This window comes from Candidatus Avelusimicrobium caledoniensis (assembly GCF_902756455.1).
GTDB lineage: Bacteria > Elusimicrobiota > Elusimicrobia > Elusimicrobiales > Elusimicrobiaceae > Avelusimicrobium > Avelusimicrobium caledoniense.
This window is the reverse complement of the sequence record NZ_CACVRB010000002.1, coordinates 1-54,753: the sequence shown is the minus strand read 5'-3', so window position 1 is coordinate 54,753 and position 54,753 is coordinate 1. Positions and strand designations below refer to the sequence as shown.

Sequence of the window (54,753 nt, the reverse complement as noted above, 5' to 3'; positions counted from 1 at the left end):
GTAAAACGCTTTCATCTTGCCTAAACTTTGCGGCATTTTATCGTTAAGCGTATACGCGTCGCCTTTCTTTTCCACTATCGGTTTAGGTAAGAACGGAGCCACGTGTTTGGCGGCTCCCACAGGCCCGCTGCCCGGTCCGCCGCCGCCGTGCGGCGCGGCAAAGGTTTTGTGTAAATTTAGGTGCATGACATCTACGCCAAAATCAGCCGGTTTTGCTAGCCCAATCAGCGCGTTGAAATTCGCGCCGTCCATGTAAAGTAGCGCCCCGGCCTTGTGCACCATGTCGGCAATTTCGCGGATATCTTTTTCAAAAAGTCCCACGGTATTGGGCACGGTCAGCATGACGGCGGCGGTTTTGTCAGACAATGCCGCTTGCAACGCTTGTTTATCCACACAACCGTCGGCGGCTGATTTGATATTCACTACCGTATATCCGGCCATATTGGCGGTTGCCGGGTTAGTGCCGTGAGCGGTATCCGGCACGATAACTTCACAGCGCGACGTATTTTTGTGCGCATCGTGGTAAGCACGCACGGTTAAAATTCCGGTCAGTTCCCCATGCGCTCCCGCCGCAGGTTGCAAGGTAAACGCAGATAAACCCGTGATTTCTTTTAAGAGTTCTTGCAGCTCATACATAATTTGCAGCGTACCCTGTACCGCACTTTCCGGCGCAAACGGGTGGGCGTTTGCAAACGGAGCGAGCACGGACAACACATCATACGCTTTGGGGTTATATTTCATGGTGCAAGAACCGAGCGGATAAAATTGTCCGTCCAAAGAATAGTTTTCTTGTGAAAGCCGCGTAAAATGGCGCACCGTGTCAAATTCGCTCATTTCGGGCAAACGCGGCGCGGACGCACGGAGTAAATTTTGCGGCAGATAATCGTGTTTTTGGGCTTGTTCAAACCGCACCCCGCGGCGACCGGGTTTTGATTTTTCAATAGAGAGTAAATTTTCCATATTAAATCTCCTTAAGCGCGCTGACGTACGCGGCGATATCTTGCGCCGTATTTAACTCGGTAGCGCAAACGAGCAAATCGTTTTTCATCGTATCACACGTTTGGCCCAAATCGTATCCGGCAGCAATACCTTTAGCGGCTAATTTTTGAATTACCTGTGCGGCGGGCATCGGACACGTTACCACAAACTCGTTAAAAAACGGCGCGGCGGACAACACGCTAAACCCTTTAATGCCACTGATTTTTTCGGCCAGTTGGTGGGCACGCTCCACGTTAAGTTCGGCTACTTCTTTAAGCCCTTGCGGCCCGAGCAAGGTTAAATAAATCACCGCGTTTAGCGCGCAAATGGCCTCGTTAGAACAAATGTTAGAGGCGGCTTTTTCGCGGCGGATATGTTGTTCGCGCGCTTGGAGCGTAAGCACAAAAGCGCGGCGTCCGTTTTTATCTTTAGCAATTCCCACCATACGTCCGGGCAGTTGGCGCATATACGCTTTTTTGGCCGTCATAATTCCCAGCCCCGGCCCGCCGAAACTGACCGGGTTGCCAAGCGGCTGTCCTTCGGCTACGGCAAAATCGGCGTCGTATGAGCCCGGCGTTTGAAGGAGCCCGAGCGAAAGCGGATTTACTTGTACCACCAGTAGCGCGCCTTTTTCGTGCGCCAGTTGTGAAATTTCTTTTGCTTGTTCTACATAACCCAAAAAATTCGGCGTGGAAATAACCACACACGCGGTTTTATCAGACACTTGCTTTTGAAGTGCGGCCACATCTAATGTGCCGCCCGTTGTCGGCTTGGCCTCGGTTAAACAAACAGTGCTGTGGCGGGTGTAAGTCTTTAATACTTCTTTGTAATGCGGGTGCAGTAGCGAAGAAATAATCACTTCATTGCGCCCGGTTACACGGTGCGCCGCCAAGACGGCCTCCGCAAGTGCCGTGGCGCCGTCGTAATGCGAAGCGGTGGCTACGTCCATATCAAATAGCGCACACATACAACTTTGGAACTCGTAAATCGTTTGGAGCGTGCCTTGGCTGGCTTCGGCTTGATAAGGCGTATACGCGGTTAAAAATTCGCCACGGCTTGATAAGGCACTTACTGCCGCCGGGATAAAGTGTTTATACATCCCCGCGCCGATAAAATTTTTAAGCGGTTTATTTTTTGCCGCTATATCGTGCAAATGCGCGGTGAGTTGTTGTTCGGTCAATGCGGCGGGCAAGTTGTAGTTGGGATACAACAAATCAGCCGGAATTTTGTTAAGTAATTCTTTTACGGAAGAAACGCCGACGGCAGACAGCATTTCCTGTTCGTCTTGTTTAGTGTGTGGAGTAAACATAATGTTAAAAACCCCCGGCACACCGGGGGGATAAATTTTATTTTTGGATAGTTGCTTTATAGGCCGCCAAATCTAAAAGTGTGTCATATTCGGCGGGGTTTGTCATTTTGATTTTGAACAGCCAACCGTTTCCGTGCGGCTCGCGGTTGACCAGGGCCGGATCGCCGTTTAAGGCGTCGTTAACGGCTACAATTTCGCCACTAACGGGAGCGTAAATCTCAGAGGCCGATTTAACCGATTCCACCACGCAGCAGTTTTCGCCCGCTTTGACCACGCGGCCGACTTTGGGCAAATCTACAAATACAATATCGCTGATTTCTTCTTGCGCGTGGTTGGAAATGCCGACGACGGCGTTTTCGCCTTCTTTACAGGCCCATTCGTGAGTTTTTAAAAAACGGCAATTTTCTTCGTTATACATAATTTCTCCTTACACTCGGTTTTTATAAAACGGCGGTTTGACTACTTGCGCCGGAACACGGCGGTTGTGAATTTCAATTTCCACGTCTGCGCCGACGTTCACAGTGCTGTCTAAATATCCTACGGCTATCCCTTTGTAAAGCGGCGAAAACGTGCCGCTGGTTAAATAGCCCACTTCTTTCCCTTCGTAAAAAACCTTGCAACCGCTGCGCGGTACGCCGGCTGTTTTTAAGACAAACCCGATTAAGCGGCTCTTAAAACCGGCGGCTTTCTTTTGGACAAGCGCGTCTTTGCCGATAAAATTTTCTTTAGTCAGTTTGACCACCCACCCGCAGTTGGCCTCGTAGGGCGTTTTGGTGGGGTTGGCGTCTTCGCCGTTTAAGAGATATCCGGCTTCTAATCGTAGCACGTCGCGCGCGCCTAAACCGCACGGTTTGACGCCAAGTTGTTTTAACACATCCCAAAGTTCGGTAATGTGCGCGTTAGGGAGCATAATTTCCACGCCGTCTTCGCCCGTATATCCGGTGCGGGTAACGTATCCGTCCGCATCAAACATAGTAAGCGGCGAAATGTGAAAACGCGGCAGATCTTTTACGCCGGGCAAAAGTTGGTCTACTACTTCCACGGCTTTAGGGCCTTGAATAGCCAACATGCTCCATTGGTCGCTTTCATTACGCACCGTAACGCCAAAATTTCCGGCGTGCTTTTTAAGCCAAGTAAAATCGGTTTCCACGCAAGCGGCATTGACAACCACTAAAAATTGTTCTTGCGAAAGGCAAAACGCAATTGCATCATCAATGATAGTTCCTTCGTCGGTAAGAATATGAAAATACGTTCCTTCGGCCGGGCCGTTTTTGATGTTGTTGCAGCTGATAAATTGCAAAAACTCCCACGCGTTGGGGCCCTCTACAAAAATTTGGCCCATGTGCGATACATCAAACATACCCGCACTTTCGCGCACGGCTTTATGCTCGGCCAAGATACCGTCGTATTGAACGGGCAAAAGCCACCCGTGGAAATCTACCATTTTACCGCCGGCTTGCTTGCACGCTTCGCACAAAGCGGTCGTTTTTAAAGTTGCAGTTTCGCTCACGCTATTTCTCCTATACGGTTATTATATCAAACATTTTTGCAAGAGCGAAGAACTCTTTACGCCTGTTTTGGGGCTATTTTGGGCCCATTTTTCCCCTTTTAATCTCGCCGGGCTGAAAAATTTTCCTTGACACATCAAAAAAAAAAACGATAATAAAGGGACGGAAAAACTAGCAAGGAGCAAACAATATGAAAAACAAACAAGCATTTACGCTTATTGAACTTTTAGTCGTTGTTTTAATCATCGGCATTTTAGCGGCGGTGGCGTTACCGCAATATACGCTCGCCGTAAACAAAACGCGCTTTGCTAATTTGCGTACCATGGCTACTACACTTATAAAAGCGTCCGAATCGTATTATTTAGCCAACAATGAATGGCCGAATAATTTTGATGAACTTGCATTAGATTTACCCGGCGGGTTTACCGTCAGCAAAGTAGGGACCCACTCATGCGGGACAAATGCAAAAATGTATTGCTGTATGTTGCGGGACGGTGGCCTATCTCCGGCCATTAACTGTGGGAATAACGAGTATACTTTTGCATTTTATTCTCAGCACGCAAGCAGCGTTTTTTCCGGCACTCCCCGCCGAGACAATTTTTGTGTTGCCAAAGAGGACGATAATAACGCTAAACAATTGTGCAAGGCCGTGGCCGGATACAACGGATCTCTTGTTGGGTGGTCGTTATTCACCCCCGAGGGCTCTAAAGGTGGTACTTACAGTTACCGTTGGTACCTCCTCTAGCAAATTTCGTTTGCATACCCCTTACGCAAGTTGGCGGTAATTTTCACATCCACGGACTTAGGCGAAGTAAAACCCTGGTTTGCAGATTTGAGGCAAGTTTGCACCGCAAGTTGAGCGTGGCGTACGTCCTGTGGACGGCGCACAGCGCCGCAAGTACGCAAGCGAAAGTCGGTGCAAAATGGCCCAAATGTGCAAACCGTAACATACTCCAAACTGCTATAATAAAGGTATGGCAGATACACAAAGTGTAGTTAGCGACGTAAAACTATTTTTGGAACGTCTGAAAAAAGAAATGCCGGAAATCTTCGGCACGGCCGAAACTCCCTCCGCACAAACGGACGGTGCCGCACCCGCGGCTAGCCCCGCCAACAAGGTGCTTTATAACGGCGATTTATTTGAAGCGCGCACGTATATCACGCCCGACCAAGAAGAAGGCGTTGCCTTTGACGGAACTGTTTTCCACGTGTATCTGCAAAGTAAAGACAGCAACCCCTCAGCCCTGGTTACCCAGTGGCTACGCGACAAAGCCGCCGAGGTGCTACCGCAAAAAACAAAAGAGTGGGCGGAAAAAATCGGCGTAGAGTATAACCGCGTCGTATTAAAAGACCAACGCACGTTGTGGGCCAGTTGCTCGTCACAAAAAAATATCAACTATTCGTACCGCATTGTTAAAATGCCGACGGTGGTGCAAGATTATTTAGTCATCCACGAACTGTGCCACTTAAAATTTATGAATCACGGTGAAGAGTATTGGAATTTAGTAGGGCAGTTTTCCCCCGATTATAAACTCCACCGCCGCTGGCTTAACGAACATAAAGACGCCGTGTTTGAAGATATAAACATCGCGCTGACGCCGGATAATACACAAGAGGAAACAACGGTAGATAAACCGCAAGAAAATTCCGAACGACCTTAAACAAAACCGCCGGGCACAAAGCCCGGCGGTTTTTTATAGGAGACCTCTGCGGCTAAACAGAGGACGTAACTCAAATTCTAACGGATAAGAGCCAACGCATCTTCCGATACGCCGCCAAAAAGTCCGCCATACGTCCGCACTTGTTTTTTGACAAGCGCCACTAATTTACCTTTGTAAAAAAACGGCTCGCCAACTTTCAAACGCGGTTCACGGTAGATCAAACCCGGACGCAAACGCCGGTGTTCTACTACGCCGCGTTCCCGGAAAAACTGCTGTAAATGACGTGTCATATCGTTACCGTAAACCTCCTGTAACGATTTGCCTTCATCAACCGGCTCAAAGGCCACGTAAGGCACGGAACGCGTTTTGTCCGAAGGGACCGAAATCCACGCGATATCTTCATCCGTCATAACTGCCGCCGGAGTTACCGTTATCCGCACGCCCGTTTGCAAATGAATTGCTACCGTTTCCAACGTATAATCTTTTTTTGTAACGCATACCGCGGGCACAATAAGACGTGTTCCTTTAGATACTACTACCCCTTTACAAGCTTGCTTTGTTTTTTCCACAGAAATCACTTGATTGGGATTGGCCGGACGGCGCGGAGAACGCAACATACGGTCTTTTAATAACACTTCTTTTTTCAGGTAAGCCACTATATCTACTACATAGTCCGCAGACGCCTGCCCCCATTGTGCCAAAGCGGCGGCGCGCTCCACTTGGTTTGTTAAACTTTCTGATGCGGCAAAAGCAGGCAAGCTAAATCCCGCCCATACCGCTATGCAACATAAACATACAACTAATTTTTTCATTTGATTTTCCTTTCCTTTTTAATTGGGATATAAGTATTATAGCAAAAGTTAGGCAAGACTAACAAGTGTTTTTTAATAAACAATCAATCCCGCCACCGCGCTCAAACATAATACGCCGATCGGGCCGAGTTTGCGTGAAGCAATCAATATAAATGCGACGAGAAAAAAGAAAACACTTTTGTAATCAATAAAATTTTCGCTATTGCACAAAAGAAGCGCGGCGGCGGCAATTAAACCCACTACCGTCGGGCGTAAGACAGACAAAACCCCTTGCACGTGTGGGGCGTGTTGGTTTTTAAGCAAAAATTTTCCTAAAAAAATCATTAGTAAAAAAGACGGCAAACAAAGCGCGCACGTAGCAATAACCGCGCCCCACGCATCACCCGCCGCCGCGTAACCCGTGTACGTGGCCATATTGATACCGACGGGGCCGGGCGTAACTTGGCTAATCGCTACGATATCGGTAAACTGGGCGGTTGTCAGCCAGCCGCTTTTGAAAACAACTTCGTTTTGCAGGAACGAAATCATCGCGTATCCGCCGCCAAAATTAAATAGGCCGATTTTAAAAAACGTGAGAAAAAGTTTTATGTAAATCATTTGGCCTCCCGTTTAACGGTAAGCAAATAACCGCCCGCGCCCGCCGCCAACACCACATACACCGGGGACACGTGCATGAGCCACACCAACCCCGCTACGCTTAGCGGCAACCAAACGGTTTTCCAACCGATGTTGGCCGCGCGCGCCAAACGGAAAACCGGCACGGCAATTAACGCCACTACCGCCGGACGAACGCCTTTAAAAATGCGGCTCACAACCGGGTTATTTTGGTAAGTTTGAAAGAAAACGGCAATCACTAAAATGATGATAAACGACGGGAGCGCGGCCCCAAGCGCGGCACAAAAACTTCCGCGCGCGCGGGCGCGTTGATAGCCCACCAAAATCGCTACGTTCATAGCCATAATGCCCGGCGCAGCTTGGGCTACGGCAATCGTATCTAAAAATTCTTCACGCGTCAGCCACGCACGCTTATCCACCATTTCCCGCTCCATGAGCGGGAGCATTGCATATCCGCCGCCCAGCGTAAACAAGCCGATTTTGGCAAATACGTAAAATAAAGAAAGTAGCATATTTTTATTTTACTATTTGCTACTTCACTTTTAATAGCTCGCTTTCGGTTATTTTTAGACCGCGGGCGATTTTGCGAATATTTAAAAGAGCCAAATTGCGCTCGCCGCGTTCCACACCACCCATGTACGTGCGGTCCAGCCCGATTTCCAGTGCAAAATCTTCCTGTGAAAACCCGGCTTGTTTACGCAAAGCGCGCACACGCGCGCCGAATTGTTGCAGATACTTTTTGTCTTGTTTGGAATAGGTATTTTTCATAGATAAAAAATACCTGTTTGCATTATATAAGTACACGGACTATAAGTATCATTTTATGCTATAATGATTTCATCAAAAGGAGCGATTTATGGAGAACACAAAAGCATTTACACTTATTGAACTTTTAGTGGTTGTTTTAATCATCGGTATTTTAGCGGCGGTGGCGTTGCCGCAGTATCAAAAAACGGTTGTTAAGGCGCGGTTTGCCAACATCAAAACGGTCATCGCGGACATTAAACGTGCACAAGAAGCGTATTATTTAGCCAACGGCGAATATGCTTTTGATTTGGACGAACTGCCTACGGAAAGTTCGTGTCAAGTAATTACAGGAGACGACGGAACTACCTTTGCGTGTAATGATTACTTCAGCATAGATCTTATCGGAGCAGAACAAAGCTACGCCAGTTCTTCACATTACTTTATTGATGCGTATTATTGTCCTTCTTATTCTGCGGCCAATATTCGGGTCAACCAGTGCAAAAATGCCGCAGAATTTACCTACCGTGTTTGGCTGGATCACTCTACCAACCCCGGAAAAATTACTTGTACTGGCACGACGGCATTGGGGCAAAAGATTTGTGCCAACCCGTAAGGAACGGCCCGCCACCCAAAAGAATAACACTGCAGAAGATTATATGATTTTTCAAAATCGCTCCAAGTTGCGCTGGCTAGTTGGGCGCATAGGCATTTGAGTTAGCAAGGAATAACCCCTAGGACACAACGAGATCCTGAATCAAGTTCAGGATGACGTCCTAGGGGTTATTCGTGGAAAGCGATATCAAAGCCGTTTTCAAGCGGGAAAATGCGAAACACAGGAAGAAAATTTGAGGCCAGGTAAGGCCGCAAGTACGCGAGTGAAAGTCGGCCTTAGATGGCCCAAATTTGCAAACTGGAATTAATTGATCCAACCCTCATTTTTGGCATAGTTGTAAATGCCGTTGTAGATCCCTTGCGCCATTTTTTTCTGCACACCGCTTTGCGTTAAACGTCCGCGGTCTTTGTTACTGCTGATATAGCCCATTTCCACCAAAATAGCGGGACTTTGCACACCTTTTAATACGTAGAAATTGGCTTGGCGCACACTGCTGTTTTTATTGACGCCGATGCCGATACCCGGCTGTTTATACACTTCGTTTCGCACATATCCGGCGAGTTTGGAGCTCTCGTTGATATACTCGTTTTTCGCCAAAGATTGCAAGAGTGCATCCACAAAATTATAATGCACTTCTTCGTATTGCATGGCTTCGTTTTCCAACGCGGCGGTTTCGGCGGCTTCTTTGTCGGTTGCTTTTTCACTGCGGAAATAAACCTCAAAGCCGTTAGCACTGCGGTTTTTGGAAGAATTGGTGTGAATGGAAACAAACAAATCGGCCTTAAAACTATTGGCGATTTTGGAACGTTCGGACAGAGCAATAAATGTATCGTTATCGCGCGTGATTTTAACTTCAAAATTTCCTTTTTTAAGCAGTTTATATAACTCTTTGGCTACTGCCAAATTAAGGTCTTTTTCGCGCACGCGCGAGCGAAGCGCGCCGGGGTCTTTGCCGCCGTGGCCGGGGTCTACCACAATACGCATTTTTTTGCGTGCAGAAGAAATTGCCGCTGCCGGGCCGGCACTCATTACCGGCGTAGGTTTAGCAGCAGACATCGCCGGAGCCGTAGCGGCAGACACTACTGCCGCGGCGGAAGGCATTTCTTCAAAATCATCTTTTTCTCCCCCCACAGACGGCGTTGCAGGTTCGGTTGTTGTCTGCGCGGCTTGCACGGTGGCGGGTGCGGAAACCGGCTGTGAAGGAGCTACCGGCTCAGGTTGGGAAACCTTGAGCGGCGTTAATTTTTGACCGGACACACGAAAATAGATTTTTCCGTCGTTTTCTTCCACCGTCCAATGTTTAGCTTTCTTACCTAAAATCACACGCATTTTGGTATCGGCCCGGTCTTGGCGGATAGAAACCGATGAAATAAAATCGGTTTTTAACCGTAAGCTTTCTTCGCGTTTGACAGCCGTGTTAGGGAAAGTTACGTCCACCGTATGCGCGTTGGGCGAATCGGACGACCACGTCAATTGATGGCGCGGCATAAAAACAAGACGGTTTTCCGCCGCTAAAAGCACTTGATCGGTACGGGCCATATCATACGGGGACTCTATTTGAAAGGCCGCATCCGCAAACGATATTTCTTTGCCCGCGGCTTTTTGCACTTGCGGCAATAAAAAGAACTCCGCCGGCACAAATATCGCCCCCCCGTTCACAAGCACCGGGGAAGACAACCGGACCGTTTGGGCGTTGAGAATAAATTCATCCAAGCCCACCGTCAAAATAGCGTAGAAACCGCGCGCGGTAATTTTAGCTTGTTTAGAGCGGGCAAACAATTCCACACTAAAGCCCAATTTGCGGGCGGTTTTCTGCAAATCTACATACGTAGTGTTATCTTTTTGTAGGGATGCTACCGTACCTTGCTTTTTGCCGGATACAATAAACGACACCTTATCCTGTGCCAAACAGACACCGGACAGTACCGCTACACACAACACCACGCAGATAAACCGCAGCAACCCTTTCATACGTTTACGGTTATTCTAATACGATTTTGTAATCTTCCCACGCCAGTTGCGGATCGGCTTGAATTTTAAGCGAACGGTGGATATTTTCTTCAATATCTTTCTGGCGCAGTTTAATGGCGTCTGCAAGCACCGGGTGCAAAACAACGCGCAGATTCCCGCCGGGGCGGCCATTGGTTAAATCGTAAATTTCGCGTTGAATTTTAATGCGCATACTTTCGGCAGACAACACGCGGCCCGAGCCGTGGCATTGGGGGCATTCTTCGCTGATAAAGCTGCCCGTGCTGGCACGTTTGCGCTCGCGCGTCATTTCCACGAGCCCCAAACGGGTAATAGGCAAAATGCGGATCTTGGCGCGGTCGCCGCGTACGGCTTGCGCAAGTGCTTCCACCACGCGGTGGCGGCTGGAGGCCTTGCGCATATCAATAAAGTCAATCACAATAATACCGCCAATGTTACGCAAGCGTAATTGGTGGGCGATTTCCTGTGCGGCTTCAATGTTGGTTTGCGTGACCGTTTCTTCTTGCGATTTATTGCCGGTAAATTTGCCGGTGTTTACGTCAATAGCGCAAAGCGATTCGGCCTCTTGGATAATAATACTTCCGCCGTTAGGAAGCGGCAATTTGATTTTACGCAAATTATCAATTTCTTTTTCTACATCGTACGCTTCAAAAATCGGTGTTTTACCTTTGTAAAGTTTCACGCGGTCAGCCAGTTCCGGCGAGTTTTTGCTGACAAATTCCATCACGCGTTCGTAATCTTTTTCGTTGTCTAACATGTAGACTTTGGCATTTTCGCTCAGCACATCGCGCGCCACTTGGAGCACGGCATCCATATCTTCGTGCAAGAGTTTGGGCGAACGGGAGGTTTCAAATTTCTTTACAATAGATTGCCATTGGCGGTACAAGTATTTGACTTCGCGTTCCAATTCGTCTTTGGTGGCTTCTTCGGCTTCCGTGCGCACGATACACCCCATACCGTTTAAATGTTTTTCGGCCAACTCTTGCATGATGTCGTTGAGTTTATGGCGCGATTCGGAATCTTCAATATGTTTGGAAACACCGACAAAACTTTGATGCGGCGTCAACACCAAATAGCGGCCGGGCAAAGTAACATCCATGGTTACTTTCATCCCTTTGGTGCTGATAGCATCCTTGACTACTTGCACCATGACTTCTTGGCCTTTGTGTAATGTTTTATCAATGTTCTTTTTGTCGCCGCCGATTACATCGGAAATATACAGATACGCATTTTTTTCATATCCGATATTTAAAAACGCACTGGAAATACCGGGCAGCACATTTTCCACGGTACCTTTGTAGATATTGCCCACAATGTTAAGCGCGCCGCGGCGTTCCCACAACAGCTCGTTGACACGTCCGTCCTCTAAAATGGCGATACGTGTTTCTTCAAAAGAAGTATTAACTAATGCTTCCACCACGGGAAGTCCTTCTATAATTTTACTCATGTCTAAATCCTCACTTAGGGGATATCCCCTGAAATTAAATTGGGTGGAGTTCGCCTTGCGAATCTCGCCAATAAAAACACTTCCGTATAAAAACTAAACCTGCTACCGTAACGGGTTCTTCGCCCGCCGGGACTTCCTGCCCCAGCCACGCGGCGATAAACCATTGCGGCGGCTGCCACTGACCGTTTACCGGCCCGATAGTCAGCGCAACTTCGTCCGGTGCGCATACGCGGGCCGCTAGTAGCCCGGGCGTAATGGTACGCTTGCACACCACACCTTTTTCATTACGCAAGGTAACTGTTAAGTCACCCATGCTGTTCCAATCTTCCAACTTCCGCCCCGATGAAATAAATTGGGTAAAATCTCCCTTCACCCGGTACTCGGCCGCTACGGCCAAGTTCTGCACGGAGGGCAACGGATAAGGCACACGCGTTAATTGCAAAATTTCAAATCCTTCCGGAGCCACTTGCAATAACGCGTCGCGCACTTCTTCTGCGTTGCGGTTTTCCAGTAAATAAATATCCAGGTACTCGCGCTCGGCACGCTGTCCTTTAGCGGGAGCCGGACCGTATGCCAGCCGTGGCAAACTGCTCACAAACTTGGACGGTTCATACGGCAAACCCGAGTCAAGCACCATGCGTTTTATCGCACGCAACGTGTGCGGGTGTTCCGCTTGTCCATCGTTCCACCGGAACACTATACGCATTTTATAATTTTTTGGCGTGTAATTCATCTTTTATGCCCGCAAACGGCGACCATACACCGATTGCACCACCCCCAGCGCCCACAAACTGGCCACTAGGTTAGAACCTCCGTACGAGATAAACGGAAGCGGTATCCCCGCTACCGGCACAATGCCTATAAGCATACCGTAGTTGATAAGCATATACGTAAAGAACATACCAAAAATTCCGGCGCAGACCAAATAGCCATACCTATCCCCCGAAGCATACGCTACCGCAATAATGCGCCACAAAATGATGAAATAAAGCCCCAGCACGCACAAGGTCCCCCACAAACCAAGTTCTTCTCCCACCACGGCTAAGATAAAATCGGTATGACGTTCCGGCACGAATCCCAAACGCGATTGCGTACCCGAAAAAAGCCCTTTACCCATAATACCGCCTGCGCCCATGGCAATTTGCGCTTGTAAAATGTTATATCCGGCCCCTTGCGGATCCGAACGGGGCGCCAAAAAAGCTTCTACGCGTTTGCGTTGGTGCGGTTTCATTTGGTGGTCCACAAACATACCGCCAAACAGTCCGGCCAATACCACAAGCGTGGCAAGCACAAAATAAAAAGAAGGTAAGTAAATACGAAATTGCCTGAATAACCACCAGGCCAAATAACCCAGCAAAATGATAATCGCGGCAAAGCCGGCAATATACCACCCGTTGTGCGCCAGTTCGTTAAATATTCGCACCAGCGGATATTCCAACAGTTCCGGGTGCAAATAAATGTATGTCCACGATACGGTAAAAAAGCCCGCCACCCCGGCCAACAAAGCAATCAGCCACAGGTAAAATACGTTAATACCCGTGCAGTACAGCAAGATGATAATGGAGGGTAATGTAACAACCACGGAAGAAAAATCGGGTTGCAACATAATGAGTCCAAAAATCGGCAACAGCAAAATACACAAGTAAAAAACGGACGTTACATCACGAATGCGTCGGCCGCGACGGTCCAAGAAAGCAGCAGACATCAAAATAGTAGCCACCCGGCAAATTTCGGAAGGCTGCATGGAAAAAAACGGTAACACAAACCACGAGCGCGACCCGCGCTGATACGATCCAAACAATAATACTCCCACCAACAATAACAAGATAAACACATATAATGCTTTCCATTGTTCATCGTAAATTTGATAGTTAAAACTCTTGCCGATGAAAAAGGCCAAAAGGCCTATCGGCAACGCCACAAAGTGGGTGCGAACAACGGGGTTGGTCCACGATATGCTATTTACCGCAGACATAATACATAACGCCCCCAGTATTACCAAGGCAAGCATGGCTCCTAACAAAATAAAATCCATCCGGCTTCTTCCGGCAGCTAGTTGCTTTAAACTAGGCATTTTCTTCTCCCGCTAATAATTCGTTGTAATCGTCCTGTGTTTTCGGAGCAAGCACACGGTGCGGATTATCAAAATACGCTTTTAACATATCGTGCGCAATCGGCCCGGCCGCGGCAGAGCCGCTTTGACCAAACTCCACAAAAACCGCCACGGCAATAGCCGGCTCTTCGCCGGGCCGTGCGGCAAACGCCATAAACCAACCGTGGTCTTCCCCGTGCGGATTTTGGGCCGTTCCCGTTTTGCCGTACACATCAAATCCTTTAAGTTTAGCACGGCGGGCTGTTCCGTTATCCACCGTATATTTAAGAGCTTTAAAAAGCATGTCATACGTTTCCGGTTTCAAATCAGCATGTTGTAAAATTTCGGTATGACCGATTTGGCGCACGCTCCCTGTTTGGTTACTGACAATTTTTTCCACGTAATACGGACGGTAAATATTGCCGCGGCTGGCTAAGGCGGCAGCAAATTGGGCCAGCTTAATGGGAGTAACTAACAGTTCACCCTGTCCGATAGATAAATTGAGCGTATCGCCGATAAACCAATATGTTTTATTACGTGCCCGACGGGTAGGACCGTATAAATTGCCTGCTTTTTCGCCGGGCAAGTCAATACCCGTAGGGCGGCCGAACATAAACATACGCTGTACCCGTTCAATAGCCGCCGCACCGATTTGAGACGCCACTGAATAGAAATAAACATCGCACGAGTGGCTCATCCCTTCCAGAAAATCAACCGGACCATGCGTTCCCCAACATTTGAAAATACGCGGGCCGGAATTATATTTACCGGTGCACGTGACTTTGCGCGCCGGATCAATTAGTCCGCTTTCTAAGGCCGCCGCCGCGGTAATGACTTTAAACGTAGAGGCCGGCGGATAAATACCTTGCAGCGCTAAGTTATATTCACTGATTTTTTTAGAAGCGGGCTGTTCTTCGTCAATATACGGCACAAAAATATTCGGGTCGTACGCCGGCGCACTGGCTAGCGCAAGCACGGCTCCTGTGCGCGGGTCAATGGCCACGGCCGCGCCGCGGCCCGTCAGTGAATTTTTGAGTCCTTCTTCTGCCGCTTGTTGTACGGCAAAATCTAAGGTTAAATAAACATCAGACCCGGCCGCCCATTTTTTGTCTTCAATAATACTTTTCACACGCCCGCGGTAATCCACTTCCAAAAACACACCGCCGTCTTTGCCTTTTAGCTCTTGTTCGTATTTTTTCTCAATACCGTTCTTGCCAATTTTACTGGTCAAACGGTATCCTAATTTATTATTGCGCTTACGCCATTCGCGCTCGTCCATATTGCCCAGATATCCCAATAAGTGGCTTGCAAAAATACCGTACGGATAATGCCGTTTGGTCTCTTCAATCAGATAAATACCGGGATAGTAGTATTGTAATTCCTGCAACGCAACCGTGCTTTTGGTAGATAAGTTTTCGGCTAACAGCACCGTCTTGCCGCTGGCCGCGCCTACTTGCAAAGCATGTTCCAATTCCTCTTGCGAAACGCGCAAGCTCGGGGCAAAATCGGTAGCCAACCGGGTCAAATACGCGCTGTCTTGTTTACCGCCGAGATAGTACAAACTAAACGCCGGCGCGTTAGAAGCTACTTCTATGCCGTCCGAGGTAAACACACGGCCGCGCGGTGCCGTTTGATAAAGGACCTGCGTACGGTTGCGCTCCGCCATTTGCAAATACGCATTATGACGTAAAATCTGAATATCAATCAACCGCAGCGCAATGACGACCCCTGCAATGGCTGCAAGGACCATCATGGTCTTTAAGCGCATATTGAATAAAACTTTTGTAACGGACATGTATTTCCTTTACAGATGTTCGTCGGCAGATAAATCTACCCACACAAAGCGTACTACGGCAAACACAATCGGAGCCAAAAAAGCACCCACAGCCGCGCCGCCCACCAAACTAATTGTGCCCGGCCATAAAGACGAAGAAGTAAAACGCATCAGCAGTAAACTGTTCAGCACGCCTACCGCGCACGTCGTCAAAAATACCATTACAATTTGCGGTAAGATACTGGCAAAATCAATCCGTTCACGCAACGTATAAACGACTAAGGCCGCCGCCGTAAACGAAAAAGCATTATTGCCAAACAGTTTTGCCCCGAAGAAATCTAGGAAAAGCCCGCAGAAAAATGCTACCGGGTATCCGATTTCCAGCCGCGCTACCGTACAAAACGCCATGGCAAACACGAGCATAAAATTAACACTTAAACCAACGTACGAAAACAACGTGGCAAACCCCCAATGGCATACGGTTGCCAAAACAAACAGCGTGATTAGTTTACAGATCTTCCACATACGGGGCTGGCTCCTCTTGCTTAAAAATGACAAATAATTCTTTGACTGCGGCAGAACGCACGAGCGGATCTACTTCTACCGTCTGGGCGGTTTGGAAACTGCTATCCTCGCGCACGGCACGGACATGCCCGACCAAAATACCCGCCGGGAAAATACGACTCGTAGAAGAAGTAATTACTTTATCCCCTTTTTCCACCTGTGCTTGAAGCGGTATATATTTAATACGTACGGCGTGTGTACCGCCGCCAATTAAAAGCCCTTCTTCTTGACCTTTTTCCAAGGTTACCGCGGCCGAAAAATCTTCATCGCGCACCAACAATACTTTAGATGTATTTTCCGTCACTTCTACCACGACACCGGCCAACCCTTCTTGTCCTTGTTCTACGGAAAGCACCGCACTGCGTTCTTCAATACCGTCGGCGGCACCTTTATCAATAATTACCGTATTCCATTGGCTGGGCTCCCGGTAGGCAACGCGGGCCCACACCCCTTGCCACGGAGTCGTCGGCCGTAATCCTAAAATCTGGGATAAGCGTTCGTTCTCTTTAAACACCGTTTCGGCTTGGGCAGTTAAAAGATGGTTCATTTCAAGTTGTTGTTTAAGGCGGTGGTTTTCTTGGTGGGCATCTAACAATTCACGCACCGTTTGACGCACTCCTTGTGCATATTTCACCGAGCCGTGCGCCACACGTACTTGCGGAATAAATACGTACGAAAGCACCGTTTTGGCCGACGCAACAAAGCCCTCTAACGGTAAAATCATTAAAAGGAAAGACAATAACAAAAACGATACCGGAAATAAAAACCGGCGACGGCTACCTGTGTAAATTTTTCGGGCCGTTCTTCTGCGGGGCGATACCATAATCCTACAAATTCCTTATCTTAATTTATACAGGGGCTATAAACCCGAAAAGCGGACACGGCTTTTTTGCAAAAGCTGTGTCCGCCTTAAATCAACCACCGGCAAGTTAGAAAGATTTGCCGCGCGAACTAAAAAAGCGGGTGCCTTTTTCGTTCAGCTGTTCCAAAAACTTGCCTGTCCCCAGCGCCACACAACTGAGCGGATCTGCCGCCCGGTGCACCGGGATATCTGTTTCTTTGCGAATCAGCTCTGTAATACCGCGTAAAAGACTGCCGCCACCTGCTACCACGAGCCCTCTGTCCACCAAATCGGCGGCGAGTTCGGGCGGAGTTTCTTCCAGCGTGCTTTTAATAACATCTAAAATCAAGCGCACCGGCTCCATTAAAGCTTGGCGGATCTCCTCGGAAGTAACCGTTAACGTACGCGGCAAACCTTGGGTTTGGTCGCGCCCTTTTACTTCCATGGATTTTTCTTCTTTTAAGGGATACACAGACCCTAAATTGATTTTTACTTCCTCGGCAGTTGTTTCCCCGACGATCAAGTTATATTTTTTGCGGAAGTATTGAACGATACATTCGGTGAGTTCGTCCCCGGCCACATCAATAGATTTGGCTACTACCATGCCGCCTAACGAAATAACGGCTACTTCCGTAGTACCTCCGCCGATGTCCACAATCATACTGGCATGCGGCTCGGCAATGGGCAAATCGGCGCCCATAGCCGAGGCCATGGGCTCCTCAATCAAATATACTTCCCGCGCGCCGGCTTGGCGGGCGGCATCGTCTACGGCACGGCGTTCTACGCCGGTAATATCCGAAGGAATCCCGATCACAATGCGGGGGCGTAACAGACTGCTGCGGCTGTGTACTTTACGGATAAAGTAACGAATCATTTCTTGGGTTACTTCAAAATCCGCAATGACACCGTTTTTCATCGGGCGTACGGCTACGATGTTGGCAGGCGTACGGCCCAACATTTGCTTGGCCTTAGCGCCTACGGCTTTTACTTCGCCAGTTTCTCTTTCCACCGCGACTACGGACGGTTCGCGCAGTACAATGCCTTTATCCTTGACGTAAATCAAGCAGTTAGCTGTACCGAGGTCCATCCCTAAGTCCGAGGAAAAAAGCCCTCCAAGATAGTCTATTACCATCTGTCGCCTCTTAGTCTACGAGTTTTACAATCGCTACTTCAGCATTGTCCCCTTGGCGAAGACCTGCGCGGTAAATGCGGCAGAATCCGCCGGGGCGGTTGGCATAGCGGGCAGCCAATACTTCAAATAATTTTTTGCAAGCGGCTTCGTCTTTGAGTGTGTCTTTGGCAGCGCGCTCGTTGTTGGCTTTAGCTAAGGTAATCAAACCTTCCACCACACGACGTACTTCTTTGGCTTTTTGCAACGTCGTTTTTACTTCTTCGTGCAAGATAATGCTGGTGGCCATATTGGTCAGCATCGCTTTGCGGTGGGATGCGGTTTTACCTAATTTGCGGTATCCGGTATTTTTAATCATACTCAAACTACTCCTTAAATTTTCATACCCAAAGAAAGATTCATTTCGGCAAGTCTTTCTTTGATTTCGTCCATGGATTTCGCCCCGAAGTTTTTAATCATTTTCAGATCGTCTTCGGTCATTTTAACCAAGTCGCGCACCGTGTGGATGTTTTCGGACTTGAGGCAATTGATGGAGCGGGAAGACAACTCAATAAATTCAATAGATTGATTGAGCAGTTCGTCCTGTTTGCTGGTAACGACGTTCGCCGCCGCGGCCACCGTAGCGCCGGCCGCTTCCACGGCTTCATCGCTAGACGTGGCTACGCAACCTTCTTCGCCTTCAATCGTGAAAATATGGAGCGAACCGGACAACAACACCGCCGCCCGGTGTAACGCACGCGCCGGCTCCAAAGTGCCGTCGGTAGTGATTTCCAAAATCAAGCGGTCGTAGTCGGTTTTCTGACCTACGCGGGCCGGCTCAACGTCGTAGTGCACTTTGACAATCGGCGAGTATAACGCATCTACCGGAATAAACCCGGCCGGGCGTTGTACTTTGGCCAGTTCCTCTGCGGGAACATAGCCCTTGCCGCGGGTGATTTCAATTTCAATATCCAGCGCACCGCCTACCTCTAATGTAGCCAGTACGAGGTCTTTATTGATAATTTCCACCCCGTCAATTTCTTCAATATCGGCAGCGGTTACAACGCCGGGTTTGGAAGCGTGTAATTGTACATATTCGCGAACTTTGCCTTCCATTTTGACGCGCAAATGCTTAAAGTTAAGCAAAATGTTGATCACGTCTTCACGTACGTTGGGAATCGTGCTAAATTCATGCACGGCTCCGGCAATACGCACAGCGCTTACGGCCGCTCCTTCCATACCGGAAAGCAAAATCCGGCGCAAGGAGTTTCCTACCGTATGGCCGTAGCCGCTTTCGTACGGTTCGGCAATAAATTTGCCGTAGAAGTCAGACGCAGTTTTTTCTTCCAACTGAATTTTTTGCGGAAGAACCAATTCATTTAAAGCCATTAGTAAGCCTCCAAACTATTATTTAGAATAGTATTCTACAATGAGCTGCTCATTGACAGGGTAGGACATTTCCGCTCTGTCGGGCCATCTTAATAATTTACCGGTCATCTTTTCGCTGTCATATTCCAAAAAGCTCGGGCGTTGGTTGCGTTTTTCCGCTTCCGTAAGACCCTGTTTGACCATGACGTTTTCCGCCATAGATTTATCCAAGGCCACTTTATCGCCGATGCGTAATTGGTAAGACGGCACATTAACGGCTTTGCCGTTGACGGTAACATACCCGTGCAAGACAATTTGGCGCGCAGCTTTAAGCGATACGGCAAAGCCCAAGCGGCGGACAATGTTATCCAAGCGGGTTTCCAATTTCTTCAAAAAGTTTTCACCGGTTTGACCTTCGGCTTTAGCAGCCGCGTCAAACATATTGCGGAACGGAATTTCCGACATGCCCGATTGCAATTTGGCTTTTTGTTTTTCTTGCAAGCGGATACCGTATTCGGATACTTTGGCTTTGCGTACTTTGCCGCCGCGTTTGGTGGCAGCAGCCAATTTATCCATGACACAATTGGTGTAGCATTTCGTTCCTTTGAGGAACAATTTGCAATCTAATTTTCTGCATTTTTTGCAGCTGGGTCCTGTATATCTAGACATAAAAATTATACTCTCCTGGCTTTAGGCGGTCTGCATCCGTTATGCGGGATGGGGGTGATGTCTTTAATGGAAGACACGATAAGTCCGGCTTGTTGCACGGCACGAACGGCCGTTTCACGGCCTTGGCCGGGTCCGCAAACTTTTACGGCTACTTCACGCATACCTAAAGCGTAAGCTTTTTCAGCCGCTTTGTTGCTGGTGATTTGGGCCGCAAAAGGCGTAGATTTTTTGGTGCCTTTAAAGCCATGGGAACCGGCGGTGGACCAAGCAACGGTGTTGCCCTTGTCATCGGAAACGGTTACGATGGTGTTATTGAACGAACAATAAATATGCACGACCCCGAAAGCCGGAGCTTTGGAGTTTTTCTTTTTTGCTTTCGCCGCAGGCGCTTGGGCCGGGGCGGCGGTTGTTACTTTTTCTTCTGCCATAGTAAATTCCTTCTAAAAGTTATTTAGTTTTGGAACCCACGGTTTTTCTTCTGCCGCGGCGGGTTCTGCTGTTGGTTTTGGTGCGTTGGCCGCGTACGGGCAAGTTGCGGCGGTGACGCTGGCCCCGATAGGAGCCGATTTCAATCGCGCGGTGAATATTTTGCGCGACTTCACGGCGCAGTTCACCTTCCACTTTGTATTCTTTTTGCAAGATAGTGTTAAGCAAACCGGCTTGTTGTTCGGTCAAATCTTTCACGCGGGTAGCGGGATCAATTTGGCCTTCTACTTTAGCAAGCACTTCTTTGGCGTTCTTTTTGCCGATGCCGTAAATATATTCCAACGCGACATCAATTCTTTTGTTTTTCGGTAAATCAATACCTGCGACTCTAGCCATATTCTTCTAAAACTCCTCTGAATTAACCTTGGCGTTGTTTGTGTTTTGCTACTTCGCAAACCACACGAACTACGCCGTTGCGTTTAATGATTTTGCATTTCTGACATATCTTTTTTACACTGGCTCTGACTTTCATTTATTTCTCCCTATAAGTTATTCTGCCGCGTGTTAAATCGTACGGAGACAACTCCAGCTTAACACTATCGCCCGGAAGAATTCTTATATGATGAACTCTCATTTTGCCGGATATGTGCCCCAGAATTACTTTGCCGCCCGGGATTTCAATTTTGAACATCGCGTTGGGCAACGCTTCTAAGACCTTACCCTCAACTTCTATTTTGTCACTCATACAACTCCGAGTTCGGATAAATTATCAGAATAATCACCACGCCGCGCCCGTTATTTTCAGACGCGCCCGGGGTGTTACTCAAAAGCAGTGAGTATCTCACTGCCGTTAGCGGTAACGGCTACCGTGTGTTCAAAGTGGGCCGCATAACTGCCGTCCAATGTGACCACCGTCCAACCGTCATCTAGCTCCCTGACTTTATAGCTTCCCGCAGTCAACATGGGCTCAATCGCCAAGGTCATCCCTTCTTCTAATACCGGACCTGTACCCGGTTTGCCGAAGTTAGGGATACTCGGCTCTTCGTGCATATTGCGGCCGATTCCGTGCCCGCAATAGTCGCGTACAACACCCATGTTATGTTGCATGGCAAAAGTTTCCACCGCGTGCTGCGCGTCTCCAAGACGGCGGCCGGGTTTGATTTGCCCGATGGCTTTATATAACGATTTTTTCGTTACGTCCATCAGTTTTTGGGCTTCCTCAGAAACTTTTCCCACACCGAGGGTGATTGCGGCATCTGAACAGAAACCGTCAAGGCGGGCTCCTGTATCAATACTGATAATATCACCACTCTTTAATATTCTATCTTTTTTTGGGATTCCGTGCACGACTTCTTCATTGACAGACGCGCAAATACTGCCCGGAAACCCATAATACCCCAGAAAAAGCGGTGTCGCCCCGAAGGAGCGGATCGTTTTTTCCGCGGCTTTGTCCAACTCCCACGTAGAAATGCCGGGTTTGACTAGCTCGGTCATTTGTTTAAGCACCGCCGCGGTAACTTTACCGGCGGCGCGCATACGTTGGAGTTCTTCTTTATTTTTTACTTCTATCATTTTATTTCTCAAGGATTTTTTTAATATCCTCAAAAACTTTCTCCGGCGTTTGGTTGCCGTTAATTTCTACATACTTACCGCTGTTTTGGTAATGATTTTTTACCGGCAAGGTGCTTTGGCGGTATACTTCCAAGCGGTGTGTAGCGCGCTCGGGCGTATCGTCCGGGCGGGTATATAATTCGCCGCCGCACGACGGACAAACAGCCGGCGGATTATTTAAATCTACGCCTAAAATTGCCTTGCATTTTTTGCACTGTTTGCGCGAACAAATGCGTTTGACTACTTCTTCAGCGGGTAAGTCAATCATAATCACATGGGTAATGGCGCGTTGCAAGCGTTGCATCATAGCGTCTAATGCTTCGGCTTGCGCTACCGTGCGGGGGAAACCGTCAAAAATAATACCTTTGTCCGTAGCTTTGACGATTTTTTCCAACATCTGCACCATCAGTTCATCCGGCACTAAATTGCCTTTATTGACAATTTCGCCCAACTGCTTGCCCAACTCCGAGTCCGATGCCATTTCCGCACGGAGTACATCGCCCGTGGAAATATGGTGTAGCGGATACGCTTGTAACAACTTAGCCGATTGGGTACCTTTACCGGCGCCCGGACAACCCATTAAAATGATGTTCATAAAATACTCTTTTACTGCCAAAATTTTTCCTGCCAAACCGGAATAGTTTGTGGGTTTTTGAGGAGATTGCTAGGCGTCTAGCGGCGAAGCAACTTTCAAAAATTCCAAACTATCAACTCCGTATTTTTTGAGATTTTGTGGGAATTTCTAGGCGCTTAGGAACGAAGCGTATAAAAGAAATACGCGAGTTCCGTAGCAACACCGAAATTCCCCAAAATCACATAAAAATTACTGGCCGACGTTGAACCAGCGCCCTTTAATCCGTTTGGACCCTTTCAGTAGCGGTTCATAGTTACGCGCCAACAAGTGCGCTTGCACTTGGCTGACGGTATCTAAGGCAACACCTACTACGATGAGTAGCGCGGTACCGCCGAAGTAAAAGTCCACGTTAAAGTACGAGCGGAAAAAGTCCGGCAGAACAGCGATCAAACATACAAAGATGGCACCGCAGAACGTCAAGCGGTTCATGACCCATTCAATGTAATTTTTGGTCGGCTCTCCGGGACGGATTCCGGGAATAAAGCCGCCCCATTTCTTCATGTTATCCGCTAAATCGGACGGGTTAATCGTCATGGAGTTATAGAAATAACAGAAGAAGATGATCAGCGCAGAAAATAACAGCATGTACCACACACTGCTGTGGCTCATCATGTTGATCAGTTTTTGCGCCCATTCGGCTTCTTGGTTAAACGTAGCAATCGTAAGCGGGAGCGAAATTACGGACGACGCAAAGATCACCGCAATCACACCGCTTTGGTCAATTTTGAGCGGCAAATAGCTCGTTTGACCGCCATACGTTTTATTGCCCATTTGGCGTTTAGCGTATTGCACCGGAATTTGGCGTTGGGCCGTTTCCAACCACACCACCAAAGCCGTAATGCCCGCTACCGCTAAGGCAATAATCAAAAATACTACAAAGTCCATTTCGCCGGTTTCTACACGTTGGTAGAGCTCCCAGCATGCACTGGGCAAGCGGTCCACGATACCCGCGAAAATAATAAGCGAAATACCGTTTCCGACGCCTTTTTCGGTGATTTGTTCACCCAGCCACATCACAAACATCGTGCCTGCGGCTAAGGTAAGTACCGTCGTTATAAAAAACATAACAGACGGGTTTACCACCGCCGATACGTTGCCGGCCCCCGTTACGCGGGTAATGGCAAACGTCATCATAGAACCTTGTAAAACAGCTAAGAACAGTGCAAAAATACGGGTAATCTGGTTTTCTTTTCTTCTGCCGGATTCCCCTTCTTTATGCATACGGTCCAGCGCCGGGAAAATATGTGCCCCGCGCACTAAGCCCATGATGATGGAGGCGTTAATATACGGCATGATACCCAAGGCCAAAATGGAAAAACGCCCTAACGCTCCGCCCGAAAAGATATTCATAAAACCTAAAATACCGTTTTGGTGGGCATTGAACAACTGGCGTAATACTTCCGTATTGATACCGGGTATAGGGATTGCCGCAGCAACCCGGAAAACAGCCAACGCGCCGAGCACAAAAAGCAGACGCTTTCTGAGCTCGGGCGCATTTAAAATATTTGCAACTGTATTATTTGCCATTATTTGGTCTTCTGTTCAAGTACAGTTACGGTGCCGCCGGCTTTTTCAATAGCCGCTTTCGCGGTAGCGGAAAAACCATGCGCAGACACTTTCAAGGCCTTGGTGAGCGTGCCGTTAGCAAGCACTTTCACGCGGGTAACATCATGGATGATACCGGCTTTTTTCAAGGCCTCGGGGGTAACTTCCGTACCCGCCGCAAAAACTTTTTCCAACGAGCCAACGTTTACATAGTCGTAGCGTTTGGCAAAATCTTTATTGGAAAAACCGCTTTTAGGCGTGTGGCGAATAAGCGGCATTTGACCGCCTTCTTTGCTTTCTTTGCGGGTGTTACCGGAGCGGGAGGTTTGACCTTTCATCCCTTTGGTGCAGTAATTGCCCAAGCCGGAACCCGGCCCGATACCTAAGCGTCTTCTTTCTTTTCTGGACCCATGTTTAGGGAAAAGTGTATTTAAATTTACCATATTCATTCTCCTCCAAACTATTCGGCCTTAGCGGGCTCAGCTTTTACTTCTTCCGCTTTGGGGGCTTCTTCTGCCGGGGCGGCTTTACCGCGTAGCACGTTAACGGCTTCTTTGCTTTTAAGTTGTTTGAAAGCTTCTAACGTAGCATAAACGAGGTTGCACGGGTTGGTGCTGCCTAAACTTTTAGCAAGCACGTCTTTGATGCCGGCAGCTTCAAATAAGAGCCGCACACCGCTTCCCGCGATAACCCCGGTACCGGGGGCGGCGGGTTTCATCCACACAGACGCGGCACCAAATTTGCCAATCGTTTCGTGCGGAATCGTTTCGCCGACAATCGGGAACGTAATCATGTGCTTGCGCGCATGGGATTCAGCTTTGGAAATAGCCAACTGAACCTGATTTGCCTTGCCAATAGCAACGCCCACTTTGCCCATGCCGTTTCCGACAACGACGAGCGCGCGGAAGCCAAAGCGTTTACCGCCTTTGACTACCTTGGCCGTACGGGCAACGTGGATAACCGTGGTTTTACCTTCTACCGCCGGTCTTGCTTTTTGAAACTCGGCTCTTTTGCCTTTCGCTTCTTTTTTGTTTTCGCTTTTCGCGAGCGTTTCATTGGACATTAAATTCACCTGTTACTTAGAATTTCAATCCTGCTTCTCTGGCAGCGTCAGCTAACGCTTTGATTCTGCCGTGATAGACGCGTCCGCCGCGGTCAAACATCACTTCGCTAATGCCTTTGTCCAAGGCCTTTTTAGCAATCGCAGCACCGAGGGCTTTAGCCGCTTCAATGCTTTTGCCGGACGCTTCAAATTTGCCTTCAAATTCTTTAGACAACGTCGTAGCAGATACTAAGGTGCTATGGGTATTGTCGTCAATAATTTGGGCGTACATATATTTTAAGCTTCTATATACCGAAAGACGCGGGCGGTGCGCACCGTTTTTGAGCAGGTGGGCGCGGCTGCGATCTTTGCGGAATTGATATCTTGCTTGTTTAGTGGCCATAATTATTTACCTCCCGCCGCAGTTTTACCGGCTTTGCGGACGATGTGTTCGCCTTGGTATTTAATACCGCTGCCTTTGTAGGGCTCCGGAGGTCTGATTCTTCTGATTTTGGCGGCAAAGTCACCGACTTTAAACTTGTCGCTTCCTTTAACCGTTACCGCACCGGATTTCGGATCCACCACGACGGTTAAACCTTCGGGGATATCCAAATTGACCGGGTGGGAAAACCCAAGTTCCAAATTGAGTTTTTTGCCCGCTACGCTCGCGCGGTAACCTAAACCGTTAATTTCCAATACCTTGGAAAAACCGTTGGTTACGCCTTCAATGATGTTTGCCACATTGGCGCGGGTCGTGCCGTGCAAGGCATTGAGTTCTTTGACCCGGTTTTCCGGGATAGAGAACGACAAGTTGCCGTCTTTAAGTTCCGGGGTGATTCCGGCCGGAACCGTGTAAGACAAGCTGCCTAACGCACCGGTAGCGGTGATGATGTTTTCTTTAATTTCCACTTTGGTTTTAGCGGGAACATTGATTACTTTTTTACCGATTCTGCTCATATTCCCCCCTTACCAAACTTGGCACAATAATTCGCCGCCGATTTTTTCGGCCTTGGCTTGTGCATCGGTCATAATACCTTTAGAGGTGGACAAAATCGTCACACCGAAAGCACCGCGGACTTTGGGGATGTTGTTATACGCACTGTACACGCGCGAACCCGGTTTGGACAGACGTTTCAAACCTTGGATTACACATTCGTTTTCGGGCGTATATTTCAAAAATACCCGTACCACGCCGCCTTTGGTTTCATTATGAACGGCTTTGAAATTGGCGATGTATCCTTCTTCTTTGAGTACGCGCGCAATTTCGGTTTTGATTTTAGAAAAAGGGATGTCCACTTTTTCTTTTTTCTTCATATTGGCATTTCTTATTCTGGTTAAGAAATCTGCAATTGGATCCATATACTTAAGTTTTCGTCCCAAGCCACTTTCTTTTTCAAGAGTTGGCCCGAAAGCGAAACTTCCTCCTGTAAATTACCAGCTTGATTTTCTAAGACCCGGGATTAAACCCTGGTGTGCCATCTTTCGCAGGCAGATACGGCAAAGGCCGAAGTCGCGGTAGTATCCGCGCGCACGTCCGCAGATTTGGCAGCGGTTGTGATAGCGCACAGCGAACTTTTGGTCTTTCGCCATTTTTGCAACCCATGCTTTAGTAGCCATAAAGTTTTTTGCTCCTCTTATTTGGTCGCCTTGCGGAACGGTAAACCCATGTAATCCATGAGCATGCGTCCGGTTTGGTCGTTTTGGGCAGTGGTAACGAACGTAATGTTCATACCGTGAGCTTTGGGCGATTTTTCCACGTCAATTTCCGGGAAAATATAATGTTCTTTAATACCCAAGTTCAAATTGCCTTTGCCATCAAAGCTGGCATTGAAGCCCTGAAAGTCGCGGATGCGCGGGCAAGCAATGCAGATGAAGCGTTCCATGAACTCATACATCTTAGCACCGCGTAAAGTTACACGCACGCCAATAGGCATCCCTTCTCTAAGTTTGAAGTTAGAGATAGATTTTTTGGCGCGGCGCACTTGCGCAGCTTGACCGGCGATGGCGGTTAAATCATCTTTAGCCGTTTCCAACGCTTTGATGTCTTCGCGGGCATCTTTTACACCGATGTTGATGACGATTTTGGTCATTCTCGGTACAGCCATCGGGCTTTTGACGTTCATGTCTTTAAGCAAAGCCGGAAGCACTTTTTCTTTGTAGAGGGCTTGCAACCGGGGCGTATAGCCCTCGGGCGCCTTCGTTACGTTTTTGGTTTCTTTTTTCGTCATGTTACTTACCTAGCTTAAATGATCGGCTCGTTGCATTTGCGGCAGACGCGCGTTTTGGTGCCGTCGGCAGCGATTTGCACTTTGGGCGTCATTGCTTTTTTGCATTTGGCACAGACGACCGCTACGTTGGACGCGTCCAACGCGGCTTCCATCTTAATAATGCCGCCCTGCTTATTTTGGGAAGGTTTCACGTGTTTGGAAATCATGTTAATACCCGTTACAACAACGGTGTTTTTGCTCGGGTTTACAGATTTCACTTCGCCCTTCTTGCCTTTGTCTTTACCAGCCAAGACTAAAACGGTATCTTTTTTCTTAATAATCATACTATACCACCTCAGGAGCGAGCGAAATGATTTTTAAGAAATTCTTTTCGCGCAACTCTCTGGCAATCGGACCGAATACACGGGTGCCTTTGGGTTCGCCATTATCGTTGATGATGCAAACGGCGTTGTCATCAAAACGAATGTACGAACCGTCTTTTCTTCTCTTTTCACGGGCTACGCGTACTACAACTGCGCGGACCACGTCGCCTTTTTTAATGGCAGAGGTAGGGATCGCATCTCTGACGGAGCACATAATAACGTCTCCCAAAGTTGCGATATCCCGGTGGTGGCCGCCGCGCACTTTAAAGCATTGCACTTTACGCGCGCCGGAATTGTCGGCCACATTGACTATGCTTCTTAATTGAATCATACTTTATCTAACTCCAGTTTTTACAAACTAAGCTCTGGCTTTTTCCACAATCTTGGAAACACGCCATTTCGTCGTTTTAGAAACGGGACGGGTGCTCATAATTTCCACTTTGTCGCCGATTTTGCTTTCGTTCGCTTCGTCGTGCGCGTGGAATTTGGCTGCTCTTTTGAGCGTTTTGCCGTAGCGGTCGTCATGCACCAACCGTTCAACGGATACGGTGCGGGTTTTGTCCATCTTGTCGGACACGACAACGCCGGTCAGCACTTTTCTTTTGCCACGAATTTCTTTTTCCATGGTTTAGCCTCTATTTTTGCTCTTTCTTTTGGTTAATCAGCGTTTGCAACAGAGCAATTTCGCGTCTTACAGCGCGGATCTCCATCGGGTTAGCAATGGGTGTCGTGCTGTGTTTGAAAAGAAGGTTGAATTTCTTTTCTTGGGCTTTGCTAAGCGCCTGGCTCAGTTCGGCCACGGTTTTATTTTTCAAAGCTTCTTTCTCGTTCGTCTTCATAAAACTACCTTCTCGTTACCAGTTTTGTTTTGATGGGCAGTTTGTCAGAAGCCAAGCGCATGGCACGCTTTGTATCTTCTTCAGAAGCCCCTTCCAATTCAAACAAGATCCGGCCCGGTTTGACTACGGCAGCCCAGTATTCCGGGGCACCTTTACCTTTACCCATACGGGTTTCGGCCGGGTGTTTGGTGATGGCTTTATCCGGGAAAATGCGAATCCACAATTTACCTTTCTTTTTGATAAAGCGGGACAGGGTTACACGGGCCGCTTCAATTTGGCGGGCGGTAATCCATTTGGGTTCTAAGGCTTTTAAGCCATATTCGCCGAAGACCACTTCCGTTCCGCGTTTGGCATTGCCTTTAATACGCGGCGCGCTGAAGGGTTTGCGGTATTTAACTCTTTTAGGCATCAACATAAGTCAGATTCCTCTTATTTCGCTTCCACTGCCGGGATCGTTTCTTCAACGATGCCTTCCGTGGCGGCGGTTTCCATGTCGCGGTGTTTCTTGAGTTCGTTCATAATCTCTTTGGGAGATTTGGCGAAGTGAGTTCTCTTGAAAATCCAGACTTTGATACCGATTTTACCGCTGACCGTGTTGGCCTCGGTAAAGCCGTAATCAATATCGGCGCACAACGTATGGAGCGGCACGCGGCCTTCGCGTTTCCACTCCGTGCGGGCAATTTCCGCACCGCCTAAACGACCCGATACCATAATTTTGATACCGAGCGCTTTGCCGGACAACGCTTTTTCAATCGCTTTCTTAATAGCGGCACCGTAGTGGGCACGTTTTTCAAGTTGCATAGCGATATTTTGGGCGACCAGTTGGGCATCGGTTTCCGGGTTTTTGATTTCTACGACGTTTACGAAAGTTTTGCTGCCGGTATAGGCCTCTAATTCTTTGCGTAACGCTTCAATATCTGCACCTTTTTTACCGATTACCACGCCGGGGCGGGCCGTGTGGATGTTTACGCGCAAGAACGCGCCGGCTCTTTCAATGCCCACGTAGCTGATAGCGGCCATGGTGAATTTGTTGTCAATGATTTTGCGGATTTCAAAATCTTCTTTGATCAAGGCCGGCATATTCTTGGGGGCGAACCATCTGGAACGCCAATCTTGAATATAACCTAAGCGGATTGACCGGGGGTGAATCTTATGTCCCATAAATTAGCGACCTCCCTTTTTTTCGTCGGTTACAATAACCGTCAAGTGGCACATGCTCTTTTTATAAGGCATGGCGCGGCCTTGCGGGCCGGGCTGCACTCTTTTCAAGTGGCCGCTGGGGCCTAAGTTGGCAAAGGCTTCTTTGATGAAGACTTTGCTAAAGTCCAGCTTTTTGCCGGCTTTAACTTCTAAGTTAGCAGCTGCGCTGTGAAGCGTCTTGGCCACTAAATCAGCGGTGCGTTTGGCCACGAAAGGAAGTACATCTTCCGCCGCCTTTACGTTTTTACCGCGGATTTGGTCAAGCACTAAGTTCACCTTGCGGCTACCAAAGCGTTGAAATTTTGCTTTTGCACAAGCTTCCATATCAAATCCTCAACTCTTATTTTAAGGCGGTGGAATCTTTCGTCATACCACCGTGACCTTTGAACAAACGCGTGAACGAAAATTCACCGAGTTTGTATCCTACCATACGTTCGGAAACGTAAATGGGAAGAAACTTGCGGCCATTATGTACCAAAAATGTATGACCTACAAATTCCGGTACAATCGTGCAGGCTCTTGCCCACGTCTTGATAGGTTTCTTTTCATTGGAAGCGTTCATTGCTTGAACTTTTTCCAACAGGTTTAAATCCACAAACGGACCTTTTTTAGTTGATCTTCCCATAATTATTTAACCTTGTTTTTTCTTCTGTCGCTGACAATCATCCAGCCAAAAGCTTTCTTGGTGGAGCGTGTCTTCAAACCGCGGGTTTGTTGATTCCACGGAGAGCGCGGAATGTTTCCGCCTTTACCGTGACCGCGGCCACCACCCATCGGGTGATCTACCGCGTTCATCGCGCTACCGCGTACGGTAGGACGTTCGCCGCGATGACGGTTGCGACCCGCGTTGCCGATGACGATGTTACCGTGGTCAATGTTACCTACTTGACCGATAGTCGCACAGCAATCGCTGGGCACTAAGCGGATTTCGCCGGACGGCATTTTGATATGGGCGTAGTCCGATTCTTTGGCCATAAGTTGCGCTTGGCTGCCGGCACTGCGCGCAAGTTGCGCACCTTTGCCGACTTTAAGTTCAATCGCGTGGATAAAAGTACCTTCAGGAATATTTTTAAGTGCAAGGCAGTTACCCACTTTAATATCTGCGGCCGGGCCGGACATCAATACATCGCCCACCTGTACACCGAGCGGATGCAAAATATATCTCTTGTCGCCGTCGGCATAGTTTAACAAGCAAATACGCGCACTGCGGTTCGGATCGTATTCAATAGATACGACTTTGGCCGGCACGCCGTATTTTTCGCGCTTGAAATCAATTTGTCTGTAAGCACGTCTGTGGCCACCACCGATGTGGCGAACCATGATCATACCGGTATTGTTTCTTCCACCGGTTTTGCGAAGACCTTTTGTCAAACGCTTCTCGGGCGTGGTCTTGGTAATATCGGAATAGTCCGACACCGTGATCGTGCGGCGGGAAGGAGTGTAAGGTCTAAATGATTTAATAGGCATAGTTAGTAGTTTCTCCTTATTCTACTTTGAAGCGGCTTCCACCATTTCAATTTTATCGCCTTCTTTCAAGGTAACAAACGCCTTTTTATAATCAGGGCGTTTCCCTTCAAAGCGACCCATACGATGGGTCTTCCCCGTGACGGAAATTGTGTTAATCTTTTTTACGGTTACGTTAAAGATTTTTTCCACCGCGGTTTTGATTTCGCCTTTGGACGCGTTAGCGGCTACGATAAAACCATAGCGGTTGTGGCTGTCGCGTTCAATTAAGCTTTTTTCCGTTAAGAGCGGTTTTTTTAAGGTTGTATAGGTGGTCATTACTTGGCCTCCTTAGCAAACGTGTTTGTTAATTTTTCTACCGCTTCTTGGGTCAAAATGACCTTCGTGCTGTTAAGCACAACGTACGCATTGGCGTCTTGCGGCAACAAGCGGGTTAAGCCCGCGATGTTGCGGCTGGCCAAAGCGGCATTTTCGTCGGCAAAGTTATCCATCACTAAGGGTTTGCGCCCGGCGGATAACACGTTCATAATTTCAGCAAACGCGTTCGTTTTGGGTTCTTTGAGTTTCAAAGAATCTAATACCACCACATTTCCTTCCGACATCTTGGCAGACAACGCCATCGCAAGCGCGGCGCGGCGTTTGGCTACCGGCAGATATTGACGGTAAGAATGCGGGGTAGGCCCGAAGGCGATACCGCCGTGGCGGAATTGCACGGCACGCAAAGACCCTTGACGGGCGCGGCCGGTGCCTTTCTGTTTCCACGGTTTTTTACCGGTACCGGAAACTTCACTGCGGGTTTTGGTATCCGCGGTGCCGCGTCTTTGGTTGGCCAAAAAAGCGGTAATGACTTCGTGCAAGAAAGTGGGATTGGGTTTCACACCGAACAAACTATCCGGCAGATTGCAGGTCCCTTTCTCTTTACCTTTGATATCTAAAACTTTCGTTTCCATGGTCAAAGTCCTTATTTCTTGTTAGCGGCCTTAGAAGCAGAGATTTTCTGTTGTTGCGGCGCTACATAATGTTTTTTGAATTTAGAAGTTTCTAAGACGGAAACGATAGAGCCCTTAGCTCCCGGAACGGAACCTTTTAAGAATAAAAGTCCGTTTTCGTTATCTACCTTAATAACTTCAATTTTGGCTACCGTGTGGGTAGTGGTGCCGTAGTGGCCAGCCATGCGTTGGCCGGACAATACTTTACCTAAAGAGCGGCGGGAGCCCAAAGACCCCGGAGCGCGCGAGCGGTCCGATTGACCGTGCGAATCCGGCTGTCCGGCAAAGCCGTGGCGTTTCATCGCGCCGGCAAAACCGTGCCCTTTAATTTTACCCTGTACGTCCACATAGTCGCCGGGTTTAAAGATTTTATCGAGTGAAATGACTTGACCGATTTCAAAGCCGGCTACATCGGCAACACGGCATTCCTTCATGTGTTTGACCGGAGCCACGTTGGCTTTTTTGAAATAACCGAGTTCAGGTTTGTTCAGTTTGCTTTCTTTCACTTCGCCAAAACCCACGCAAACGGCGTTGTAGCCGTCTTTTTCTTGGGTTCTGACACGCACAACCTTGCACGGACCCGCTTTTACAACGGATACACCATGCAGATTGCCTTTTTCATCAAAGAGCTGTGTCATGCCGATCTTTTCGCCGATTACAAAGCGGAAAGTTTCGGGAGCTTCTTTGACAGTTTCTGCTTTGGCCGGTTCAGCAACGGGCGTTGCCTCTTGGGCACCAGCAGCATTTTGCATTTCTTCTGTCATAGTTCTTATTTATTCCTTAGTTACTTTTAATGGCCACATCTACACCGGCGGGCAAATCTAATTTCATTAGTTCGTCCACGGTTTTAGAGGTGGGGCTTTTCAAGTCAATGAGACGTTTGTGAATGCGCATCTCAAATTGTTCTCTGCTCTTTTTATCGGTATGGGGAGAGCGAAGTACGGTGTACTTTTTAATCCGGACCGGTAACAGAACAGGACCCGACACCAGCGCCCCTGTTTTTTGCGCGGTTTCTACGATACGCGCCACAGAAGCGTCCAGCATACGATGGTCATAAGAACGCAATTTAATGCGGATTCTTTCTTGGCCAATAGTATTGGCTTTTTTTGCTGTTTTTTCTGCCATTTTTAGTTTTTTCCTTACTATCTTTTACAAAGTTTCTTACAAACAATTTATCGGCAGAAAACCCCTTTCCGGTCCGCGTCTTCCGTCGGGCCGGTGAGGAATTTTTTGCCTTACTGCTAATCTAATACAATTTATTATATCAAATTAGCGGGCTTTTGTGCACGCTTGTTTTAGCGGTTTCACCCTTGCGCGTAAACGGGCGTGTCACTAAAATCCTGATAAGGATAGTATACTATAAATAGAAAAATAACGCAATATTTAATTAAGCGCACAAAATTCAAAAATATCTTTTTGAATTTTGTAGCGCACCGGCGATACAATTTTCCACATTTAGCCGTCTTTGCGGTCCCTTGTCTTGTAAAATTTGCTATCGCCCCTTCCGTCATCCCGCAAGGTCGGTATGCGGGATATAAGGGGCGCACTTGCCACATTTGCCTCGCTATACCCCGCATTAAAACACTGCGGGGTGATGAGCGAGGGAGATTTTGGCGGGATGTTTTCCCATAAAATTTGCTATACTGATTACGTTGTATTAAATTTATTCTGTTTTGAGAAAAAACGAAGTCTTGCTTTAAGCAAAGCCCAAGAGAGCTCATAAACAGTCCGCTAAGGCGTAATGCAACCGGCCTAATTACCCGCGTGTGTTATGCCGAGCGCTTATTACTTTGTGTAATAAGCCACGGCTGTTTATATGCGGAACTCTCTCTTGGGTCTAGTATAAATGGCCGTTTTTATCGGCGGCCCACGGAGAAACGTATGACCGAAGAAAAAGACCCCTTGACGGTCCTGTTATGGGACGCCGCCCGCCTGCAAACGCAACTAACTTTACTAACAGAACAGCTGGAAGAATTACACGCCGTCGTACCTGAAGAAATACAAGATTACACCCGCCCGATTTTAACCGGTTTGCACGCCGCGCAACACCGGGCCGCGGTTATAAAATTAAATGTCGCCGCGCTGCCCAAACCGGAAGAATAATTTGTTATACTAGAGGTATGGAAAAACTCAATTTTAAACTAAATATAGTAAAAGATTATCCCAAAGCGGGCGTGAATTTTATTGATATTAACCCCTTGCTTGCTAACCCGGCGCAATTTACTGCCGTCATTGATACCTTTTGTAGCGTCATCCAAGCGGCGCATATACCACAAAATACGGCTATCATCACACCCGAAGCACGCGGGTTTATTTTTGCCGCGCCCGTTGCTCACGCGCTGAATTTGCCGCTGGTGCTCCTACGCAAACAAGGCAAAATTCCCCATAAACCCTACGCGTTCCGTATTACAAACGAATATACCTCGTATAATATGGAAGCGGATGAAGATTTATTAGATCAATTTTCTCATTTCATCTATATAGACGATATTTTAGCCACAGGCCAAACGCTCGCCGCGGTGCGAAAAGCATTACAAGCCAAAGGAAAAGAAATCGTGCTTTCCGTCCATTTAACCGATGTAGCCGCCCTGAAAGAGATGCGCGCGAGTAACGCCGATTTACGCAACCTGCCCCTGGAAGTTATTTTATAAAGGCCCACTTTCGCTATGGGCCCTTTGACCCTTGTTCCCGGCACAACCCCCAAGTACAATAAAAGTATGTACAAGAAAATAATTATTTTTCTCTTGTTTTTTGCAACAGGTGTGCTTTCCTACGCGCAAAAAATTCCGGCTAAATTTATCCGGCCCGGGTTTACGCTGGGTACCGGACTTGTGGATATGGCCGCCGTACAGGCCCGCGTGTTTGCCCCTGCGCAACGGCCGATTACCACTTTCAAAATTGATGCCGTAAAAAGCGTTTTCCGTGCGTTCCCGCAAGGGAAAACGGACGGGCATGCGATGTCCGGCTTTATTTTCAAAACCACCTACCAAGGCCAAAAAGAAATTTTTGGCGTGATCGCCCAACACGCCATGCCCGCGTGGAACAACCATAGCAAAATCGGCCCGTCTTTTACGGCACGCGTCATGCAAGGAAACGAAGTAGTAGATATCCCGGCGCAAGTCGTCCAATTATCAGCACCAGTTATGACGGATATTGCACTTGTTAAATTCCGCCCGGAAGACGAAAAATTACTAACTCCGCTAACACTGGCTACCGATGAGCCCGCCCTAAACGAACCGCTATCGCTCATAGGGTTTGGCACGGAAAAGCTAACCCTTATCACGGACAGCCCGTTATCAGAAAAATCAATGCTCAATTTGCGCTACCCAATGGCGGGCGACCCGGAACAATGGCCGGGGCTGTGCGGAAGCCCGGTTTTAAACGCCGCGGGGGAAGTGGTCGGCACGGTTACCGGATCCACGCGCCTCGCGTCCGACCCGACCTACTACACCGGGTACGCCACGCGCAATTTGTATTTACAGACGTTAGTAAACGCATATCACGGGGATATGGAAAAAGCCACCTATCCGCTAGAGATAAACGACGAAAAAATTGTAGATTTACATACCGACGAATTTGTTTCCCAAGTGATTCTTAGAGATGAAAACAGAAAAATAATTTTTAGAAAAAATATATATAACAAATTCCCCTACTCAACTATTATGAAACATTGGCCCAAAACCCGGTATATTGAGATGTACATTGACAATGTGTTGTGGTCCGGCTATTCGCTAATAGAAGGGGCCTCTTTTGCAGAAGAACGGTACGTCGTGTACGACTTGCAAGAAAAACAACTCATCACAGACCGACCACGTAAAACCTATTAAAAACATATAAAGAAAACCCCCGCTCATTGGAGCGGGGGTTTTTGCATTACCAAACCCTAATCTTGGCGGGCTGATAAATTTTGCTTGACAAATCAAAAAAAAAAACGATAATAAAGGAACGGAAAAAACAAGGAGAATTTTATGAATAACAAAATTCAAAAGGGAAATGTAGGTCAGGTGAAACCTGACGTTAAAATAAGCATGTCATGCCGGAAGGCCTCTATCCGGCATCTTCGTATTTTTGTTTTTGATGAGATGGTTAACAAGCGAAAAGAAAAACGAAGATCCCCGACAGAAACCCTCGGGGATGACAGGCCTTTATGTTATAATCGCATAAACGCATTTACGCTCATTGAACTTTTAGTGGTCGTTCTTATCATCGGTATTTTAGCCGCGGTAGCCGTGCCGCAATACCAAAAAGCAGTAGAAAAAAGCAAAGCCACACAGGCATTGGCCATCATTCGCACCGTAGCCGCCGCGCAAGAATCCTATTATTTACAAAACGGAACATACGCTACCAATTTTGATGAATTAGCCGTTGATATTCCCTGGACGGGCACCACCCGCTGGATTGCCGGGAGCAGTCCCACTGATGGAGTCCGTTCCAACGAAGATTGGAGCTTGCAGATTTTTCACGAAGCAAGCGGCGACGGCATATCCGTCGGACGGCTGACCGGTCCCTACGCTGGGGCCGGATTTCGGTATTTACTGGGCGCGGGGTCTATGAATAGCACCACCCGAACTATGTTATGCGTGGAAAATCAGTACGAAGGAGATGGCTCCGTCATTTTTCAACAACACTCCGGGAATTACTGCAAGAAAATTATGAAAGGGATTTATGCTAACGGGGCCTGGCAATTATAGATGAGCGCGTTGTTGCCGTTTGTATCAGACTAACTTTGCAAAAGAGAAGATGATTTTTCAAAACCGATTTTAGTTGGCGGGATTTAGGCGGCCGCATAGGCGTAGCGGTAGCTACGTCAAGCCCAAGGGACGCGCAAATTGGCAGATTTTGGAAAATTGTTTATCGGGAACACGCAAACGCGGGCACAACGATTAGTTGTGCCCGCGTGCGTGCTTATAGAAGTTACGAACAGTTGTTCTGTACTATGCGGCCGTAGCAGCTTTGGCGGCTGTGCGTTTTTCCACAATCGCTTTGGCTACGTTAGCCGGCACTTCGGCGTAGTGGCTCGGTTCCATCGTAAACGACGCGCGGCCTTGAGACAAGGAGCGCACGTTCGTAGCGTAACCGAACATTTCGGCCAGCGGCACTTCGGCACGGACGTAGCGGACGTTTCCGCGTACACCCATTTCGCCGATTTGACCGCGGCGGCTGCTCAGATCCCCGATGATGTCCCCGAGGTTGGCTTCCGGCGCAACGACTTCCACTTTCATAATCGGTTCCAAAATAACCGGGTTGGCTTTTTTGGCACCGTCTTTTAAGGCCATAGAAGCGGCGATTTTGAACGCCATTTCGGAGGAGTCCACTTCGTGGAACGAACCGTCAAATACGGCCACTTTGATATCTACTAAGGGGTAACCCGCCATAGCACCGGAGTCCAATGCTTCGCGGCAACCTTTTTCAATAGCCGGGATATATTCTTTCGGAATGCGGCCTTGGGTGATTTCGTTGACAAATTCAAACCCTTTGCCTTTTTCCTGCGGCTCTAAGCGCAAGAATACGTGCCCGTATTGACCGCGACCACCGGACTGGCGAACAAATTTGGTTTCTTGTTCCACCGTCTTGGTGATGGTTTCGCGGTAGGCCACTTGCGGCGCGCCGACGTTGGCTTGTACGTTGAACTCGCGTTTCATGCGGTCCACAATAATGTCCAAGTGCAACTCACCCATACCGCTGATAACGGTTTGGCCGGTTTCTTCATCGGTGCGCACGCGGAAGGTTTGGTCTTCTTCGGCTAAGCGCGCCAAGGCGTTGGACATTTTTTCTTCGTCAGCTTTAGATTTCGGCTCTACGGCAATAGAAATTACCGGTTCCGGGAAAGTGATGCTTTCCAGCACAATCGGGGCATCCGGCGCGCAGATCGTTTGACCTACGCGGGAGTTTTTAATAGCCACCGTAGCGGCAATTTCCCCGGCGGAAAGTTCTTTTACTTCTTCGCGTTTATCGGCCATCATACGCATCATACGGCCAAAGCGTTCGGTGGCGTTTTTACCCGGGAAGAACACCGCATCCCCGGCTTTAATCGTACCGGAATAAATGCGGAAGAAGCTGAGTTTACCCACAAACGGGTCGGTTTGTACTTTAAAGATAAGTCCGCAGAACGGCTCGCTGTTAGACGGCTTGCGGAACGTTTCTTCGCCCGTGTTCGGGTTCGTACCTTTGACGGCGGGAACATCTACAGGAGAGGGTAGATAGTCGTTTACGCAGTCTAACAAAGGTTGTACCCCTTTGTTTTTGTACGAAGAACCGCAGATCACCGGGAAGAATTTACCCGTTAAGGTACCGCGGCGAATCGCTTTTTTAATTTCAGCTTCGGTAAAATTGGTTTCGCCGTTTAAGTAGCGTTCCATAATGGCTTCGTCAAAATCGGCGAGTTTTTCAATCATCTCGGTACGGTATTTGTTAGCCAATTCAACGAGGTCTGCCGGGATATCGCCTTCGGTGAACGTCGCGCCGTTGTGGTCGCCGTCCCAGACGATTCCTTTCATTTTGACGAGGTCAACTACGCCAACAAATTTGTCTTCCGCGCCAATAGGCAATTGAATCGGGCAGGCATTACCGCCCAGTTTTTCTTTAATGGAGTTCGCCGAGCGGATAAAGTCCGCACCGATGCGGTCCATTTTGTTAATGTAGGCAATACGCGGAACGTGGTATTTATCCGCTTGACGCCATACGGTTTCAGATTGGGGTTCTACGCCCTGCACGCCGTCAAAACAGCACACAGCGCCGTCCAACACGCGCAACGAGCGTTCCACTTCGGCCGTAAAGTCCACGTGGCCGGGAGTGTCAATAATGTTGAGTTGGCAATCTTTCCACACGCAGTAGATGGCCGCGGAGGTAATCGTAATACCTCTTTCGCGTTCTTGTTCCATCCAGTCGGTTACGGACGCACCATCGTGCGTTTCACCGATTTTGTGCACTTTTCCGGTGTAGTACAAAATACGTTCGGACGTGGTGGTCTTACCCGCATCAATGTGCGCGATAATACCGATGTTGCGGATCTTCTCTAACGGATAGGTTTTAAATTCAGCCATAGTTGAGTTCCCGCTTAAAATTTAAAGTGGGCAAAAGCGCGGTTGGCTTCGGCCATTTTGTGCACGTCTTCGCGTTTTTTAAACGCCGTGCCTTCTTTCTTGGCGCCCAAGATAATTTCTTCGGCTAATTTTTCAGCCATCGGGCGTCCTTTGCGGCTTTGGGCGGCGCCGATCAACCAACGCATCGCCAAAGAGGTGCTGCGTAAGGGTTTTACTTCCGTGGGAACTTGATAGTTCGCACCACCTACGCGGCGGGCTTTTACTTCCACGAGCGGGCGGACGTTTTCAATGCATTTGGTAAATACATCAAGTGCATTTTCTTTCGTTTTTTCCGCAATGATAGCCATGGCGTCATCTAAGATGCGCTGGGCAGTAGAAGTTTTACCTTCAAAATTTAATTTGTTAATAAACCGGGCCACGAGCACGGAATTGTATTTGTAATCCGGCGCGGGTTGCGGTCTTCTGTCTCTGGGTCTTAAACCTTTTCTCGGCATATTCTTTTATTCACTCCTAAAAATTATTTACCGGCTTTGGGGCGTTTTACGCCATAAAGCGAGCGGCCTTGTTTTCTGTTTTCTACGCCCGACGCATCAAGCGCACCGCGAATGATGTGATAGCGCACACCCGGCAAGTCTTTCACACGTCCGCCGCGCACGAGCACGATGGAGTGTTCTTGCAAGTTGTGTCCCACACCGGGAATATAAGCGGTTACTTCCATTTTGGAAGTCAATTTGACACGGGCGACCTTCCGTAAAGCCGAGTTCGGTTTTTTAGGGGTCGTGGTATAAACACGGGTGCAAACGCCGCGCCGTTGGGGGCAAGATTGCAACGCCGGGGATTTGGTCCGGTTGGACTCTTTCGCCCGTCCGTATTTTACTAATTGGTTTACTGTTGGCATTACTTCTCTCCTATTTTGTTCCTTTACGTTTTTCTTCAAACTCACGGGCAATTTGACGGGCAGAAATACCAGTTCCCGCCGGTATCAAATGGCCTACAATGACGTTTTCTTTTAGACCAGCCAATTCATCTACTTGGCCGGTAATGGCGGCGTCCGTCAAAACCTTGGTGGTTTCTTGGAACGAAGCCGCAGATATAAATGATTCGGATGCTAAAGAGGCCTTACTGATACCCAAAAGGATCGTTTCGGCTTCAGCCATGCGTTTGCCGGCGGCTTTCATTTTTGCGTTTTCACGCAGCCAGCTGGCGCGGCTTAACACTTCGCCTTTTAGGAAGTGGGTATCCCCAGCGTCCAGAATTTTTACGTTCCCTAACATCTGACGGACAATAACCTCAATATGTCTGTCGTTGATTGTTACGCCCTGCAAGCGGTACACTTCTTGGATGGCGTTTAACAGGAACTCTTGTGCTTCTTTTTCACCCTTCACGCGCAGCACGTCGTGAGGGTCAATGGCGCCGTCGGTTAAAGCTTCGCCTACGCCGACATGGTCGCCTTCATATACTACAAGGTGTTTGCCTTGCGGGATGCTATATTGTTTGACTTGGTTGGTTTCTTCGTTGCGGACCACTACTTCAATCAGTCCGCGCGGGGAAGTTTCCAAGCTCACAATCCCTTCAAATTCCGAAATAATAGCCGGATTTTTAGGTCTGCGCGCTTCAAACAATTCCGCAATACGGGGCAGACCGCCGGTGATATCTTTGGTGCCGCCGGCTTCGCGCCCGATTTTAGCAAGCACGTCTCCGGGTTCCACTTCTTCACCGTTTTCCACCATCAGAATCGTATCAATAGGCAACGGGAAGTTAATTTTCTTCTCTTTACCTTCAATGCTGATGCGCGGGTTTTTCTTGCCCATGCGGCTGGCGGTAATCTTGCGTTCAATAACGCCGGTTACTTTGTTGCGCTCTTCCTGCAAGGTGATACCTTCCACCACGTCCGTCAAGCGGACTTTGCCGGTCACTTCGGCCAGCACCGGGATAGAGTGCGGGTCCCACTCCGCCAGTAAGGAACCCTTTTTGACGGTCTCTTTATCTTTTACATAGATAGAGGCACCGTATTGAATCTTATATTCTTTTATTGTACCATTTCCGGCGGTTACAAAGATAGAGCCGTTGCGGGAGATACAAATCTTGTTATCATAACGGTTGGTGATGAGTTTAATGTCTTTAAATGTCACTTTACCGTCAATTTCGGCCACCGCTTGGCTGCGGGACAGCACGCGCGAGGCCGTACCACCGATGTGGAACGTACGCAACGTGAGCTGCGTACCCGGTTCGCCGATGGACTGGGCGGCAATAATACCGACCGAGTCGCCGGGGTTGCTCTTGGCAGACGTCGCCAAGGATAAACCGTAGCATTTGGCGCACACGCCGTAAGGCGCTTCGCAAGTCAGCACGGAGCGGATACGTACAGATTCCACACCGTATTTTTTGACCTGTTTGCTTTGTTCCAAGGTGATTAAATCGCCTTCTTTGATGATGGTTTTTTCTTCTTCGGAGCCGTCGGCTTTTTTGACTTTAACGACCACATCTTCCAACGCGGTGCGCCCTAAGATGCGTTCGTCTAACGGCTCTACCATTTCTTCGCCGCTCATCAACGATTTTACCACGATACCGTTATGCGTACCGCAGTCTTCTTGCGTGATGACTACGTTATGCGCCACGTCCACCAAGCGGCGGGTTAAGTAACCTGCGTCGGCGGTTTTCAAAGCGGTATCGGAAAGACCTTTACGTCCACCGTGTGTGGAAATAAAGTACTCTAATACAGACAAACCTTCGCGGAAGTTAGCGGTAATCGGGTTTTCAATAATTTCGCCCTGACCACCGGTCAGTTTCTTCTGCGGTTTAGCCATTAGACCGCGCATACCGGCCAGCTGGCGCACCTGTTGGCGAGAACCGCGGGCGCCGGAGTCCGCCATTAAATAGACGGAGTTAAAGCGTTGGCCGCTGTGTTCTTTGTTGGTGGGGTCAAATTTGCTTTCTTCAAATTTTTTCATTTCTTTGAAGAGCTCATTGGCCACATCATCGGTTACACGCGTCCAGATATCAATGACTTTGTTATAGCGTTCGCCTTCGGTAATGATACCGGCTTCGGCTTGCGCTTGAATTTGTTTAACTTGTTTTTTCGCGTCGTCAATGTATTTTTGTTTGACAGACGGAATCGTCATATCGGCAATAGAAATAGATAAGCCCGATAAGGTAGCATAGTGATACCCCATCTTCATAATCTTATCCAAGAATTGCACGGCTTCATAGCGGCCGTATTTTTTGCTCTTGTAGCATTCGTCTACCAAAGCACCCAATTCTTTTTTGCCGATGGTTTTGTTGATATATTCCCACCCTTTAGGCAAGATTTGGTTGAAAATAATGCGGCCCACGGAGGTATAATCTTTCCATTTGGCGGCGTTCTTTTCGTCTTTACCTTCTAAGCCCGGTTCCGGGATCGCGTTAATACCGCGCACTTTGATTTTAGCGTGGTAAGACAATTTGCCATATTCTAACGCAACGAGCGCATCTTCTTTGCTACCGAAGATAGAGCCCTCGCCGATATCGCCGTCTTTGATTTTGGTTAAGAAGTTGATACCTAATACCATATCGTGAGACGGGGCGGCAATCGGTTTACCCGAAGCAGGCGATAAAATGTTGTTGGAGGCCAACATAAGTGTGCGGGCTTCCATTTGTGCCTCTAACGAGAGCGGCACGTGCACAGCCATCTGGTCACCGTCAAAGTCGGCGTTGAAAGCGGCACAGGTAAGCGGGTGCAACTGGATTGCTTTACCCTCAATGAGTACCGGTTCAAACGCTTGAATACCCAAGCGGTGCAACGTCGGAGCGCGGTTTAACATAACCGGGTGGGACTTAGTTACTTGTTCCAAAATATCCCAAATTTCCGGGCGGACACGTTCCAACATCTTCTTGGCAGATTTAAGCGTAACGCCTTCTTTTTTCATCAGTTCGCCAATGATGAACGGTTTGAAGAGTTCCAACGCCATCAGTTTAGGTAAACCGCATTGGTGGAGTTTCAAATTCGGACCGACGACAATAACGGAACGACCGGAATAGTCCACACGTTTACCGAGTAAGTTTTGGCGGAAACGACCGTGTTTACCTTTAATGTTATCGGACAACGATTTGAGCGGTCTTCCGCCGGCGCCGATAAAGAATTTACCGCGGGCCCCGTTTTCAATTAACGCATCTACGGCTTCTTGCAAGAGGCGTTTTTCGTTGTAAATCATCACTTCCGGCGCGCGCAAGGATTCAATGTGTTTAAGGCGGTTGTTGCGGTTAATGATACGACGATAGAGGTCGTTTAAGTCAGACGCCGCAAACCGGCCGCCGTCAAGCGCAACGAGCGGGCGCAAGTCCGGCGGGATGACGGGTAGTACACTAATAATCATCCATTCCGGGCGGTTACCGCTTTCTTTAAACTCTTCCATCGTCTTAACGCGGCGGATGAGTTTCGTGCGCTCCATTTCGCTTTGCGTATTTTTAAGTTGTTCGTGCAAAGCGGGAATTTCTTTGTCAAAATCAATGCCGGAGAGCAGCGTGCGGATAGCCGGGGCCCCGATGTCTACTTTGAGGCGAGAGCCGTGTTTTTTGCGGGCTTCGCGCACTTGTACATCGGACAACAGCGTGCCTTTTTTGAAGTCCACGCGTCCGGTTACGCTGTCTATACAATCTTCAATCACTACGTAAGAGGCATAGTAAACAACGCGCTCTAAGTCCATCGTGCGCATATCCAACATAATACCGATACGCGACGGATTTTTGCGCAAAAACCATACGTGCGCCACCGGCACGGCCAGTTCAATGTGGCCCATGCGTTCGCGGCGGACTTTGGCTTCGGTAATTTCTACACCGCAGCGGTCGCACTTAATGCCTTTGAATTTTACCCAACGGTATTTACCGCAGGAACATTCGTAATCTTTGGTCGGCCCGAAAATGCGTTCGCAGAACAGACCGTCGCGCTCCGGTTTGAGCGTGCGGTAGTTGATCGTTTCCGGTTTTTTTACTTCGCCGTAAGACCAACCCAAAATTTGTTCGGGGCTGGCAATGCCCAACTTAATGGCATCAAAGTCAAAGAAGTTTAAGTCGCTTAATTTTTTTACTTTTTTCGTTTGCATGGTTCAAATCCCCGGCTTACTTATCGGCCTTGGCCTCCTCTTTCGTTTCTTTTTCTTCGGAGGCGGGTTTTTCCTCTACGTTTTTAAGCAGATCTACGCTCAAACCGAGTGCTTGCAATTCTTTCACAAGTACCTTGAAAGATTCCGGCACACCGGGTTGCGCAGGCGCATCGCCCTTGACGATAGATTCGTACATTTTCGTCCGTCCGGCAAAATCATCAGACTTGACGGTCAAAAACTCCTGCAAGGTGTACGTAGCACCGTACCCTTCCATGGCCCACACTTCCATTTCCCCGAAGCGCTGACCACCGAACTGGGCTTTACCGCCCAGCGGCTGGCGGGTAATCATGCTGTACGGACCCGTGGAGCGGGAGTGCACTTTGTCTTCCACCAAGTGGATTAGTTTCATCATGTACATGTAACCGATCGTCACTTTTTCTTCAAAGGGTTCACCCGTGCGGCCGTCATAAAGCGTAATGCGGCAGTAATCATCCGGCAAGTATTTAGCGGCATATTCTTCGCGCGCTTTGCCTTTGAGCCCTTTATCGTCCAAGATTTTCTCTTTGGCTTTACGGACTTCGTTGACTACGTCGGCTTCGCTCGGCCCGTCAAATACAGGCGTTGCGGCATTGTAGTGCAAGTAGTGCGCGGCCCAACCGAGCATCGTTTCCAAGAGCTGTCCCACGTTCATACGGGAAGGAATACCCAGCGGAGAGAGCACAATATCCAGTGGCGTGCCATCCGGTAAGAAAGGCATATCTTCTTGCGGCAAGATGCGGGCCACGACACCTTTGTTTCCGTGGCGGCCGGACATCTTATCGCCCACGTGTAATTTGCGTTTGGAAGCAATATACACTTTGACCGATTTGTTCACGGTCACCGGGAGTTCATCGCCTTGTTTGGAAAATTCAATTTCCCGTTCGTAGTGTTCTACCGCTTTCTTTTCCATTAACTTGTAAAGCGAGTTAAGACGCGCCGTTTCTTTTTGTAAAGCGGCCGCATTTTTAATGGTGGCTTTCGCGTTATCTAACGCGCGTTTGCGTTGTTCTTTGAGCAAGTCCAACGTCGCATTTTTCTCGTTTTCCAAGGCAGTTAAGCGTGCTTTTTCTTCGGCTTTAGTGAGTTTTTCTTTGCGCACAAACACACGCGTGCCCACTACTTTGCCGCTGGTGCCGGGCGGAACGCGCAAAGAGGCGTCCACCACGTCATCGGCTTTTTTACCGAAGATCACTTTTAAGAGCCGTTCTTCCGGCGTTAATTGTTGCTCGCCTTTCGGGGTCACTTTACCGACTAAAATATCGCCGGGTTCTACCACCGTGGCCGGTAACACAATACCGTCGTTGTCTAAGTGAGAAAGCGCATCGGAACCAATGTTGGGAATATCGCGGGTGATTTCTTCCGCACCCAATTTGGTGTTGCGCGCATCTAACGTAAATTCGTGCAAGTGAATAGAAGTAAACACGTCGTCTTTCACCAAACGGCTGGACACTAAAATAGCGTCTTCGTAGTTGTACCCTTCCCAACACATAAAGCCCACGAGCATATTGCGCCCTAAAGCCAAGTAGCCGTTATCCATAGACGGACCGTCGGCAATTACTTGACGGGCTTTGACGTTATCGCCCGCTTTTACAATCGGATGTTGGTTGATACAGGTATCCGAGTTGGAGCGTTTGAATTTGAGCAAGTTGTATACATCGGTAGAGCCGTCTTTGGCTTCTACGATAATTTGGTTAGCATCGGCAAATTGCACGCGCCCGTCGCGTTTGGCTACCATAGAAGTACCCGAGTCGCGCGCGACTTCGTGTTCAATGCCGGTACCTACATACGGAGCTTCCGGCATAAGTAGCGGCACGCCCTGACGTTGCATGTTACAACCCATCAAAGCACGGTTGGCGTCGTCGTGCTCTAAGAACGGAATGAGCGCGGCGGATACGCTGATCACCTGCAAGGGCGAGACGTCCATATAGTCTACGTTTTTCGGAGCTACCATCGGATAGTCCGAGCGCAAACGGCAAGATACCGTATCGGTATCAATAGTACCGTCTTTTTTAAGCGGCGTGTTGGCCTGCGCTACAAATTTATCGTCTTCACTATCGGCGGTTAAGTTTTCAATTTTATCCGTTACTTTCCCGTTGACGACTTTGCGGTACGGCGTTTCAATTAAACCGTATTTGTTTACTTTAGAATAGCACGCCAAAGAGGTAATTAACCCGATGTTCGGACCTTCCGGCGTTTCAATCGGGCAGACGCGGCCGTAGTGCGTATAGTGAACGTCGCGCACTTCAAACCCGGCGCGTTTGCGGTTTAAACCGCCCGGCCCTAACGCAGATAAACGGCGTTTGTGGGTCAATTCGCCTAGCGGGTTAATCTGATCCATAAACTGCGAGAGTTGGGACGTACCGAAGAATTTGCGAACAATCGCTTGCACCGGTTGCGCGTTGACTAATGCACGCGGCGTAAACGAAGTCAGTTCGCGGTTCATGCGGTCGCGCACGGTTTTGGCCATTTGGCTAAGCCCGATGCGAATTTGGTTTTCCAATAATTCGCCAATTCCGCGTACGCGGCGGTTGCCCAAGTGGTCAATATCGTCCACTTTAAAAGAGAAATCTTCGCCATATTCTTTTTGCGCTTCTTCTCCGGCGTTTAAGGCCAAGAGATATTTGACGGCTACAATCACGTCTTCCGGCGCGAGCGTGCGGCGGTTGTCGGACGGTTTTTGGAATTTTTTGAATTTGAATTTGCTGATCAAATCAAACATATTCGCAAATTTCTTGTTGATTTTGTAGCGGCCCACGAAACTCAAATCGTAGCGGCGGATATTATCAAATACTAAGTTGTTGAGGTAAGTTTCCGCTTGTTCTTTAACAACGAAATCTTGCCCTCTCATCTTTTTGTAAATTTCGGCTTGTGCCTCTGCCGCGGTGCGGATAGAATCTTTGCGGTGTTCCAAGGTGGCCAAAATACCGGGGTCATCTTGGCGGGGTTTACCGCAGATAACCTTAATGGTTTTGACTTTCTTTTCAATTAACGTTTTGAAAAGTTTATCATCAATCGGCAAGGCGGCTTTTTCATCTAAGTTCCACAACACTTCGCCGGTGGCCGGATCGTAGATATCGTCGGCGGCGTAGCGGCCGATAATAGAATCAATGTGAGAAGGTTTGACTTCAACATCTTCGCATTTATAGAAGGTTTGGATGATTTGTGCGTTAGTTTCCAAACCGCACGCGCGCAGGAAGGTGGTCGCGAGTACTTTTTTCTTGCGGTCAATGCGAACCCACAAGGCGTTCATAAGGTCAAACGAAAATTCAATCCACGCCCCGCGGTACGGAATAATACGCGCTACATAGAGGCGTTTACCGAAGGTGGACTGTTTCTTTTCTTCGTCTTCTTCAAAAATGATGCCCGGCGAGCGGTGCATCTGGCTGACAACGACGCGTTCGGCACCGTTAAATACGAAACAGCCGGCATCGGTCATTAAAGGCAAATCACAAAGGGTAACGTCTTGATCAGACGCTTCTTTCATTTTCCCGTTTTTCTGTTTTACATATAAACGCATCCACGCTTTTAACGGAGCGGAGTAGGTGCTATCACGCACGGTGGCCTCGGCCGGGGTGGCGTAACGGGGAGTTCCTAATTCATATTTTAAAAATTCTAAACGCATGCTTCCGTCGGGAGCTTCAATAGGAAATACGTCTTCAAAAGCGGCTTGCAAGCCTTTTAATTCCCGTTTGGAAGGGGCTACATCAAGTTGCAAAAAGTCCACAAAAGATTGCTTTTGCATATCCAACAAATCCGGTAACGGTAGTTTGGTGGAAATTTTGCCGAAATTGGTTTGTTTTTCAATCATTGCTTTTCTTCCTGAAATTTCAACGGGCGTTTTTTCTGCGCGCACTCGCATAAACGGCCTCGTTGTGATACCCTTAGGGGTACGTTATCCCAACCCCCGTAACGGGGATTGGGATATAATGCGTCAGTGAACTATTTGAGTTCAACGGTGCCGCCAGCTTCGGTGAGTTTCTTTTTGAGTTCTTCAGCTTCAGCTTTGGCAACGTTTTCTTTGACAGCTTTCGGGGCGCCTTCAACGAGGTCTTTGGCTTCTTTCAAGCCGAGGCCCGTGATTTCGCGCACTACTTTGATTACCGCGATTTTTTTGGCGGCATCAACAGCGGTCAACATGACGTTGAATTCATCTTTTTCTTCAGCGGCAGCACCGGCAGCCGGGGCAGCAGCGGCAGCTACGGCAACGGCCGGAGCAGCAGCTTTTACGCCGAATTTTTCTTCAATCGCTTTCACGAGTTCGGAGAGTTCCAACACGGTGAGTTCAGCGATAGCATTTACTAATTCATCTTTGGTCATTTTAGCCATTTTTATTTTTTCCTTTTGTCTAGAGTAGCGGCCTTCTATATAAACCGAGTTTATATCCGTACCTTTACCCCTTGCGGGACTACTACCGCTCTTGGCGGGTTTAGATTTTACCGGGCATCAGTTGGCACTAAGCCAACTGATACCTTGTTGCGTTATTTTTGCTTGTCTTGCAAAGCTTTGATAACGTAGGCAAAATCCCGTATCGGAGCTTGCAATACTTGCGCCGATTGGGCAACCGCGCTGTACAGCGCGCCGGCCAACTTGGACAAGTTTTCTTCTTTCGTACCGATGGTAGCGAGTTGTTTAACTTGGTTTTCGTTGTACCAGACCCCGTCGGAATAGCAAGCACGCAGCTTCAAAGCCGCATTCTTCTTCTGAAAATCAACCAACGCTTTGGCCACGGCGGCGATATCGCCACCTACGGCAATAGCGGTCGGCCCTTGAAAGAGCTTTGTGTCGGCTCCTTCAATTTTGGCTTGGTTGATAGCATGTTCCACAATGGCGTTGCGTTCTACGCGGAATTTGGCTCCCGCGGGCGTTAACGCGCGGCGCACTTCTTCCATTTCGGTAAATTTCAGACCTTGATAGGCCGTGAAAAATACAGTGCCGCCGGTGGTAATTTCAGAAGCTAAGTCTTGCGACTTTTGTTTCTTTTGGTCTTTTGTCAGGTTCATTTTATTGCCTGTTTTTTAACTGAGAAATACTGCCTGTTTTCTCACTTTTAGAGCGAGAAAACGACAGCCACAGATCCCCCTCTCCTCCGTTTTCACGTCGGGGGGAATCATGGTTCTCGTTAAATCTGATAACTAACTTCTATTTTATTTTATCAATAAAAGTTGCCAATTGCAAACATTTTTGCAAACGTCTTATCCGCAACTCTTATAATTATTATAACAAAAACAAGTTTGGGGCGCAAGCCCACGCAAGGGGCCTACGTTATATGCTACAATGTACGTATGAAATCCACGAGTGAAAATGTGCAAAATACGCAAGCGCCGTTGCCGGAAAATTTTGTAGTCAATTTGCCGGACACGTTTGCCAACGGCGGCGAAATTATCCATAACGCGCGTAACCAAATTCGCGTGTTTGATGTTAATAATCATAAAATCAACGTGAAGAAATTCTGTATCCCGCCGATCGTCAACCGTATTTTGTACTCGCTCGGCTGGCGCACACCGAAAGCTGTTTCCACGTATAAAAACGCACAAGAAATTTTAAAGCGCGGTTTTCACACGCCCGCCCCGTACGGCTACCGTATTGAACGCAAAGGCGGGCTGATTAACTTTTCGTATTTTGTGAGTGAACAAGTAGAAAACATGCGTCCGGTGCGCGACACGCAAAACGATCCCGCGCTGATTAACGCGCTTGCAAAGTACACCGCCGATATGCACGCCAAGGGACTTTGGCATAAAGATTTTACACCGGGGAACATCTTGTACCGGGTAGAAAACGGAAAACATATTTTTTCGCTCGTGGATATCAACCGTTTTAAATTCTTTGACGGGCCGGTGCCAAAAAACATCATCAAGCAAAACTTAATTCAACCGTTTTACGACGATAAAAACTTGCGCACTTTTGTAGAAGAATATGCCCGCATTACGGGGTGGCGCGGCGATTTAGTAAAAGAAGTACTACGCCGCAAACACATCCGCAACGCGTATGACAAATTCAAACACGATTTGAAAAAACTGCCCGGCGCGTATATTTTCTTAAATAAGCCGTTTGAAAAACAGAAGTAAAATTTGCCCGTCTTTAAATTCTGCTAATTACGACGATGTTTAACCCCTAAAACATCGTCGTAATTTTAATCAACCAAAAATTTCTCCTTGACAAATCAAAAAAAAAAACGATAATAAAGAGACGAAAAAATAAAAGGAGAAACTACATGAAACACAAACAAGCATTTACGTTAATAGAATTATTGGTGGTCGTGTTGATTATCGGTATTTTGGCGGCGGTGGCTCTGCCGCAGTATCAAAAAGCGGTTTGGAAAAGCCGGTATGCCACCGTGAAAGCCATGGTCAATGCTTTAGCCGACGCCGAAGAATCCTATTATTTGGCTAATGGGGAATATACTACGGATTTTGATGCCTTGAGTGTAGAGTTACCGGGATGCACTAATTCTTCTTGTCAATTTCCGTGGGGTTTCTGCCGACGGAATCTTTCAGAAACCTATACTTCCTACGTGGAATGTGTGTTACGTAAAGACGGACAGTATTTTATAGGTTATCAACGCAATTTCAATTTTAGTGTCAGATACCCGGCACAAACGTATTGTTATGACTACGTGAAAACAGGCTTAGGGCCAAAAATCTGTCAAAGTGAAACCGGGAGGAGCACGCCTGATATTAGCGGTATTACTCACGGTTATTCTTATCCTTAAACTTTTCCCCCGCTCGTCATCCCGCAGTGTCTCTATGCGGGATATAGCGGGGGACAATATATATTTTATGCTAAAATAACCGTATGGGATATGTCTACATACTGACCACAAAAAACAACAAAATGCTCTATATCGGAGTTACAAATAATTTGCTACGACGTGTGTATGAACACAAACAAGGTTTTGTGGAAGGTTTTACTAAAAAATTTCATATTAAAAAATTAGTCTATTATGAGCAATACAATTCCATTCAAAACGCCATACAACGAGAAAAAGTATTGAAAGAATGGAATCGTGCCTGGAAAGAACATTTAATAAATTCTTTTAATCCCTCGTGGCACGATCTTTATGAGGAAATAGCACCCTCATTTTTATAAAAACAACCCTTTTATCTATATCCCGCATTTGCCTGTCCACTAAAAAGATGAAGGAACGAAGAAATTAAATACGCTCTCTTTTATATCCCGCATAGAGACACTGCGGGATGACGAAAAGAGAGCGTAAGCGAAAGTTAACAAGGCCGTTCAATAAAGACTAACACAATAGAAGTTCTACCCGGTTTTCAGTTTTGCGCCTAGGCAAGGCCGTAAGTCGCGCGCCGCGTACGTCTGCAAGACAACGCGAAGCGTTGCAGGTACGCAAGCAAGAGTCGGCCTTGGATAGGCCAAAAATGGAAACTGAAAGATTGCAAGATAAACTTTTACTCATTAAAAAAGGAGTCCTGTAAAAAGGACTCCTTTATTTAATGAGTAAAGGCCTTGATGAGACCGACATCGATCTACTCTCTCAGCACCGAATTGGGTGCCAATACCATCGACCCTTACGAGCTTAACTGCCGTGTTCGGAATGGGAACGGGTGTGACCTCGTCGGAATAAATATCAGTCTCATCAAAGCCTCTATGTTAAAAGAACAAATGGGAAGGAACCGTCGCTACAACAATTCCTTTCTCGCTAGAATCTTGCTCGCCGTTTACTAGACGGGTCATCGCGGACTTCTAACGTCAGATAACTAGAAAAGGGGTCTTCTGGGTAGTTAATCTACCAGGGAAACCTTATCTTGAGGCGGGTTTCACGCTTATATGCTTTCAGCGTTTATCCCTACCGAACACCGCTAATCAGCTATGCCTGTTTACAGACAACTGATATACAGGAGGTTCGTTCATCCAGGCCCTCTCGTACTATGGACAACTCCTCTCAAGTTTCCTGCGCATACAACAGATAGAGACCGTACTGTCTCACGACGTACTGAACCCAGCTCACGTACCACTTTAATGGGCGAACAGCCCAACCCTTCCCACCTGCTTCAGCGGGAGGATGTGATGAGCCGACATCGAGGTGCCAAACCGAGCCGTCGATGTGAACTCTTGGGCCCGATCAGCCTGTTATCCCCAGGGTAGCTTTTGTCCGTTGAGCGATGGCCCTCCCACGAGGGACCACCGGATCACTAAGTCCTGCTTTCGCACCTGTTCGGACCGTCGTCCTCACAGTCAAGCTCCTTTCTACCTTTGCGCTCAATGGCCGATTTCTATACGGCCTGAAGGAACCTTAGAACGCCTCCGTTACTCTTTAGGAGGCGACCGCCCCAGTCAAACTGCCCACCTGCCACTGTCCCCAACCCGGATTCACGGGTAATAGGTTAGAATCACAATCCACAAAAGCTGGTATTTCACTGTTGTCTCCGCACCCTCCTCAAAGGATGTTTCAAAGACTCCCAGCTATACTACGTATTGTAAACCGTAAGTCAATAACAAGCTACAGTAAAGCTCCATAGGGTCTTTTCGTCTTGTTGCATGCATCAAGCGTCTTCACTTGAACCACAATTTCGCCGAGCCCACCGTCGAGACAGCGGCTTCTTTGTTATGCCATTCGTGCAGGTCGGAACTTACCCGACAAGGAATTTCGCTACCTTAGGACGGTTATAGTTACCGCCGCCGTTTACCGGGGCTTAAGTTCGCAGCTTCGCCTTGCGGCTAACCACTCCCCTTGACCTTCCGGCACCGGGCAGGCATCAGGCCCTATACATCATCTTGAGATTTCAGCAGAGCCCTAAGTTTTTGTTAAACAGTCACGAAGCCCAATTCACTGCGACCCTTTCCCAATGTATTGCTACACCAGTACTTGGGCACTCCTTCTTCCGAAGTTACGGAGCTAGTTTGCCTAGTTCCTTGACGATGGTTATCTCGCGCGCCTTAGGATTTTCACCCCATCCACCTGTGTCGGTTTACGGTACGGTTATGATAAGAACTCCCTACGAAGTTTTTCTAGGCAGCGTGATTGGCCCCCTTTGTAATCTTGCGATCACTCGTCTCGGCTTTCGACTTAGCCTCCGGACGGATTTGCCTATCCGAAGATGTCTACGACCTTTCATTGACATATAGCCAACGGGGTTACTCTCCTGCGTCCCTCCCTAGGTTATGACGCGCTTATCATAGTTCCGGAATATTAACCGGATGTCCTTCGCCTACGCCTTTCGGCCTGAGCTTAGGCCCGACTGACCCTGAGCCGACGAACGTTGCTCAAGGAAACCTTAGATTTTCGGCGGGAAGGATTCTCACCTTCCTTGTCGCTACTCATTCCAGCATTCTCACTTCTTGGCGCTCCAGCACTCCTTACGGTATACCTTCGCAGCTGCCAAGAACGCTCCCCTACCACTACATAAAGGCGAACCTCTATGCAATCCGTAATTTCGGTAGTATGCTTAGCCCCGAGTCATCTTCGGCGCAGATTCACTCGACTAGTGAGCTATTACGCACTCTTCAAAGGATGGCTGCTTCTAAGCCAACCTCCTAGCTGTTTAAGTAAATCCACATCCTTTACCACTTAGCATACATTTTGGGACCTAAATTGACGGTCTGGGCTGTTTCCCTCTCGCACGTGAAGCTTATCCCTCACGAACTGACTGCTGAAATATACGCCGAGGTATTCAGAGTTTGACAGACATCGGAAGGAGGGTCGCTCCCCCTAAATCTACCAGTGCTTTACCCCCTCGGGTTAAATTTCAACGCTAGCCCTAAAGCTATTTCGGGGAGAACCAGCTATCACCAAGTTCGATTGGCCTTTCACCCCTAACCCCACCTCATGTAGAAACTTTTCAACGTTTAACACTCCGGCCCTCCATTCACTGTTACGCGAACTTCAGCCTGGACAGGGTTAGATCACTTGGCTTCGGGTCTAATATGACGAACTAATCGCCCTATTCGGGCTCGCTTTCACTACGGCTGCGGACTTTGTCAGCCCTTAACCTTGCTCGGCACATTAACTCGCTGGATCATTCTTCAACAGGCACACTGTCGCACATTCCCTTGCGGGCATAGTGCTACAATAGCTTGTAGATGTACGGTTTCAGGTTCTATTTCACTCCCCTCTCGGGGTTCTTTTCGCCTTTCCCTCGCGGTACTGGTTCACTATCGGTTGCCAGAGAGTATTTAGCCTTGGAGAGTGGTCTCCCC

63 protein-coding genes and 2 rRNA genes (1 of these 65 only partly in view) are annotated in these 54,753 nt (G+C 48.2%); 10 read left to right on the top strand and 55 right to left on the bottom strand.

The annotated features are described in order from the left end of the window. The 4 genes in view from gcvPB to gcvT are tightly spaced (at most 37 nt apart) and all read right to left on the bottom strand, a layout consistent with a single transcriptional unit that may run on beyond the window. A protein-coding gene (gene gcvPB, locus ACQY2W_RS00935) for an aminomethyl-transferring glycine dehydrogenase subunit GcvPB (RefSeq protein WP_428048702.1) crosses the window boundary here: on the bottom strand, window positions 1-960 show its 5' portion. 468 nt of this gene lie to the left of the window's left edge; only the first 960 of its 1,428 coding nucleotides appear in the window; the start codon lies at window positions 958-960; the stop codon falls past the left edge of the window. 1 nt (window position 961) lies between these two features. Then, window positions 962-2,287 (bottom strand): aminomethyl-transferring glycine dehydrogenase subunit GcvPA, encoded by a 1,326-nt coding sequence (gene gcvPA, locus ACQY2W_RS00930; protein WP_428048701.1) that lies wholly within the window; start codon window positions 2,285-2,287, stop codon window positions 962-964. 37 nt (window positions 2,288-2,324) lie between these two features. Next, window positions 2,325-2,705, bottom strand: coding sequence for a glycine cleavage system protein GcvH (gene gcvH, locus ACQY2W_RS00925; RefSeq protein ID WP_428048700.1), 381 nt, complete (start codon window positions 2,703-2,705; stop codon window positions 2,325-2,327). Window positions 2,706-2,714: 9 nt separating this feature from the next. Continuing rightward, window positions 2,715-3,797, bottom strand: coding sequence for a glycine cleavage system aminomethyltransferase GcvT (gcvT, locus tag ACQY2W_RS00920; protein ID WP_428048699.1), 1,083 nt, complete (start codon window positions 3,795-3,797; stop codon window positions 2,715-2,717). A 188-nt stretch (window positions 3,798-3,985) separates the two neighbouring features. On the opposite strand from gcvT, the gene ACQY2W_RS00915 reads away from it, so the two are divergent. Then, window positions 3,986-4,540 carry a type IV pilin protein gene (locus tag ACQY2W_RS00915; protein WP_428048698.1) on the top strand — a complete coding sequence of 185 codons (555 nt, stop codon included), beginning with the start codon at window positions 3,986-3,988 and terminating at the stop codon, window positions 4,538-4,540. A gap of 229 nt (window positions 4,541-4,769) precedes the next feature. Further along, window positions 4,770-5,456: a M48 family metallopeptidase gene (locus ACQY2W_RS00910; RefSeq protein ID WP_428048697.1), complete on the top strand. Its 687-nt coding sequence runs from the start codon at window positions 4,770-4,772 to the stop codon at window positions 5,454-5,456. 77 nt (window positions 5,457-5,533) lie between these two features. Here ACQY2W_RS00910 and ACQY2W_RS00905 read toward each other — a convergent pair whose 3' ends face one another. The 4 genes from ACQY2W_RS00905 to ACQY2W_RS00890 all read right to left on the bottom strand — a co-directional run bounded on the left by ACQY2W_RS00905 (window position 5,534) and on the right by ACQY2W_RS00890 (window position 7,651). Continuing rightward, complete coding sequence (locus ACQY2W_RS00905; protein ID WP_428048696.1) at window positions 5,534-6,268, bottom strand: hypothetical protein; 735 nt, start codon at window positions 6,266-6,268, stop codon at window positions 5,534-5,536. Window positions 6,269-6,340: 72 nt separating this feature from the next. After that, a complete protein-coding gene (locus tag ACQY2W_RS00900) occupies window positions 6,341-6,865 on the bottom strand; it encodes a chromate transporter (protein WP_428048695.1) in 525 nt (174 codons plus the stop codon). Next, window positions 6,862-7,395 carry a chromate transporter gene (locus tag ACQY2W_RS00895; RefSeq protein ID WP_428048694.1) on the bottom strand — a complete coding sequence of 178 codons (534 nt, stop codon included), beginning with the start codon at window positions 7,393-7,395 and terminating at the stop codon, window positions 6,862-6,864. The genes ACQY2W_RS00900 and ACQY2W_RS00895 overlap by 4 nt, the downstream gene beginning before the upstream one ends. Window positions 7,396-7,414: 19 nt before the next feature. Next, window positions 7,415-7,651 (bottom strand): helix-turn-helix domain-containing protein, encoded by a 237-nt coding sequence (locus ACQY2W_RS00890; RefSeq protein ID WP_428048693.1) that lies wholly within the window; start codon window positions 7,649-7,651, stop codon window positions 7,415-7,417. Window positions 7,652-7,739: 88 nt separating this feature from the next. Between ACQY2W_RS00890 and ACQY2W_RS00885 the strand changes: the two genes are divergently transcribed. Beyond that, complete coding sequence (locus tag ACQY2W_RS00885) at window positions 7,740-8,243, top strand: type IV pilin protein (protein WP_428048692.1); 504 nt, start codon at window positions 7,740-7,742, stop codon at window positions 8,241-8,243. Between the two features lie 303 nt (window positions 8,244-8,546). On the opposite strand, the gene ACQY2W_RS00880 is transcribed toward ACQY2W_RS00885, so the two are convergent. The 38 genes from ACQY2W_RS00880 to rpsJ all read right to left on the bottom strand — a co-directional run bounded on the left by ACQY2W_RS00880 (window position 8,547) and on the right by rpsJ (window position 33,560). Next, a complete protein-coding gene (locus ACQY2W_RS00880; RefSeq protein WP_428048691.1) occupies window positions 8,547-10,214 on the bottom strand; it encodes an N-acetylmuramoyl-L-alanine amidase in 1,668 nt (555 codons plus the stop codon). Window positions 10,215-10,224: 10 nt separating this feature from the next. After that, window positions 10,225-11,679 carry an Rne/Rng family ribonuclease gene (locus ACQY2W_RS00875; RefSeq protein WP_428048690.1) on the bottom strand — a complete coding sequence of 485 codons (1,455 nt, stop codon included), beginning with the start codon at window positions 11,677-11,679 and terminating at the stop codon, window positions 10,225-10,227. A 34-nt stretch (window positions 11,680-11,713) separates the two neighbouring features. Further along, on the bottom strand, window positions 11,714-12,385 hold the full coding sequence (locus tag ACQY2W_RS00870) for a DUF2344 domain-containing protein (protein ID WP_428048689.1): 672 nt from the start codon (window positions 12,383-12,385) through the stop codon (window positions 11,714-11,716). 30 nt (window positions 12,386-12,415) lie between these two features. Continuing rightward, window positions 12,416-13,753 carry an FtsW/RodA/SpoVE family cell cycle protein gene (locus ACQY2W_RS00865; protein WP_428048688.1) on the bottom strand — a complete coding sequence of 446 codons (1,338 nt, stop codon included), beginning with the start codon at window positions 13,751-13,753 and terminating at the stop codon, window positions 12,416-12,418. After that, on the bottom strand, window positions 13,746-15,566 hold the full coding sequence (mrdA, locus tag ACQY2W_RS00860; RefSeq protein ID WP_428048687.1) for a penicillin-binding protein 2: 1,821 nt from the start codon (window positions 15,564-15,566) through the stop codon (window positions 13,746-13,748). The genes ACQY2W_RS00865 and mrdA overlap by 8 nt, the downstream gene beginning before the upstream one ends. 9 nt (window positions 15,567-15,575) lie before the next feature. After that, window positions 15,576-16,070 (bottom strand): hypothetical protein, encoded by a 495-nt coding sequence (locus ACQY2W_RS00855; RefSeq protein ID WP_428048686.1) that lies wholly within the window; start codon window positions 16,068-16,070, stop codon window positions 15,576-15,578. After that, on the bottom strand, window positions 16,054-16,833 hold the full coding sequence (mreC, locus tag ACQY2W_RS00850) for a rod shape-determining protein MreC (protein ID WP_428048685.1): 780 nt from the start codon (window positions 16,831-16,833) through the stop codon (window positions 16,054-16,056). Before mreC ends, ACQY2W_RS00855 begins: the two co-directional genes overlap by 17 nt. Before the next feature lie 205 nt (window positions 16,834-17,038). Next, window positions 17,039-18,082: a rod shape-determining protein gene (locus ACQY2W_RS00845; RefSeq protein ID WP_428048684.1), complete on the bottom strand. Its 1,044-nt coding sequence runs from the start codon at window positions 18,080-18,082 to the stop codon at window positions 17,039-17,041. A gap of 10 nt (window positions 18,083-18,092) precedes the next feature. Further along, a complete protein-coding gene (gene rplQ, locus ACQY2W_RS00840) occupies window positions 18,093-18,437 on the bottom strand; it encodes a 50S ribosomal protein L17 (protein WP_428048683.1) in 345 nt (114 codons plus the stop codon). Window positions 18,438-18,451: 14 nt separating this feature from the next. Further along, complete coding sequence (locus tag ACQY2W_RS00835; RefSeq protein WP_428048682.1) at window positions 18,452-19,447, bottom strand: DNA-directed RNA polymerase subunit alpha; 996 nt, start codon at window positions 19,445-19,447, stop codon at window positions 18,452-18,454. Between the two features lie 18 nt (window positions 19,448-19,465). After that, the gene (gene rpsD, locus ACQY2W_RS00830; protein WP_428048681.1) at window positions 19,466-20,095 is read right to left on the bottom strand and encodes a 30S ribosomal protein S4; all 630 of its coding nucleotides are present in this window, start codon (window positions 20,093-20,095) and stop codon (window positions 19,466-19,468) included. A 5-nt stretch (window positions 20,096-20,100) separates the two neighbouring features. Next, the gene (gene rpsK / locus ACQY2W_RS00825) at window positions 20,101-20,523 is read right to left on the bottom strand and encodes a 30S ribosomal protein S11 (RefSeq protein WP_428048680.1); all 423 of its coding nucleotides are present in this window, start codon (window positions 20,521-20,523) and stop codon (window positions 20,101-20,103) included. A gap of 19 nt (window positions 20,524-20,542) precedes the next feature. After that, complete coding sequence (rpsM, locus tag ACQY2W_RS00820; protein ID WP_428048679.1) at window positions 20,543-20,917, bottom strand: 30S ribosomal protein S13; 375 nt, start codon at window positions 20,915-20,917, stop codon at window positions 20,543-20,545. Between the two features lie 22 nt (window positions 20,918-20,939). Beyond that, entirely contained in the window at window positions 20,940-21,053 is a 114-nt protein-coding gene (gene rpmJ, locus ACQY2W_RS00815; RefSeq protein WP_177746066.1) for a 50S ribosomal protein L36, read from the bottom strand. After that, window positions 21,054-21,266 (bottom strand): translation initiation factor IF-1, encoded by a 213-nt coding sequence (gene infA, locus ACQY2W_RS00810; RefSeq protein WP_428048678.1) that lies wholly within the window; start codon window positions 21,264-21,266, stop codon window positions 21,054-21,056. It abuts the gene before it with no gap. A 74-nt stretch (window positions 21,267-21,340) separates the two neighbouring features. Then, window positions 21,341-22,093 carry a type I methionyl aminopeptidase gene (gene map, locus ACQY2W_RS00805; RefSeq protein WP_428048677.1) on the bottom strand — a complete coding sequence of 251 codons (753 nt, stop codon included), beginning with the start codon at window positions 22,091-22,093 and terminating at the stop codon, window positions 21,341-21,343. A gap of 1 nt (window position 22,094) precedes the next feature. Beyond that, complete coding sequence (locus ACQY2W_RS00800) at window positions 22,095-22,727, bottom strand: adenylate kinase (protein WP_428048676.1); 633 nt, start codon at window positions 22,725-22,727, stop codon at window positions 22,095-22,097. Between the two features lie 228 nt (window positions 22,728-22,955). Beyond that, a complete protein-coding gene (gene secY / locus ACQY2W_RS00795) occupies window positions 22,956-24,293 on the bottom strand; it encodes a preprotein translocase subunit SecY (protein ID WP_428048675.1) in 1,338 nt (445 codons plus the stop codon). Further along, window positions 24,293-24,754 carry a 50S ribosomal protein L15 gene (rplO, locus tag ACQY2W_RS00790; RefSeq protein ID WP_428048674.1) on the bottom strand — a complete coding sequence of 154 codons (462 nt, stop codon included), beginning with the start codon at window positions 24,752-24,754 and terminating at the stop codon, window positions 24,293-24,295. The genes secY and rplO overlap by 1 nt, the downstream gene beginning before the upstream one ends. 17 nt (window positions 24,755-24,771) lie before the next feature. Continuing rightward, complete coding sequence (gene rpsE, locus ACQY2W_RS00785) at window positions 24,772-25,374, bottom strand: 30S ribosomal protein S5 (RefSeq protein ID WP_428048673.1); 603 nt, start codon at window positions 25,372-25,374, stop codon at window positions 24,772-24,774. Between the two features lie 16 nt (window positions 25,375-25,390). Further along, the gene (gene rplR / locus ACQY2W_RS00780) at window positions 25,391-25,756 is read right to left on the bottom strand and encodes a 50S ribosomal protein L18 (protein WP_428048672.1); all 366 of its coding nucleotides are present in this window, start codon (window positions 25,754-25,756) and stop codon (window positions 25,391-25,393) included. 2 nt (window positions 25,757-25,758) lie between these two features. Then, on the bottom strand, window positions 25,759-26,310 hold the full coding sequence (gene rplF / locus ACQY2W_RS00775) for a 50S ribosomal protein L6 (RefSeq protein ID WP_428048671.1): 552 nt from the start codon (window positions 26,308-26,310) through the stop codon (window positions 25,759-25,761). Window positions 26,311-26,319: 9 nt separating this feature from the next. Beyond that, entirely contained in the window at window positions 26,320-26,712 is a 393-nt protein-coding gene (rpsH, locus tag ACQY2W_RS00770; RefSeq protein ID WP_428048670.1) for a 30S ribosomal protein S8, read from the bottom strand. 72 nt (window positions 26,713-26,784) lie between these two features. Next, window positions 26,785-26,970: a type Z 30S ribosomal protein S14 gene (locus ACQY2W_RS00765; RefSeq protein WP_087289315.1), complete on the bottom strand. Its 186-nt coding sequence runs from the start codon at window positions 26,968-26,970 to the stop codon at window positions 26,785-26,787. A gap of 17 nt (window positions 26,971-26,987) precedes the next feature. Beyond that, window positions 26,988-27,581, bottom strand: coding sequence for a 50S ribosomal protein L5 (gene rplE, locus ACQY2W_RS00760; protein ID WP_428048669.1), 594 nt, complete (start codon window positions 27,579-27,581; stop codon window positions 26,988-26,990). Between the two features lie 14 nt (window positions 27,582-27,595). Beyond that, window positions 27,596-27,904: a 50S ribosomal protein L24 gene (gene rplX / locus ACQY2W_RS00755; RefSeq protein ID WP_428048668.1), complete on the bottom strand. Its 309-nt coding sequence runs from the start codon at window positions 27,902-27,904 to the stop codon at window positions 27,596-27,598. Window position 27,905: 1 nt separating this feature from the next. Beyond that, complete coding sequence (gene rplN / locus ACQY2W_RS00750; RefSeq protein ID WP_428048667.1) at window positions 27,906-28,274, bottom strand: 50S ribosomal protein L14; 369 nt, start codon at window positions 28,272-28,274, stop codon at window positions 27,906-27,908. A gap of 27 nt (window positions 28,275-28,301) precedes the next feature. Continuing rightward, entirely contained in the window at window positions 28,302-28,568 is a 267-nt protein-coding gene (rpsQ, locus tag ACQY2W_RS00745) for a 30S ribosomal protein S17 (protein ID WP_428048666.1), read from the bottom strand. Between the two features lie 10 nt (window positions 28,569-28,578). Beyond that, window positions 28,579-28,782, bottom strand: coding sequence for a 50S ribosomal protein L29 (gene rpmC / locus ACQY2W_RS00740; protein ID WP_428048665.1), 204 nt, complete (start codon window positions 28,780-28,782; stop codon window positions 28,579-28,581). Window positions 28,783-28,786: 4 nt separating this feature from the next. Continuing rightward, window positions 28,787-29,197 (bottom strand): 50S ribosomal protein L16, encoded by a 411-nt coding sequence (rplP, locus tag ACQY2W_RS00735; RefSeq protein WP_428048664.1) that lies wholly within the window; start codon window positions 29,195-29,197, stop codon window positions 28,787-28,789. 14 nt (window positions 29,198-29,211) lie between these two features. Further along, window positions 29,212-29,943 carry a 30S ribosomal protein S3 gene (gene rpsC, locus ACQY2W_RS00730; RefSeq protein WP_428048663.1) on the bottom strand — a complete coding sequence of 244 codons (732 nt, stop codon included), beginning with the start codon at window positions 29,941-29,943 and terminating at the stop codon, window positions 29,212-29,214. A 3-nt stretch (window positions 29,944-29,946) separates the two neighbouring features. Then, a complete protein-coding gene (gene rplV, locus ACQY2W_RS00725) occupies window positions 29,947-30,306 on the bottom strand; it encodes a 50S ribosomal protein L22 (protein ID WP_428048662.1) in 360 nt (119 codons plus the stop codon). 16 nt (window positions 30,307-30,322) lie between these two features. After that, window positions 30,323-30,607 (bottom strand): 30S ribosomal protein S19, encoded by a 285-nt coding sequence (gene rpsS, locus ACQY2W_RS00720; protein WP_177746033.1) that lies wholly within the window; start codon window positions 30,605-30,607, stop codon window positions 30,323-30,325. Window positions 30,608-30,609: 2 nt separating this feature from the next. Beyond that, a complete protein-coding gene (rplB, locus tag ACQY2W_RS00715; RefSeq protein WP_428048661.1) occupies window positions 30,610-31,449 on the bottom strand; it encodes a 50S ribosomal protein L2 in 840 nt (279 codons plus the stop codon). 21 nt (window positions 31,450-31,470) lie between these two features. After that, window positions 31,471-31,764, bottom strand: coding sequence for a 50S ribosomal protein L23 (locus ACQY2W_RS00710; RefSeq protein ID WP_428048660.1), 294 nt, complete (start codon window positions 31,762-31,764; stop codon window positions 31,471-31,473). Further along, entirely contained in the window at window positions 31,764-32,396 is a 633-nt protein-coding gene (rplD, locus tag ACQY2W_RS00705) for a 50S ribosomal protein L4 (protein ID WP_428048659.1), read from the bottom strand. Before rplD ends, ACQY2W_RS00710 begins: the two co-directional genes overlap by 1 nt. A gap of 11 nt (window positions 32,397-32,407) precedes the next feature. After that, the gene (gene rplC / locus ACQY2W_RS00700) at window positions 32,408-33,199 is read right to left on the bottom strand and encodes a 50S ribosomal protein L3 (protein ID WP_428048658.1); all 792 of its coding nucleotides are present in this window, start codon (window positions 33,197-33,199) and stop codon (window positions 32,408-32,410) included. Window positions 33,200-33,215: 16 nt separating this feature from the next. Beyond that, window positions 33,216-33,560 carry a 30S ribosomal protein S10 gene (rpsJ, locus tag ACQY2W_RS00695; RefSeq protein WP_428048657.1) on the bottom strand — a complete coding sequence of 115 codons (345 nt, stop codon included), beginning with the start codon at window positions 33,558-33,560 and terminating at the stop codon, window positions 33,216-33,218. A gap of 756 nt (window positions 33,561-34,316) precedes the next feature. On the opposite strand from rpsJ, the gene ACQY2W_RS00690 reads away from it, so the two are divergent. The 4 genes from ACQY2W_RS00690 (at window position 34,317) to ACQY2W_RS00675 (ending at window position 37,126) form a co-directional block, all read left to right on the top strand. Continuing rightward, entirely contained in the window at window positions 34,317-34,538 is a 222-nt protein-coding gene (locus ACQY2W_RS00690; protein ID WP_428048656.1) for a hypothetical protein, read from the top strand. Between the two features lie 17 nt (window positions 34,539-34,555). Further along, a complete protein-coding gene (locus tag ACQY2W_RS00685) occupies window positions 34,556-35,086 on the top strand; it encodes an adenine phosphoribosyltransferase (protein WP_428048655.1) in 531 nt (176 codons plus the stop codon). A gap of 66 nt (window positions 35,087-35,152) precedes the next feature. Beyond that, window positions 35,153-36,262 (top strand): S1 family peptidase, encoded by a 1,110-nt coding sequence (locus tag ACQY2W_RS00680; protein ID WP_428048654.1) that lies wholly within the window; start codon window positions 35,153-35,155, stop codon window positions 36,260-36,262. 141 nt (window positions 36,263-36,403) lie between these two features. Next, a complete protein-coding gene (locus ACQY2W_RS00675; RefSeq protein WP_428048653.1) occupies window positions 36,404-37,126 on the top strand; it encodes a type IV pilin protein in 723 nt (240 codons plus the stop codon). 243 nt (window positions 37,127-37,369) lie between these two features. Here the strand turns inward: ACQY2W_RS00675 and fusA are convergent, their stop codons facing one another. The 7 genes from fusA to rplJ all read right to left on the bottom strand — a co-directional run bounded on the left by fusA (window position 37,370) and on the right by rplJ (window position 49,595). Next, entirely contained in the window at window positions 37,370-39,478 is a 2,109-nt protein-coding gene (fusA, locus tag ACQY2W_RS00670) for an elongation factor G (RefSeq protein WP_428048652.1), read from the bottom strand. 14 nt (window positions 39,479-39,492) lie between these two features. Next, on the bottom strand, window positions 39,493-39,972 hold the full coding sequence (gene rpsG / locus ACQY2W_RS00665; protein WP_428048651.1) for a 30S ribosomal protein S7: 480 nt from the start codon (window positions 39,970-39,972) through the stop codon (window positions 39,493-39,495). Between the two features lie 23 nt (window positions 39,973-39,995). Next, complete coding sequence (gene rpsL, locus ACQY2W_RS00660; protein WP_428048650.1) at window positions 39,996-40,376, bottom strand: 30S ribosomal protein S12; 381 nt, start codon at window positions 40,374-40,376, stop codon at window positions 39,996-39,998. Window positions 40,377-40,386: 10 nt separating this feature from the next. Continuing rightward, window positions 40,387-44,556, bottom strand: a complete 4,170-nt coding sequence (rpoC, locus tag ACQY2W_RS00655) for a DNA-directed RNA polymerase subunit beta' (RefSeq protein ID WP_428048649.1) — start codon at window positions 44,554-44,556, stop codon at window positions 40,387-40,389. Window positions 44,557-44,572: 16 nt separating this feature from the next. Next, window positions 44,573-48,403, bottom strand: coding sequence for a DNA-directed RNA polymerase subunit beta (rpoB, locus tag ACQY2W_RS00650; RefSeq protein WP_428048648.1), 3,831 nt, complete (start codon window positions 48,401-48,403; stop codon window positions 44,573-44,575). A 131-nt stretch (window positions 48,404-48,534) separates the two neighbouring features. Next, window positions 48,535-48,912, bottom strand: a complete 378-nt coding sequence (gene rplL / locus ACQY2W_RS00645) for a 50S ribosomal protein L7/L12 (protein WP_428048717.1) — start codon at window positions 48,910-48,912, stop codon at window positions 48,535-48,537. A gap of 161 nt (window positions 48,913-49,073) precedes the next feature. Further along, window positions 49,074-49,595: a 50S ribosomal protein L10 gene (gene rplJ / locus ACQY2W_RS00640; RefSeq protein WP_428048647.1), complete on the bottom strand. Its 522-nt coding sequence runs from the start codon at window positions 49,593-49,595 to the stop codon at window positions 49,074-49,076. A gap of 282 nt (window positions 49,596-49,877) precedes the next feature. Between rplJ and ACQY2W_RS00635 the strand changes: the two genes are divergently transcribed. The 3 genes from ACQY2W_RS00635 (at window position 49,878) to ACQY2W_RS00625 (ending at window position 51,681) form a co-directional block, all read left to right on the top strand. After that, the gene (locus tag ACQY2W_RS00635) at window positions 49,878-50,660 is read left to right on the top strand and encodes a lipopolysaccharide kinase InaA family protein (protein WP_428048646.1); all 783 of its coding nucleotides are present in this window, start codon (window positions 49,878-49,880) and stop codon (window positions 50,658-50,660) included. Window positions 50,661-50,806: 146 nt separating this feature from the next. Continuing rightward, window positions 50,807-51,304 carry a type IV pilin protein gene (locus tag ACQY2W_RS00630; protein WP_428048645.1) on the top strand — a complete coding sequence of 166 codons (498 nt, stop codon included), beginning with the start codon at window positions 50,807-50,809 and terminating at the stop codon, window positions 51,302-51,304. A gap of 83 nt (window positions 51,305-51,387) precedes the next feature. Continuing rightward, window positions 51,388-51,681, top strand: coding sequence for a GIY-YIG nuclease family protein (locus ACQY2W_RS00625; protein ID WP_428048644.1), 294 nt, complete (start codon window positions 51,388-51,390; stop codon window positions 51,679-51,681). Between the two features lie 388 nt (window positions 51,682-52,069). Here the strand turns inward: ACQY2W_RS00625 and rrf are convergent. Next, window positions 52,070-52,188: ribosomal RNA gene (gene rrf / locus ACQY2W_RS00620) — 5S ribosomal RNA — on the bottom strand. 112 nt (window positions 52,189-52,300) lie between these two features. Continuing rightward, window positions 52,301-54,753 (bottom strand): 23S ribosomal RNA (locus ACQY2W_RS00615); the annotation flags it as partial.

What these genes read in the sequence shown, in the direction of transcription:
- gcvPA (WP_428048701.1), bottom strand. Translation starts at nt 2,287, where the DNA reads ATGTTTACTCCACACACTAAACAAGACGAACAGGAAATGCTGTCTGCC.
- secY (WP_428048675.1), bottom strand. Translation starts at nt 24,293, where the DNA reads ATGGCAAATAATACAGTTGCAAATATTTTAAATGCGCCCGAGCTCAGA.
- ACQY2W_RS00680 (WP_428048654.1), top strand. Translation starts at nt 35,153, where the DNA reads ATGTACAAGAAAATAATTATTTTTCTCTTGTTTTTTGCAACAGGTGTG.
- ACQY2W_RS00885 (WP_428048692.1), top strand. Translation starts at nt 7,740, where the DNA reads ATGGAGAACACAAAAGCATTTACACTTATTGAACTTTTAGTGGTTGTT.
- ACQY2W_RS00630 (WP_428048645.1), top strand. Translation starts at nt 50,807, where the DNA reads ATGAAACACAAACAAGCATTTACGTTAATAGAATTATTGGTGGTCGTG.
- rplP (WP_428048664.1), bottom strand. Translation starts at nt 29,197, where the DNA reads ATGTTGATGCCTAAAAGAGTTAAATACCGCAAACCCTTCAGCGCGCCG.
- mrdA (WP_428048687.1), bottom strand. Translation starts at nt 15,566, where the DNA reads ATGTCCGTTACAAAAGTTTTATTCAATATGCGCTTAAAGACCATGATG.
- fusA (WP_428048652.1), bottom strand. Translation starts at nt 39,478, where the DNA reads ATGGCTGAATTTAAAACCTATCCGTTAGAGAAGATCCGCAACATCGGT.
- rplL (WP_428048717.1), bottom strand. Translation starts at nt 48,912, where the DNA reads ATGACCAAAGATGAATTAGTAAATGCTATCGCTGAACTCACCGTGTTG.
- ACQY2W_RS00900 (WP_428048695.1), bottom strand. Translation starts at nt 6,865, where the DNA reads ATGATTTACATAAAACTTTTTCTCACGTTTTTTAAAATCGGCCTATTT.
- ACQY2W_RS00870 (WP_428048689.1), bottom strand. Translation starts at nt 12,385, where the DNA reads ATGCGTATAGTGTTCCGGTGGAACGATGGACAAGCGGAACACCCGCAC.
- ACQY2W_RS00880 (WP_428048691.1), bottom strand. Translation starts at nt 10,214, where the DNA reads ATGAAAGGGTTGCTGCGGTTTATCTGCGTGGTGTTGTGTGTAGCGGTA.
- ACQY2W_RS00710 (WP_428048660.1), bottom strand. Translation starts at nt 31,764, where the DNA reads ATGACCACCTATACAACCTTAAAAAAACCGCTCTTAACGGAAAAAAGC.
- rplD (WP_428048659.1), bottom strand. Translation starts at nt 32,396, where the DNA reads ATGGAAACGAAAGTTTTAGATATCAAAGGTAAAGAGAAAGGGACCTGC.
- rpsK (WP_428048680.1), bottom strand. Translation starts at nt 20,523, where the DNA reads ATGGCAGAAGAAAAAGTAACAACCGCCGCCCCGGCCCAAGCGCCTGCG.
- map (WP_428048677.1), bottom strand. Translation starts at nt 22,093, where the DNA reads ATGATAGAAGTAAAAAATAAAGAAGAACTCCAACGTATGCGCGCCGCC.
- rpsH (WP_428048670.1), bottom strand. Translation starts at nt 26,712, where the DNA reads ATGGATCCAATTGCAGATTTCTTAACCAGAATAAGAAATGCCAATATG.
- ACQY2W_RS00855 (WP_428048686.1), bottom strand. Translation starts at nt 16,070, where the DNA reads ATGTGGAAGATCTGTAAACTAATCACGCTGTTTGTTTTGGCAACCGTA.
- rpsG (WP_428048651.1), bottom strand. Translation starts at nt 39,972, where the DNA reads ATGCCGAGAAAAGGTTTAAGACCCAGAGACAGAAGACCGCAACCCGCG.
- ACQY2W_RS00910 (WP_428048697.1), top strand. Translation starts at nt 4,770, where the DNA reads ATGGCAGATACACAAAGTGTAGTTAGCGACGTAAAACTATTTTTGGAA.
- rplX (WP_428048668.1), bottom strand. Translation starts at nt 27,904, where the DNA reads ATGATTATTAAGAAAAAAGATACCGTTTTAGTCTTGGCTGGTAAAGAC.
- rplQ (WP_428048683.1), bottom strand. Translation starts at nt 18,437, where the DNA reads ATGATTAAAAATACCGGATACCGCAAATTAGGTAAAACCGCATCCCAC.
- rpoC (WP_428048649.1), bottom strand. Translation starts at nt 44,556, where the DNA reads ATGCAAACGAAAAAAGTAAAAAAATTAAGCGACTTAAACTTCTTTGAC.
- rplJ (WP_428048647.1), bottom strand. Translation starts at nt 49,595, where the DNA reads ATGAACCTGACAAAAGACCAAAAGAAACAAAAGTCGCAAGACTTAGCT.
- rpsE (WP_428048673.1), bottom strand. Translation starts at nt 25,374, where the DNA reads ATGTCCAATGAAACGCTCGCGAAAAGCGAAAACAAAAAAGAAGCGAAA.
- rpmJ (WP_177746066.1), bottom strand. Translation starts at nt 21,053, where the DNA reads ATGAAAGTCAGAGCCAGTGTAAAAAAGATATGTCAGAAATGCAAAATC.
- rpsQ (WP_428048666.1), bottom strand. Translation starts at nt 28,568, where the DNA reads ATGGAAAAAGAAATTCGTGGCAAAAGAAAAGTGCTGACCGGCGTTGTC.
- rpsD (WP_428048681.1), bottom strand. Translation starts at nt 20,095, where the DNA reads ATGTCTAGATATACAGGACCCAGCTGCAAAAAATGCAGAAAATTAGAT.
- ACQY2W_RS00865 (WP_428048688.1), bottom strand. Translation starts at nt 13,753, where the DNA reads ATGCCTAGTTTAAAGCAACTAGCTGCCGGAAGAAGCCGGATGGATTTT.
- rpsC (WP_428048663.1), bottom strand. Translation starts at nt 29,943, where the DNA reads ATGGGACATAAGATTCACCCCCGGTCAATCCGCTTAGGTTATATTCAA.
- rpsL (WP_428048650.1), bottom strand. Translation starts at nt 40,376, where the DNA reads ATGCCAACAGTAAACCAATTAGTAAAATACGGACGGGCGAAAGAGTCC.
- ACQY2W_RS00835 (WP_428048682.1), bottom strand. Translation starts at nt 19,447, where the DNA reads ATGGCTTTAAATGAATTGGTTCTTCCGCAAAAAATTCAGTTGGAAGAA.
- mreC (WP_428048685.1), bottom strand. Translation starts at nt 16,833, where the DNA reads ATGATTTTACCGTTAGAGGGCTTTGTTGCGTCGGCCAAAACGGTGCTT.
- ACQY2W_RS00800 (WP_428048676.1), bottom strand. Translation starts at nt 22,727, where the DNA reads ATGAACATCATTTTAATGGGTTGTCCGGGCGCCGGTAAAGGTACCCAA.
- rplO (WP_428048674.1), bottom strand. Translation starts at nt 24,754, where the DNA reads ATGGTAAATTTAAATACACTTTTCCCTAAACATGGGTCCAGAAAAGAA.
- infA (WP_428048678.1), bottom strand. Translation starts at nt 21,266, where the DNA reads ATGAGTGACAAAATAGAAGTTGAGGGTAAGGTCTTAGAAGCGTTGCCC.
- ACQY2W_RS00690 (WP_428048656.1), top strand. Translation starts at nt 34,317, where the DNA reads ATGACCGAAGAAAAAGACCCCTTGACGGTCCTGTTATGGGACGCCGCC.
- ACQY2W_RS00685 (WP_428048655.1), top strand. Translation starts at nt 34,556, where the DNA reads ATGGAAAAACTCAATTTTAAACTAAATATAGTAAAAGATTATCCCAAA.
- ACQY2W_RS00625 (WP_428048644.1), top strand. Translation starts at nt 51,388, where the DNA reads ATGGGATATGTCTACATACTGACCACAAAAAACAACAAAATGCTCTAT.
- rplF (WP_428048671.1), bottom strand. Translation starts at nt 26,310, where the DNA reads ATGAGCAGAATCGGTAAAAAAGTAATCAATGTTCCCGCTAAAACCAAA.
- rpsS (WP_177746033.1), bottom strand. Translation starts at nt 30,607, where the DNA reads ATGGGAAGATCAACTAAAAAAGGTCCGTTTGTGGATTTAAACCTGTTG.
- rplN (WP_428048667.1), bottom strand. Translation starts at nt 28,274, where the DNA reads ATGATTCAATTAAGAAGCATAGTCAATGTGGCCGACAATTCCGGCGCG.
- ACQY2W_RS00635 (WP_428048646.1), top strand. Translation starts at nt 49,878, where the DNA reads ATGAAATCCACGAGTGAAAATGTGCAAAATACGCAAGCGCCGTTGCCG.
- rplC (WP_428048658.1), bottom strand. Translation starts at nt 33,199, where the DNA reads ATGACAGAAGAAATGCAAAATGCTGCTGGTGCCCAAGAGGCAACGCCC.
- ACQY2W_RS00890 (WP_428048693.1), bottom strand. Translation starts at nt 7,651, where the DNA reads ATGAAAAATACCTATTCCAAACAAGACAAAAAGTATCTGCAACAATTC.
- ACQY2W_RS00915 (WP_428048698.1), top strand. Translation starts at nt 3,986, where the DNA reads ATGAAAAACAAACAAGCATTTACGCTTATTGAACTTTTAGTCGTTGTT.
- ACQY2W_RS00765 (WP_087289315.1), bottom strand. Translation starts at nt 26,970, where the DNA reads ATGGCTACTAAAGCATGGGTTGCAAAAATGGCGAAAGACCAAAAGTTC.
- rplE (WP_428048669.1), bottom strand. Translation starts at nt 27,581, where the DNA reads ATGACGAAAAAAGAAACCAAAAACGTAACGAAGGCGCCCGAGGGCTAT.
- ACQY2W_RS00905 (WP_428048696.1), bottom strand. Translation starts at nt 6,268, where the DNA reads ATGAAAAAATTAGTTGTATGTTTATGTTGCATAGCGGTATGGGCGGGA.
- ACQY2W_RS00875 (WP_428048690.1), bottom strand. Translation starts at nt 11,679, where the DNA reads ATGAGTAAAATTATAGAAGGACTTCCCGTGGTGGAAGCATTAGTTAAT.
- ACQY2W_RS00675 (WP_428048653.1), top strand. Translation starts at nt 36,404, where the DNA reads ATGAATAACAAAATTCAAAAGGGAAATGTAGGTCAGGTGAAACCTGAC.
- rplR (WP_428048672.1), bottom strand. Translation starts at nt 25,756, where the DNA reads ATGGCCACTAAACAAGCAAGATATCAATTCCGCAAAGATCGCAGCCGC.
- ACQY2W_RS00845 (WP_428048684.1), bottom strand. Translation starts at nt 18,082, where the DNA reads ATGGTAATAGACTATCTTGGAGGGCTTTTTTCCTCGGACTTAGGGATG.
- rplB (WP_428048661.1), bottom strand. Translation starts at nt 31,449, where the DNA reads ATGCCTATTAAATCATTTAGACCTTACACTCCTTCCCGCCGCACGATC.
- ACQY2W_RS00895 (WP_428048694.1), bottom strand. Translation starts at nt 7,395, where the DNA reads ATGCTACTTTCTTTATTTTACGTATTTGCCAAAATCGGCTTGTTTACG.
- rpsJ (WP_428048657.1), bottom strand. Translation starts at nt 33,560, where the DNA reads ATGGCAGAAAAAACAGCAAAAAAAGCCAATACTATTGGCCAAGAAAGA.
- rpoB (WP_428048648.1), bottom strand. Translation starts at nt 48,403, where the DNA reads ATGATTGAAAAACAAACCAATTTCGGCAAAATTTCCACCAAACTACCG.
- rplV (WP_428048662.1), bottom strand. Translation starts at nt 30,306, where the DNA reads ATGGAAGCTTGTGCAAAAGCAAAATTTCAACGCTTTGGTAGCCGCAAG.
- rpsM (WP_428048679.1), bottom strand. Translation starts at nt 20,917, where the DNA reads ATGGCTAGAGTCGCAGGTATTGATTTACCGAAAAACAAAAGAATTGAT.
- rpmC (WP_428048665.1), bottom strand. Translation starts at nt 28,782, where the DNA reads ATGAAGACGAACGAGAAAGAAGCTTTGAAAAATAAAACCGTGGCCGAA.
- gcvH (WP_428048700.1), bottom strand. Translation starts at nt 2,705, where the DNA reads ATGTATAACGAAGAAAATTGCCGTTTTTTAAAAACTCACGAATGGGCC.